The organism is Streptomyces sp. S6 (assembly GCF_054880855.1).
Window position 1 is genome coordinate 1 of sequence record NZ_JBTYMC010000021.1, and the last position, 42,850, is coordinate 42,850.

Below are 42,850 nucleotides of genomic sequence, written 5' to 3' on the forward strand. Positions count from 1 at the left end.
GGCGCTCGGCCCGGCTCCGGCGTCGACCGCACCCGCCGTGACGGACGGGGGAGCGCGGCGGAAGGGCGCCCTGCCGGCGTCGTCCGCGGACGGCTCCCGCGCGGACCTGCACAAGGAACTCAAGGACCTGGGCCTGCTGTAGCAACCGCTCTCAGTACTGGTCGCGGATGTCCCGCAGTATCGACTGGGTCCGCTGGGCCGACGCCGCGTGGGTCGTCATGTGGTCGAGGACTTCGAGGTGGGCCGAGACCTCCTTGCGGGAGTCCAGGTACAGGGCACCGGTCAGATACTCGGTGACGACCATGTCGGGGAGTTCGGGTTCGGCGAACCGGAACAGGGAGAACGGGGCGTACGTCCCCGGATGCGGGCCCGCCGCGAACTCGGCGACCTGGAGCGTGACCCGGTCGCGCTCACTGAACTCCAGCAGCCTGTCGAGCTGCCCGCGCATCACCGCGCCGTCGATGCTGACCGGGCGGCGCAGTACGGTCTCGTCCATCACACACCACAGGTGCGGCGGGTTCGCGCGGTCCAGGAGGGACTGGCGGGCGACGCGGAGCGTGACATGCCGCTCGATGGCCTCCGGCGTGGTCTGCCCGACCGTGCCCGCTTCGAGGACCGCGCGGGCGTAGTCCTCGGTCTGGAGGAGCCCCGGCACGAAGTGCGGCTCGTAGGAGCGGATCATCCGCGCCGCGCCCTCCAGGCTCACGTAGAGGCTGAACCACTCGGGCAGCACGTCGTGGAACCGCTGCCACCAGCCGGGCCGGTTGGCGTCCTCGGCGAGCATGACGAACGCCGCCGCCTCGTCGTTCGGGACGCCGTACGCCTCCAGCAGCACCTGGACGTAGGGGATCTTGAGGGCGACCTCGGCGGTCTCCATCCGGCGGACCGTGGCGGGCGCCACCCGCAGGGCCCGCGCCGCCTCCTCCCGGCCGAGGCCGGCCGTCTCGCGCAGCTCCTGGAGCCGTCTGCCGAGTACCACTTGTCCCACGGTGGGCGCGGGTCGCCGCTCACTCACGCCACGTCTCCCCTACGCGTCGAGAACTGTGTGCAGTGTGTCATGTTCCGGTGTGGGTCTCACGGGGGTGAAGAGAGAATCAGGGGATCAAGGGGTGAGACTGTGGCGCATGATAGGTGACATATCGTACGCCTGCCGTGCGGTACGTGACATATCACGTACCGGAATCCTGGAGGTACTTCACCGTCGCCGGGTCGGCCGGCAGGAACGTCTCCACGGCCAGTTCGGCGACCGTCACGTCCATCGGGGTGTTGAACGTGGAGATCGACGACACGAACGACAGGACCCGACCCTCGTGGGCGATCCGCATGGGCAGCGCGAAACTCGGCGTGGCCGGGCCGGGCTCCTCCTCCGGCATGTCCGCGTGCACCGGGTACGCGGCGACCTCGTCGTACAACTCCCGCAGCTTCGGCGAGCGTTGGAGAGCGAGCTGGCGCTCCATCTGGTGCAGGAGGTGGCCGCGCCACTCGCGGAGGTTCAGGATGCGCGGCGCGAGACCCTCGGGGTGCAGGGTCAGGCGCATCGCGTTGAGCGGGGGGACGAGCAGGGACTCGGGGACACCGTCCAGCAGCATCGCCATGCCACGGTTCGTCGCGACGACCGTGTACAGACCGTCCACCACCACCGCGGGGTACGGCTCGTACCCCTGGAGCAGCTGCTGAAGGCCCGCGCGCAGCCCGTCCAGCGCCGGGTCGTCGAGCGGGGTCTCCGGGAAACGCGGGGCGTAACCCGCCGCCAGCAGAAGGGCGTTGCGCTCCCGCACCGGCACGTCCAGATGCTCGGCGAGCCTCAGCACCATCTCCTCGCTCGGCCTGGAGCGCCCCGTCTCCACGAAGCTGATGTGCCGCGCCGAGGAGTCCGCCCGCAGCGCCAGCTCCAGTTGGCTCACCCGGCGCCGCTCCCGCCACGCCCGCAGCAGCGGCCCCACCCCTTGGACAGGGGCGGCGGAAGGGAGTCGGGTATCGCTCGCGACAATGGTCATGGGTACGACCGTAACCGACCGGTCGCACTCGGAAACCGGTTGCACGAAAGGGGCGTTGTGCCGATGGGGGAGCCGTGGAAGCCGCAGGACCTCGAAGCCGGGGCCGTGTACCGGGCCCGCGTGCGCGGCTGCCTGCTCGGCGGGGCCGTCGGCGACGCCCTCGGCTATCCGGTCGAGTTCCGCTCCCTGGACCGCATCCGCGCCGACCACGGCCCGCGAGGTGTCACACACTACGTACCGGACGGCCAGAACGTCACCGGCCGCATCAGCGACGACACCCAGATGACCCTCTTCACCGTCGAGGGCCTGTGCCAGATCAAGGAGAGCGAACGCCTCGGCCTGCGCACCGTCGACCGCACTCGCGTGATCCGCTGGGCCTACGACCGCTGGCTCCACACCCAGCAGGCCGTCCTCCCCGACGGCGGCCCCGCCTACGACGGCCCCCGCGGCGGACTCGTCGACGAACCCTGGCTGTACGCCCGCCGCGCCCCCGGCAACGCCTGCCTCTCCGGCCTCGGCATCCCCCACTCCGACACCGGCTGGTCCGAACTCGGCAGACCCGGCCGCGTCAACTCGGGCTCCAAAGGATGCGGCACCGTCATGCGCTCCGCCCCCTTCGGACTGACCGGCGCCGACCCGGGCACCGCCTTCGGGTTCGCCGCCCGCTGCGCCCAGATCACCCACGGCCACCCCACCGGGTACTACGCGGCCGGGGCCCTGGCCGCGATCGTCGCCCACCTCGTGCACGGCGAGTCCCTGGAGGCCGCCGTCCTGCGGACCCTGCGCCTGCTCGCCCCCTACCCCGGCCACGAGGAGACCACCACCGCACTCCAGCACGCCCTCGACCTCGCCTCCTACGACACCGCGCACGCCTCCAAGGTCGAGGAACTCGGCGCCGGGTGGGTCGCGGAGGAGGCCCTCGCCATCGCCGTGTACGCGGCCCTCGCCGAACCCGACGTGGAGAGCGCGCTGCTGCTGTCGGTCAACCACTCCGGCGACAGCGACTCCACGGGTGCGGTCTGCGGCAACCTCCTCGGCGCGCTGCACGGCGACCACGCCCTGCCGCACCGCTGGGTCCGGGAGGTCGAGGGACGCGCCCGGATCGCCGCCCTCGCCGACGACTTCGCCGCGGAGTGGGCGGGGGCGGCCGGGTGATGGCACGCTGAGACGGAAGAGCACGCCGCCTGCTGAAGGAGCCGCGCCATGTCCGCCGAACCGCTGTCCCAGAAGGAGATCGAGGAGCGGCTGGACGACCTGCCGGGCTGGTCCGTCGAGTCCGGCCGCCTCACCCGCACCTACCGGCTCCCCTCCCACGCGGACGCCGCCGCGTTCGTCGCCCGCATCGCCCGCGTCCAGGACGAGCTGAACCACCACTCCGAGCTGACACTCGGGTACGACACCGTGCGCCTGGAGGTCTCCACGCATGACGCCGGGGGCGCGTTGACCGGGAAGGACTTCGAGCTGGCGGGGAGGGTGGAGGGGGTGGCCGGAGGGCTTGGTGGTGTGTAGGGCCTCACGCATCACGCACCACGTATCTCGACCCCGTGATCGTCAGGGGAAGCCGGTGTCGAGGAGCGAATCGAACGGGCCGCGGGTCTCGGCAGCAGCTGTGTCAGCGGGAGCCGCTTCGGGTGCTCTCACTACGGGAACCGCGGCTCCTGGCACGCCCGTTCTCCATCTGCGTGAAATCCGGAGCAGAGCAGGTCGAACGCCTGGAGGGCCGCCGAGGCGACGGCGTCGCGGGCGGGCGCGGGCGGATTGCCGGACATGATGCGTCGTCGGAGCTCGCGCAGAGCGGCTCGGTGCGCTCCGGCGATGGCTCCCGCGACGAGCACGGGCAGCGCGTGGCCGGTGTCGCCGGGCGTGGCTGCGGTGTTCGGCGGATGTTCGGTCAGGGCGTTCGCCAGAGCGGCCTCGATGCGTTCGCCGATCTCGCGTTCGCGGGCGCGCAGGGCCGGGCTGTCCTCGACGACCTGCCAGAACGCGGGCGCTCCGGGCTGGAGTCCGAGCATGGGGTGGTCCTGCCGCAGGGCGGAGAGCAGGTCGTCGCGGACGGCCTCGATGGGGCAGGTTCCCGGGGCCCGACCGCGTACCAGGGCGGCGAGGTGGTTCTCGACCTCGGTCTGGCGGTCGAAGACCAGGTCTTCCTTGGCGGGGAAGTAGTTGAACACGGTGTTGGTGGACACACCCGCATGCCGGGCCACTTCGGCGACCGTGACCTGGTCGAAGCCGTGCTCCAGGAACAGCGGCAGGGCCGCGTCCGCAATCGCCGTGCGGGTCTGCTGCTTCTTGACTTCTCGAAGGCCCATGTCCCACATGGTAGTGTCACCACAAATTTGGTGTGGCACCAAGATTTTTTGGGGGAGCTCATGACCATGGCCTTCGGCATCTATCCCGGTGGCATCCTGGGCGACGACCAGGGCATCATCCATCCGGTCCGGCCGGACGAGCCGGACCGCATCAACGAGGCCCTCGACGAACTCCAAGGCGACGCGGACACGCTGGCGGTGCGCGCCTACCGCTCGTTCGCCGCCACCGTGACACCGCCGCCGCCGACGCCCGCCGATCCGCGGGCCTGCCTCCAGCGCGGGCGAACCCTGGACCTCGTACTGCAGTTCCGCGAGCCCTCCGGCGAGCTGAACGGCTGGCCGGAGTTCGTCCGCGAGGCCGTCCGGACCGGCGGCCCCGAGCTGGCGTCCGTCCAGATCTGCGAGGAGCCCAACCTCGACCTCCCCTCTGTCGACGGCAGCATCCCCAACGTTTTGAACGCGCTCGCCCAAGGTGTCATCGCCGCCAAGGAGGAGGCTCGCGCCCTCGACCGCCATGTCGCAGTCGGCTTCAACGCCGTACCGGCCTTCGACCCGCTCGACACCTTCTGGTCCGGCCTCGGCGCCCTGGCCGACACGCGCTTCCTGCAGGGCTTGGACTACATCGGCCTGGACTTCTTCCCCGACGTGTTCCGGCCCGTCGCCGCCGACCAGTTGGCAGGCGCGGTCACCGCGGTCCTCACAGCGTTCCGCCGCACCAGCCTGCCGTTGGCCGGCATCCCGGACACCATCCCGATCCGCGTGTGCGAGAACGGCTGGCCCACCGGCCCCGGCCGCACCGAGCAGCGACAGGCCGCCACTCTCGACACCGTCATTCGGACCGTCGTCGGCCTCGCCTCCGACCTGAACATCGACGGCTACTCGCTCTTCGCCCTGCGAGACGCCGACAGCAACGCCGAAGGGCTGTTCCACCACTTCGGCCTGCTGCGCGACGACTACACCCCCAAGCCGGCCTTCGCGACCTACCGGCAGCTGATCAAGGAACTGAGTGGCCCGCCGGCCGCCTCGGCTCGGCGCGCATAAGTGCCCAGACAGACCGGCGTACCGGCTCTTTGACCGGTAACTTCAAGTTGGCGGATGTTCTGTGTAGTGCATCACGCAGCACCCATCACACCCCGCAGGAGCTCAGAGGGGACCCCCACACCCATGCTCGACTACGACAAAGAAGCCGAACGCTACGACGCCCTCCGAGGCGGTGAGCCGCGGGCCGAAGCCGCTGCCGATGCGGTGCTCCGTCTGGTTCCCGACACCGCCCGCGCCCTTCTCGACCTCGGCTGTGGCACCGGGATCGTCACTCGCCGTCTCGCGGCGTCCCGCCCGGTGGTGAAGGTGACCGGCGTGGATCTCACGTACGGCATGGCGCGGCATGCGGCGGTGCGGCTCCCCGGTGCGGTCGCTCTTGCCGACGGCAGGCAACTCCCTTTCAGGGACGGCGCGTTCGACGCCGTCAGCAGTGTCTGGGTGTTGCATCTCCTGCCCGAACCGGAGGGCGTGCGCCGTACGGTCGCGGAGTGTGCGCGGGTGCTGCGGCCCGGCGGGGTGTATGTCACGACGGTCGACAAGGGGCCCTCCCACAACGTGGGCAGCGACATCGACGCCGTTCTCGCCGCCCGCCCCGCCTCCCCGGTCCCGGACGCGTCGGCGTCGGTGGAGGCGTACGCGGCGGAGGCGGGCCTGAGTCCGGTGGGGGAGGCCCGGTTCACCGGCAGGGGGCAGGGCCGCAGTCCGCGCCGCGCCATCACGGACCTCAGGCGCGGCTGGTTCATGACGCTGCCTCCGGGACACCCCCTCGCCCCCGCCTTCGAGGAACGCCTCGCCGCGCTGCCGGACCAGGAACGCCCCCGTCCTGACCCGGAGTTCAGGCTGAGGGCGTTCAGGAAGGTGCCGTAGGGAATCCCGCGTGACCCGGCAACTCCCGTACCACCGGCGGTGCCTGACGTGCCGGAACCTGTCCGTCTCCACGGGAGGTACCCCCGCATGCGGCACCCGCACCGCACCAGCGCACCCCCCTGCTCCCGACACCTCTTCCCCCTCCTGGCCGCAGCCGCCTGATCGCCACGGGACTTGTCACCCTCACCCCCCCAACCCGCGAACGCCGCCACCGCCCGTCAGGTCGAGGCCCTCGACCGAGGTGTGGTGAGCGTGCACACCGACGCCGACAACCTGGTGAGGTCGGTACGAGGGCCAACTCGACGCAGGCCAGCGGCTCGACGAACTACTTCCCTGATCATGCCGCGCGGCTACCTGCCGACAGCACCGAGGCCGCCGGTGTACACGCCATGACCGCTACCCCTCACCGCACCGACGGCGCCGGGACGACCTTGCCGTTCTCGTCCAGTGTCCGCGTCTGCCAGTACTCGTCCCACTTGTCCCCGACCTTCTGGGGAACCTTCCCCGCCGGGTAGCGCGACCAGCCCTTGTCCGGCTCCTGGCCGTTCGTGACGCAGGCGCTGCCCGCGTCGCCGACGGCCAGCACCGGGTACTCGCCGTCGGAGCAGATCGACTCCTCGATGGAGCAGCCGGTCAGCAGGGTGCCGGCCAGCCCGGCGAGGGCGAGCAGCGGCAGAAGGCGGTGGCGTGACATGACAGGCTCCCTGGTCGGTGGATACGACCAGCCTGCGGCACCCGCCACCGCCTCCTCATGAGTAGCCGTACTCATTCCTGATGGGTGATCAGGCCGTCGTGCAGCTCTGATCCCCCATCTTGAACGCCGTCGGCTTCCCGTTCACCCCCGACCAACTCCCCTGGAACCCGAAACTCACAGCGGCCCCGGCCGCGACACCCCCGTTCCAGCCGACGTTCTTCGCGGTGACGGCAGCCCCCGACTGTGTGTACCCGGCGTTCCAAATGGCCGACACCGCCTGCCCGTTGGGGAAAGTCCACCCCAACGCCCACGAACTCCACCCGCTCGTCCCGGTGTTGGTGAGCTTCACGTCCGCCTGGAACCCCCCGGACCACTGACCGGTGATCGTGTAGGAGACCGAACAGGCCCCGGTGGGTGTCGGATCGCCCCCGCCGCCCCCGCTGGTGTCCCCGTAGATCACACCCCGCCCATTGGTCGACACGTACACCCGCCCGTACACCCGCGGATCACCGGTGATCGCCGCCCCCGTCCAACCCCACTGGTGCGCATCGTCGTTGACCCGCACCCATGTCGCCCCCTTGTCGACGGACCGGAAGATCCCCCGCACCCCGCCGATCTTCGCGCTGCTGTAGAGCGTCTGGTACGACGCCCCGGCCGCCGCCTTGCCGAACCCGACCGTGTCGGCCTCCTCGACGTTCGACAGCTTCGTGAAGGTGGCCCCGGAGTCGGTGGAGTGCCACAGCCCGTACGCGGATCCGGCCGCACCGCCCGCCAGCCAGATGTCTCCCTTCACCCCGGGCAGCGCCTTGAAGCGGACGCTGTCACCGCTGGGCAGCCCGCTCGCGGCGGACGCGGTGAAGGTCGCGCCACCGTCCGAACTGACGTAGAACCTGCCGGACTTGAACCCGTAGAAGGTCCTGGCGTCGACCCGGTCCGACTCCACGGCCGCGTCCGCCGGAATCCCGCTCGACGCCTGCCAGGACGTGCCGAACCCGGTCGTGTACTGCACGCCGGTGCCGGTCGGCGCCCACACGAACCGGCTCCCGTCGGCGCTCGCCGCGACCGTACCGCCGCCGCTCACCCCTGAAGGGTCGCTCCCCGCGAACCAGTTGGCACCGTTGTCGGTCGAAAAGGCCACGTGCGGACCGGAGTCGAGGTTCCCGACGCGCACGACCGTGTTCGGGTTCGTCTCCGCGAAGTCGAGGCTCGTGGTCGTCGTGAAGTTCGGCTGCGTGAACATCATCGGCGGCACGGCCGTCAGGCTCGTGTGCCGGAAGCCGCCCACGTCACCGAGCGCGCTGAGCAGCGGGGCGCCGGACGGCGGTGAGGCGAGGTCGTTGACGGCCGTCTCCTCCAGGCCCTGCACCATCGGCTTGATCGTGATCTTGCCGCCGCTGTCCCAGTTCCCCAGGTTCTCCGTGCCGTAGAGCGTCGCGCCCGTCCCGTACATCATGCGGGAGGAGTTGAACGGGTCGATCTCCAACGCCTCGGTCATCCAGCCGAGTTTGGGCGTCTGCTCGGGCGGTGTCGGATTCCCGCCCCAGGTCAGCCAGGGCGAGGAGGAGACGTCCATGGTGAAGCGGTTCGCGCGGTCCGGGTACGACGTGTAGTCCCACGCCTTCGTCCAGGTCGCCCCGCTGTCCGTCGAGCGGAAGAACTGCGTGTCCGGCCACCAGGAGCTGTACGCGGTCGCCATGAGGGTGCCCGGCTTCTGCCGGTCGACGGTCAGACCGCTGAAGCCGTAGGTGGTGTCCGCCTCGGCGACGGGGCTGATGTCCGTCCAGGTGCCGGAGGCGGTCGCGTACCGGTAGAGCCGGCCCTTGCCGCCGTCGTACGGACCGCCCTTGTCGCTGTAGGCGAGATAGAGGCTGCCGTTCGCCAACACCCCTTTGTGGGGCAGGTATCCGGTCGGCTGCCCGGCGAGCCGGGACCATGTGACGCCCGCGTCCGTCGAGCGGTACACGGCGTTGTCCTTGTCGGCGACGCCCACGTAGATCGTGCGGGTCGCGGTGCCCGCGCCGCCGGTGGACTCGTCGAAGGTGACCCAGACGACGCCCTGGTTGTCGCTGGCGTACCCGCTCGTGTCCGTCGGATCCTGCACGTAGTCACCGGAGTTGGGGAACGCCGTCACCTGACTCCACGTCACCCCGGAGTCCGTGGACCGCCACAACCCCTTGCCGCTCGGCGCCGCCAGGTACAGCACGCTGTTCCTGTTCGGGTCGACGGCGAGCCGCTCACCCATGCCCCGGCCCGGCATGTTGCCGCCCAGCTTGAACGGCAGGTCCGCCTTCTGCCAGGTCGCGCCCTTGTCACCGGAGCGCAGGATCGCTCCGTCGCCGGGGTCCCAGCTGTTGGTGTACGTGCCGACGGCGGCGTACACCTTGTTCGCGTCGACCGGGTCCGCCGCGACGCTCGCGACGCCGGTGTGGCCGAAGTCCGTCCAGCCCACCGAGTCCAGCAGCGGCGTCCACGTCTTCGTCGACTCCTGCCAGCGGTACGTCCCACCGATGTCGGTGCGCGCGTAGGCGAGGTTCTTCTCCTTGCGGCTGAACACGATCCCGGGGACGAAACCACCCCCGTCGATCCGGGCGTTCTTCCAGGTGTAGGACTCCGGCGCGGCCTTCGCACCGGCCTCGGCGGACGGCACGCCCGCGAGCAGGCCGGCGGCCAGCGCCAGCGCGGACGTCAGAATGCGGGTTCTTCGCACGGTGGGGGTTCCTTCCTCGTGCGGCCATGTGTGAACCGGACGAAACGGGGACTGCCGGGTGGCCCCGTGTGCGGGAAGGGGCCACCCGGCGTTGATACGCGAAGCCGCGGGTCCTGTCGCCGGGCTGGCGCCTGCCGGGCGACGCCTGGCACGCACGCTCGCTGCGTTGCCGAACCGCCCACGTGGCTCCGCCACGAGGACGCTCCGGCGCCTTGCGATCGCACGCACCAGACGCCGCCCGGCCCGCCCTCCGGGCGGACGACGCCAGCCCGGCGACAGGACCCCAGCGGGGACTTATTCGAGCAGCTCCGCGTACGCACCCAGGGCCAGTGCGATGTCCGACTGGGCCCAGAACCGGTGGTAGGTGAACGAGGGTGCGGCGCCGCCGGCCAAGTACGCCTCGATCTTCGACCAGTTGGGGTCGTTCTTGTAGAAGGACCGCAGCGAGATGAACGTCGACGAGGAGTTGATCGTGTCGCCGTTCGGCATCTTCCCGGTCCAGTTGTTCGGGATGTACACGGGGTCGCCGAAGCGCTTGTAGTCGGTCCGTGTCTCCGGCGTCGCGATGCCCAGGCTGTCCTGGTAGTGCGACCACATGCCGTCGAGCAGTGCCTTGGCGACCGTCTTGGCCTGTGCGTCACCGGACTTGGCGGCGTAGTACGTCAACGTCCTCGCGTACGCGCCCGCCACGCCGACGTCGTTGGTGTAGTCGGCGACGGTGACGTGAAGTCCCGTGTTGGCTCCGGGACTCGACGCGTTCCAGGTGTCGGGCTGACCGGACCAGGAGAGCGTCGAGGGGAACCGGTAGGTGCCGTCGGGGTTGACCGTGGTCTGCGACAGCGCCCAGGAGACCCACTTGTCGAGGACGGCCTTGGCCTGCGCGTTGCCGGTCTGCTGGTAGTACTCGGCGACCCGCTCCATGGACCACGCCTGGAACCCGAACCACTGGTTGGACGGCGGGTCGTGGTAGACGGGAGCCTCGTCGTAGTACATGCCGTAGAAGGTCGACTTGCCGGCCGGGGGAGTGGCGTACCGCCCCGCCCAACTGTTCGTCGCGCCGCCCGCGATGGCGCCCTCGTTCGACTGGAGCCAGCGGTAGAACTCCAGTTGGCGGGTGAGCGAGGTCGCCCAGTCCGCCGGACCCGTCGCCGACTTGGGCTTCAGCGGCGCGTACGAGCTGAGCGCGTACGCCGCCAGGGGGTTCTGGTAGCCGCTGTGGTTGTGGCTGGAGCCGATCCGCCAGGCCCAGCCCGCGGAGGTGTCGGTCGCGCCACCCCAGGCGTAGTACCAGGACAGCAGATAGGCCGAGGAGTTCTTGCCGGACCCGGCCGGGCACGTGGAGGGGCCGACGCAGTTGCCGTTCTTCTTGAAGTACTTGTCGTACATCGCGTACCGCAGATAGTCGCCCATCTTCGCGGCCTTGCCGACGGTCGCGGAGACGTCCGATCCTTTGCCCTGCTGCTTCGCCCAGACGTCCGCCCAGTACGCGGCCTGCACGGCACGCGCGTCGGCGTCCGGCGCGTTGGTGAACTTCCACTGCTTCGAGTAGGAGTTGTCACCGGTGAACAGGTCCAGGTAGCCGTTCGTGCCGCCGTACTTGAACTGGTCGCAGGTCGGCTGCGGCACCGTCTCCCACACCGATTCCTGCGCGCCGCGCTGGAAGGTGTTGATGTACGACGGACCGGTGGACGTCGGACCCGCCTCGCACTTGCCGGGCCCGTTGCCGTACCCGTAGACGTTGTCCACGTCCTGGAGCCAGTGCATGCCGTAGATGTCGTCCGTGCCGTACGCGGACTTCAGCTCGCCCGCGATCGGGTCCTGGCCCACCGGCACCGAGGTGTCGAGCCGCGCCGGGTACTCGTTCGGGGTGTCCAGCTCGGGCGCGTAGGTGGCCGGCTTGGACGCGTTGTAGAAGGAATTCGTCGGCTGGTCGGCGTGGGTGGGGATCATGTACTTCTCCATGAGACCCCACGCGCTGTTGAACTTCGACCAGTCACCGGTGACCCTGCCGTACGTCGCCTGGAGCCACAGCAGATAGCTGTACGCCTCGGACGTCGTCTCGTGCCCCTGGTCCGGTGCCTCGACGATCAGCGTCTCCACCGAGTGGTACGGGACGCCCTCCGGCGAGAAGTAGCCGTTCGCCGGGTTGGTGATCTTCCCGTACAGGTCCAGGAACCGGGCGTCGTACGTCTTCTGCCCGGCGATCTGGGTGGCCGTGACCGTCGCCTTCGCGAGGCCGGTCGCCGTCGAGTCGAAGGCCGCGGCTCCGGTGCCGGTCGCGTCACCGGTGATCGTCACCGTCTGCGGGGTGCTCCAGTTCGACGCCGTGAAGGTGAGCGAGGCGCCGCCGGTCACCGTCAGGCCGGTGTTGCCGGAGACCCGCGCGGTCGTCACCGTCGTGCTCGACGACGGCTGCGTCGACAGGCGCAGCGTGTACGTGCCCGTCTTGCCCTGCTGGACGGCGAGTTGGGTCACCGACGCGACGACCGCGGGGCCCGAGGCCACGGTGATGCCGACCGGCGTCGAGGTGCCCGTCGCGCCCAGGCTGTCGTACGCCTTCGCGACCAGGGAGTGCGCGCCGACGGCGAGGCCGGTCGCCGAGAACGTGTACGGCGCCGTGGTGTCCGTGCCGAGGAGGGTCGTGTCGTCGTAGAACTCGACCTTCGAGATCGTCGCGTTGTCCGCGGCGGCGGCCGTCGCGGCGAGCGGGACGGCGGTGCCCTGCGTGTAGGTCGCGCCCGCGGTGGGGCTGGTCAGCACGGTGATCGGCGGCTGGTGGGCGCCGACGCAGGAGGTGCCGTTGACCGTGAAGTTCGTCGGCGCCGCGTTGGTGCCGCTGTAGCTGAACTGGGCGCCCGTGGTCACCGCCGCGCCCGCGGCGATGTTCGCGTTGTGCGGGGCGTTGCGCACGGAGACCGCGGTGCCGGACTGCGACCATGTGCCGTTCCAGCCGTTGGAGAGCCTCTGGTTGCCGGAGTAGGAGTAGCCGAGCGTCCATCCGCTGATGGCGTCGGTGCCCCGGTTGGTGATCGTCAGGTCGGCGGTGAAACCGCTTCCCCAGTCATTGGTCTTGTAGTCGACACTGCACTGAAGTGCCGCCGCCTGGGCGGTACTTGAGAGCGTGGACAGGGTGGCCAGCGGGAGCGCGAGGGCCGCCAGTGCGGCGGTCCACAGGCGCCGCGTCCTACGGCGTCTGCGTCGGGGATCCATGTGCTGGTTCCTCCTTGCGGCTCGGGGAGTGCTCGGGGGCGTGGGGGCGGAGCAACAAGCCTTGAACCAGTGGGAGCGCTCCCATAGTGGGGATGGGGGTGTCGGAGGTCAAGGCGCTTGAAGAGTCGAAAAGATTCGACGCGCGTTGATTGGGGGAAAGTCAGCGAAAGTCGGTGACTCCCCTGTTCTTTACCGGGGCTTGCCGCTAGCTTCGTTGACACCAGTGGGAGCGGTTCCATCAGTCGGCGCGTCAGGTCATGACGCCCTGAGCTGCAAGGAGTCGCTCATGCGACACCCTCCGCGTTCAGTACTTTGAGCCGCCGCCGGCCTCGGCGCACGGCAGGACGCCCGTGCGCGTACCGCCCTGGACCTTCGCGACCGCCCCGAGCCACGCGGTCCTCCGCGCTGTGAACGGCCGCTGTGAACGGCGCTCTCCCCCCGAGGAAACGAGAAGCACCCGCACCCCCGAAGAGAAGGAAACCCGCACTCATGAGCCGTAGCAGAACAGCGATGCTCGCCGCCTTGGCGCTCGTCGCCGGCGCCTCCGGGACCGCGCTGGCGATGGTCCCGAACGCCGGGTCGCTCGCCGCGATCCCCTGCACCGTCGACTACAAGGTGCAGAACGAGTGGAGCACCGGCTTCACCGCCAACGTCACCGTCACCAACAACTCGGCCGCCAAGTCGAGTTGGGCCGTGAAGTGGTCCTACGGCGGCAACCAGCAGGTCACCAGCGGCTGGAACGCGAAGGTCACCCAGTCCGGGACGGCCGTCACCGCGGCCAACGAGTCGTACAACGGCTCGCTGCCGACCGGCGGTTCGGTCAGCTTCGGGCTCCAGGCGTCCTACAGCGGCGGCAACGCGCTGCCCGCGACGTTCACGCTCGACGGCGTCACCTGCAACGTCGACGGCGGACCCACCGGCCCGACCGGACCCACCGACCCCGGCACCCCCGGCGGCGGCAACCGCGTCGACAACCCGTACGCCGGCGCCAAGGTGTACGTCAACCCGGACTGGGCGGCCAACGCGGCGGCCGAGCCCGGCGGTTCGCGGATCGCCAACCAGCCGACCGGCGTCTGGCTCGACCGGATCGCCGCGATCACCGGCACGAGCACCGGCCGCGGCCTGCGCGCCCACCTCGACGCGGCGCTCGCCCAGAAGGGCAGCGGCGAGATGGTCGTCCAGCTCGTCGTCTACGACCTGCCCGGCCGGGACTGCTCCGCGCTCGCCTCCAACGGGGAACTCGGCCCGACGGAGATCGACAAGTACAAGACGCAGTTCATCGACCCGATCGCCGCGATCCTCGCCGACCCCAAGTACGCCTCGCTGCGGATCGTCAACGCGATCGAGATCGACTCGCTGCCCAACCTGATCACCAACACGGGCAGCCGGCCCACCGCCGTCCCCGCCTGTGACGTGATGAAGGCGAACGGCAACTACGTCAAGGGCGTCGGGTACGCGCTGAACAAGCTCGGCGCGATCCCCAACGTCTACAACTACATCGACGCAGGGCACCACGGCTGGCTCGGCTGGGACGACAACTTCGCGCCCACCGCCCAGATCCTGCACACGGCCGCCACCTCCGAGGGCGCGACCGTCGACGACGTCCACGGCTTCATCACCAACACGGCCAACTACAGCGCCCTGAAGGAGACCAACTTCTCCATCGGCGACACCGTGGCCGGGAAGTCGGTGCGCGAGTCGAAGTGGGTCGACTGGAACCGCTACACGGACGAGCAGTCGTACGCGCAGGCCCTGCGCACCCAGCTGGTCACCGCCGGGTTCCGGTCGAACATCGGCATGCTGATCGACACCTCCCGCAACGGCTGGGGCGGCAGCGCGCGGCCCGCCGGACCCGGCCCGAAGACCACCGTGGACACGTACGTCGAGGGCGGGCGCATCGACCGCCGCATCCACGTCGGGAACTGGTGCAACCAGGCCGGCGCCGGGCTCGGCGAACGCCCGAAGGCCGCTCCCGCCGCCGGGATCGACGCGTATGTGTGGATGAAGCCGCCGGGCGAGTCCGACGGTGCCTCCCAGGCGGTGCCGAACGACGAGGGCAAGGGCTTCGACCGTATGTGCGACCCGACGTACACCGGCAACCCGCGCAACAACAACAACCTGTCCGGGGCGCTGCCCAACTCGCCGCTGGCCGGGCACTGGTTCTCCGCCCAGTTCCAGCAGCTGATGCAGAACGCCTACCCGCCGCTCAGCTGACTTCCCCGTCCCGGGTCCGGCGGGTGGTGTCGGTGGTACCTCACACATCACACCCGACACCTCATACCCCGGCGGACCCGGGAACCAGATGAGCCGGTTTTGCCGGGACGGCAATTTTTTGCCGTCCCGGCAAGAGAGCTGGCCCCTTCCCGGTGCGGCGGCGCACGCTGGCGCCCTCACCGAAGAGAGGCTGACCGGCATGGCACACCAGCACCACCACGGCACCCACCAGCACAGCACCCACCACCACGGCACCGACCACGAGGGCGACACCGGCATCGACTGGGCCGAGATGGCCCAGCACCTCGAATCCCAGGCCGAGTTGTACGCGCCCTGGTACGAGCGGGCGTTCACCTGGCTCGGCAAGGAGATCACCGAACCCGGCCTGATCGTGGACGTCGGCAGCGGACCCGGCGTCGTCACCGGACTGCTCGCCGAGGCGTTCCCCGGCGCCCGGGTGATCGCCGCCGACGGCTCGCAGCCGCTCCTCGACCGCGCCCGCGAACGCGCCGAACGCCTCGGGCACGCGGACCGCTTCGGCACGCTCGCCGGTGAACTCCCCGGCAGCCTGGCCGAGTTGGACTACCCCGCCGACCTCCTGTGGGCCGGCCGCAGCCTGCACCACCTCGGCGACCAGCGCGCCGCGCTCACCGCCTGCGCGAACCGCCTCGCCCCCGGCGGCACACTCGCGCTGATGGAGGGCGGCCTGCCCACCCGCTTCCTTCCCCGCGACCTCGGCTTCGGCCGCCCCGCCCTGGAGACCCGCCTCGACGCGGTCTCCGCGGACTGGTTCGCCCGGATGCGCGCCGAACTCCCCGGCTCCGTCGCCGAGACGGAGGACTGGGCCGCCCTCCTCACCTCGGCCGGCCTGAAGCACGCCCGCACCCGCACCTTCCTCCTCGACCTCCCCGCCCCCGCCTCCGACCGGGCCCGCGCCTACGCCGCCGAGATGTTCACCCGCATGCGGGACGGCATCGGCGAGCACCTCGACGCCGACGACCGCACCACCCTCGACCGGCTCCTCGACCCCACCGACCCGGCGAGCGTCCACCGCCGCCCCGACCTGTACGTCCTCGCGGCCCACACGGTCCACACGGCGGTCAAGCCCGCCTGAACTCCGGGGCCTTGACATCGAGAGCGCTCCAAGTGATGAACTCCCTGCCGAACCAAGGGGGTCCACCATGAACGACACTCGCGTCGCTCTCATCACCGGCGGCGGCAGCGGCATCGGCGCCGCCGTCGCCCGCCAGTTGCTCGCCAAGGGCTGGAAAGTCGCCGTCACCGGCCGGGGCGAGGAACGCCTCAGCTCCTTCGCGAAGGAACTCGGCGAGCCCGAGGGTCTGTTGACCTTCCCCGGTCACGCGGCCGAGTACGCCGACGTCCGGCACGCGGTCACCAAGACCCTTGAGACGTACGGCCGTCTGGACGCCGTCGTCGCCAACGCCGGTACGGCCACGCACGATTCGGTCGCCGAGGGGGACCCGGCGGGCTGGCCGGAGATGATCCTCACCAACGTGCTGGGCCCGGCGCTGCTGATCCGCGCCTCGATCGACGCGCTGAAGGAGACGAAGGGCCGGATCGTGCTGGTCGGCAGCGTCGCCGGGTTCGTGCACGGCCCCGGCAACCTGTACGGGGCGACGAAGTGGGCCGTCACCGGGCTCGCCGAGAACACCCGCCGCCAGGTCACCGAGTGGGGCGTCGGCGTCACCCTGATCGCGCCGGGGCGCACCGAGACGCCGTTCTGGGACAGCTACGGAAGCCTGCCGCCCGGCCACCTCCTGACGGCGGATCAGATCGCCGACTCGGTGGTGTGGTCGATGGACCAGCCCGAGGGCGTGGACGTCAACACCGTCGTCGTCCGCCCGATCGGGCAGCCCGTGTAGCGCGGAGGGGGTGGGGGTTCACATGCGAACCCCCACCCCCTCGACTCGCCACGCGTCAGGCGACGTTGAACTCCGCCGGGTCCGGGCCGATCCGTCGGTCCTCGTTCAGGGCGCTGATCGCCGCCAGGTCCTCGTCGTCCAGGGAGAAGTCGAAGACCTCGATGTTCTCCTTGATCCGGGACGGGGTCACCGACTTCGGGATCACGACGTTGCCGAGCTGGAGGTGCCAGCGCAGGACGACCTGGGCCGGGGTGCGGCCGTGCTTCTGGGCGATGGCGATGATCGCCGGGACCTCCAGGAGGCCCTTGCCCTGGCCGAGCGGCGACCACGCCTCGGTGGCGATGCCCTGCTCGGCGTGCACCTCGCGCAGCACGCGCTGCTGGAGGTGGGGGTGGAGCTCGATCTGGTTGACCGCCGGGATCACGGACGTCTCCGCGACGAGGCGCTCCAGGTGCTCCGGGTGGAAGTTGGACACGCCGATGGCCTTGATCCGGCCGTCCGCGTACAGCTTCTCGAACGCGCGGTACGTGTCGACGTAGAGGTCACGGGCCGGGGTCGGCCAGTGGATCAGGTACAGGTCGACGTAGTCGAGGCCCAGCTTGCCGAGGGACTCGTCGAACGCGCGCAGCGTCGAGTCGTAGCCCTGCTCGGAGTTCCACAGCTTGGTGGTGACGAAGAGGTCCTCGCGGGCCACACCGGCGGAGGCGAGCGCCTTGCCGGTGCCCTCCTCGTTGCCGTAGATCGCGGCCGTGTCGATGCTGCGGTACCCGGCCTCCAGGGCCGTCGCGACCGCGCGCTCCGCCTCGTCGTCCGGCACCTGCCACACGCCGAAGCCCAGCTGGGGCATCTCGACGCCGTTGTTCAGGATGGTCGGGGGGACCTTGCTGCTCACGCGCTCTCGATCCTTAGGTTGTCCGTCAAGGGTGCTTCCATGGTCAACGATCACGGTACGCGGCGCATTCCACCTGCGGAAAGCAGTGGCCCGGCTCACTTCCGGTACAGCGCCTCGACCTCTTTCGCGTAAGCGTTCTCGATCGCCTTGCGCTTCAGCTTCAGCGACGGCGTCAGCAGGCCGTGCTCCTCGGTGAACGGCTGGGCCAGGATCCGGAACGTCCGGATCTGCTCGGCCTGCGAGACCAGCGTGTTCGCGGCGACGACGGCCCGGCGCACCTCGGCCTCCAGCTCGCCGTCGTGCACGAGTTCGGCGGGGGACAGGGCGCCGGGCTTGCCCCGCATCCGCAGCCAGTGCTCGACGCCCTCCGGGTCGAGGGTGATCAGGGCGGCGACGAAGGGGCGGTCGTTGCCGATCAGGACGCACTGGCCGACCAGCGGATGGTCGCGCACCCGCTCCTCCAGCGGGCCCGGCGAGACGCTCTTGCCGCCGGACGTGACGATGATCTCCTTCTTGCGGCCGGTGATCGTCAGATAGCCGTCCCCGTCCAGAGAGCCCAGGTCACCGGTGGCGAGCCAGCCGTCGTGCAGCGCCTGGTCGGTCGCCTTCGGGTTGTTCAGATAGGCGGGGAAGACGTTCTCGCCGCGCAGCCACACCTCCCCGTCGTCCGCGATGTGCACGGTCATGCCCGGGATCGGCTGCCCGACGGTGCCGTAACGGGTGCGGCCCGGCGGGTTCGCGGTCGCCGCCGCCGTCGTCTCCGTCAGGCCGTACCCCTCGTAGACCTGCACGCCCGCGCCCGCGAAGAACAGCCCGAGGCGGCGGTCCATGGCCGAGCCGCCGGAGACGGCCTGGCGGACCTTGCCGCCCATCGCGGCCCGCACCTTCGCGTAGACCAGCTTGTCGAACACCTGGTGCTGCATGCGCAGCCCGGCCGACGGCCCGGGGCCCGTCCCCCACGCCTTCGCCTCCACGGCCTCCGCGTACGCGACGGCGATGTCGACGGCCTTCTCGAACGCCCCCGACCGTCCCTCGCGCTCGGCCTTGCGGCGGGCGGCGGAGAACACCTTCTCGAAGATGTACGGCACGGCCAGGAAGAACGTCGGCCGGAAGGCGGCCAGGTCCGGCAGCAGCACCGACGCCTGCATCTGCGGCTGGTGCCCGAACCGCACCTTGGCCCGCAGCGCCGCGACCTGCACCATCCGCCCGAAGACGTGCGCCAGCGGCAGGAACAGCAGCGTCGCCGGCTCGTCGCCGCGCCGGGAGCGGAAGATCGGCTCCCAGTACCGGATCACGGTGTCGGCCTCGAACATCAGGTTCCCGTGCGTGATCACGCACCCCTTGGGCCGCCCCGTGGTCCCCGAGGTGTAGATCACGCTGGCCACCGATTCCGGCGTGACGGCCTCCCGGTGCCGGTGCACCACCTCGTCGTCCAGATGCGCGCCGCCGTCGTACAGCTCCCGCACGACACCCGTGTCGAGCTGCCACAGCTCGCGCAGGGAAGGGAGGCGGTCGATGACGGTGGCGAGCGTCATCGCGTGGTCCTCGTGCTCGACGACGGCGGCCACGCAGTCGCTGTCGTACAGCATCCACAGGCATTGCTCGGCGGACGACGTCGGATACACCGGCACCACGTGCGCGCCGATCGTCCACAGCGCGTAGTCGAAGAGCGTCCACTCGTAGCGGGTGCGGGACATGATCGCGACGCGGTCGCCGAACCGGATGCCCCGCGAGAGCAGGCCCTTGGCCAGTGCCAGGACCTCGTCACGGAACTCGGCGGCGGTGACGTCACGCCACGCGCCGTCCTCCCCCCGGCGGCCCAGCGCGAGGTACCGGGGGTCGTCCTCGGCGTACCGGAACACGGAGTCGGCGAGGCCGCCGACAGGGGGTACCGACGCCAACGCAGGGTTGGTGAACTCGCGCAACCTCGCACCCCGCTTCTTCCCGGCCGTTTTGCGCGGTGAAAGCTACCCCAAGGGGGCGAACGGCGGGAGGGGGCCGAAAACGGAGTGATGCTCTCGTACGGGCCGCTCCGGGCGGGAGATTCCGTGCACGGGGGAAGAGAACGGACAGAAAACTGACGGTTCGGTAAGTGTCGAGGCGCCGATCTCCACGGAATCCACCCGCACGGGGGTCAGGGCCGGTGCAGGCGGACGCCTCCGGCGAGGATCGCGGCGGCGAGCGCGTCGGCCGCACCTGCCGCTTCCGTCCTCGTGGGGCCGTAGCCGTGCATGAGGACGAAGTCCACCGCCCCCAGCTCCGGCAGCCCGAACCGGTCCGGCACCCGCACCAGCCCCGGCGGGACCACCGTCCGCGAGTGCGCCATCACCCCGAGGCCCGCCCGCGCCGCCGCGATCAGCCCGTTCAGGCTGCCGCTCGTGCACACGATCCGCCACGCCCGGCCCTGCCGCTCCAACGCCTCCAGCGCGAGCGCCCGGGTGATGCCGGGCGGCGGGTAGACGATGAGGGGGACGGGGCGCCGCGGATCGAGCCGCAGCCGTTCGGCGCCGATCCACACCAGCTCGTCGTGCCACACCAGCTCGCCCCGGGGGTCCTCCGGACGCCGCTTGGCGAGGACGAGGTCCAGTTTCCCGGCGGCGAGCTGCTCGTGCAGCGTGCCGGACAGCTCGACGGTCAACTCCAGGTCGACCTCGGGGTGTTCGTACCGGAACCCCTCCAGGATCTCCGGCAGCCGGGTCAGCACGAAGTCCTCCGACGCCCCGAACCGCAGCCGCCCCCGCAGCCGGGTCCCCGTGAAGAACGCGGCGGCCTGCTCGTGCACGGCCAGGATCCGCCGCGCGAACCCGAGCATCGCCTCGCCGTCCTCCGTCAGCTCGACGGAGTGCGTGTCCCGGGTGAACAGGGTGCGGCCGGCCGCGTCCTCCAGACGGCGGACGTGCTGGCTCACCGTCGACTGGCGCAGCCCGAGGCGGCGGGCCGCCTGCGTGAAGCTGAGGGTTTGCGCGACGGTGAGGAAGGTACGCAGGTGGGACGGGTCGTACATGGGGACAGGGTAGGCGGTCATCGCGATCGGCGATAACAGTCAGAGCGGTATGACGGATTCCCGATCACGGAAAGGCGGAGGACCATGGAGAGGGGCGCACCGCCCTTGATCCCCTTTTCGAGCACCTCTTCGACGAACGCGCACGTGGAGCACAGTTGAAACGCCTGCGACGGCCCCTGCGGATGCCGATCGACCCCTACATCCTCCTGCTGCTGGGGACGGTGGGCCTCGCGGCTCTCCTCCCCGCCCGCGGCCAGGCCGCCGACACGGTCTCCGGGGTCTCCACCGGCGCCATCGCCTTCCTCTTCTTCCTCTACGGCGCCCGCCTGTCGACCCGCGAGGCGATGGACGGCCTGCGCCACTGGCGCCTCCACATCACCGTCCTGGCCTGCACGTTCGTCATCTTCCCCCTCCTCGGCCTGGCCACCGCGGCCCTGGCCCCCACCATCCTCACCACCCCCCTCCAGCAGGGCGTCCTCTTCCTCACCCTCGTCCCCTCCACCGTCCAGTCCTCCATCGCGTTCACCTCGATGGCCCGGGGCAACGTCCCCGCCGCGATCTGCGCGGGCTCCTTCTCCTCGATCATCGGCATCGTCGTCACCCCCCTCCTCGCGGCGGCCCTGCTGGGCGGCACGGGCGGCTTCTCGGCGGACTCGTTCCTCGACATCGTCCTCCAGCTCCTGGTGCCGTTCCTCGCCGGCCAGCTGACCCGCCGCTGGACCAGCGGCTTCCTCACCCGCCACAAGAAGGTCCTCGGCCTCGTCGACCGCGCCTCGATCCTCCTGGTCGTCTACTCCGCCTTCAGCGAGGGCATGGTCCGCGGCATCTGGCACCAGGTCAGCCCGGCCCGCCTCGGCGCGCTCCTCGTCGTCGAGGCCGTGATCCTCGCGGTGATGCTGGCCCTCACCTGGTACGGCACCAAGGCCCTCGGCTTCTCCCGCGAGGACCGCATCACCATCCAGTTCGCCGGCTCCAAGAAATCCCTGGCCTCCGGCCTGCCGATGGCGAGCGTGCTGTTCGGGGCACAGGCGTCGCTGGCGGTGCTGCCGCTGATGCTGTTCCACCAGATGCAGCTCATGGTGTGCGCGGTGATCGCGAAGAGAAGGGCAAGGGACGTCACGGAGACACAGGCTGGAGCGATCCCGCGAGAACCGGTGAGGACAGGCAAGTAAAGAAAAACAGCCGGCAAGTGCCCACCAAGTCCCGCACCCGCACCGGCCACCGGCCGCGAAGGAGCCGAAGGGGCGCGTCGGTGTCGAGGACACGATCGCGCGCAGGCCCGAAGGGCTGAGCACGTTCGTGTCCTCGACACCGACTGAGGCGCCCCGCAGGCGAGAGAGCCAATGTCACGCGCGCGCCAACCTTCCAGCCACCGCCCACTCAGCCAGGCCCACCCCTCAAGAAACCCCCACCCCAGAGACAACCCGTTCCGCCCCGGCGTAGACATTCATGGAGGCCCCCCGCAAGAACCCCACCAGCGTCAACCCCGCCTCCTCCGCCAGATCCACCGCCAGCGACGACGGCGCCGACACCGCCGCCAGCACCGGAATGCCGGCCATCACGGCCTTCTGCGCCAACTCGAACGAGGCCCGCCCGGAAACCAGCAGCACACACCGGGACAGCGGCAACTCCCCGCTCTGCAAGGCCCGTCCGACCAGTTTGTCGACGGCGTTGTGCCGCCCCACGTCCTCCTTCACGTCGAGGAGTTCGCCGTCCTCGCTGAACAGCGCGGCGGCGTGCAGCCCGCCCGTGCGGTCGAACACCCGCTGCGCCGCCCGGAGCCGGTCGGGCAGTTCGGCCAACAGGCCGGCGCCGACGCGGAGTCGAGGGTCGTCCGCGATGGTCCAGCGGGCGGTCGTCCGGACGGCGTCGAGGCTCGCCTTCCCGCACAGCCCGCAGGACGACGTCGTATAGACGTTCCGCTCCAGCGTGATGTCCGGCAGGACGACGCCGGGGGAGGTGCGGACGTCGACGACGTTGTAGGTGTTGCCGCCGTCGGAGGTGGCGCCCGCGCAGTAGACGATGTTCTGGAGGTCGGCGGCGTCCGCGAGGACCCCCTCACTGACCAGGAACCCCGCCGCCAGCGCGAAATCGTCCCCCGGCGTCCGCATCGTGATGGCGATGGGTCTGCCGTTGAGGCGGATCTCCATCGGCTCCTCGGCCACGAGCGTGTCGGCCCGCGCCGACACGGCACCGTCGCGGATCCGGACCACTCTGCGGCGTTCGGTGACTCGTCCCATGCCGTTCATTGTCCCGCAGGCCGGCGGCCGGGCGGAAACGCGTGGCGACTCACGGAAACTCGCGGAAACTCGCGGAAACGATCACCCCGACCGTTCGGCGCTCGCCGCATACCGTTCACCGCATACCGTCCACAACGGGCTTCTCAACGCCGGGGAAGATTTCTATCGTTCCGGATTCATGAGTCCCCCCATCGCACCGCCGGGCTGGAGCCGCTGGCTCGTTCCCCCCGCCGCGCTCTCCGTCCACCTCTCGATCGGCCAGGCGTACGCCTGGAGCGTGTTCAAGCCGCCGCTGGAGTCCGCCCTCGACCTCAGCGGCACGCAGAGCGCGCTGCCGTTCCAGCTCGCCATCGTCATGCTGGGGCTGTCCGCCGCGTTCGGCGGCACCCTCGTGGAGCGCAACGGCCCGCGCTGGGCGATGACGGTCGCCCTCGTCTGCTTCTCCACCGGGTTCCTGGTCTCCGCGCTGGGCGCCGCGACCGAGCAGTACTGGCTGATCGTCCTCGGCTACGGGTTCATCGGCGGAATCGGCCTCGGCATCGGCTACATCTCCCCGGTGTCGACGCTGATCAAGTGGTTCCCGGACCGGCCCGGCATGGCCACCGGCATCGCCATCATGGGCTTCGGCGGGGGCGCGCTGATCGCCTCGCCGTGGTCCGCGCAGATGCTGGAGTCGTTCGGCTCGGACAGCGACGGGATCGCGCTGGCGTTTCTCGTGCACGGGCTGACGTACGCCGTGTTCATGACGCTCGGGGTGCTGCTGGTGCGGGTGCCTCGTGTGGCCGAGGCGAAGGACGCGGCCTCCGCCGAGGCACCGGCCGTCGTCGGCGGCCCCCAGGTCTCCGCGAACAGCGCCGTGCGCACCCCGCAGTTCTGGTGCCTGTGGATCGTCCTGTGCATGAACGTGACCGCCGGGATCGGCATCCTGGAGAAGGCCGCGCCGATGATCAAGGACTTCTTCGCGGACACCTCGCAGACGGTGTCGGTGACGGCCGCCGCCGGGTTCGTCGCGCTGCTGTCCGCCGCGAACATGGCGGGCCGCATCGGCTGGTCGTCGGCGTCCGACCTGATCGGCCGCAAGAACGTCTACCGCGTCTACCTGGGCGTCGGCGCGCTGATGTACGGGCTGATCGCGAGCTTCGGGGACTCCTCGAAGCCGCTGTTCGTGGTCTGCGCGCTGGTGATCCTCTCCTTCTACGGCGGCGGCTTCGCCACGATCCCCGCCTATCTGAAGGACCTGTTCGGCACCCACCAGGTCGGTGCGATCCACGGCCGTCTCCTCACCGCCTGGTCCACGGCCGGCGTGCTCGGCCCGCTGATCGTCAACTGGATCGCCGACCGCCAGGAGGAGGCCGGCAAGAGCGGCGCCTCCCTCTACACGCTCTCCCTGTTCATCATGATCGGCCTGCTCGCCGTCGGCTTCGTCGCCAACGAACTCGTCCGTCCGGTCCACCCTCGCCACCACGTCACCACCACCCCGAAGGAGGCCGACGATGCCGTCGACGCCGGAGCCCGACAGCAGCCCGAGTCCGCCTGACCGGCGTCCGCTGATCGTCTTCGCCTGGCTGTGGGTGGGGGCGCCGCTGGTCTACGGTCTGTACGAACTCGTACAGAAGGCCACGAAGTTGTTTACCGGCTAGTACTCACCGTTACGGCTTCGAGGCGCCCTCCGTTGTGAGGGAAGCTGACAACAGGGGCGCCGGAATCCTGTCGCATCACCTGTCCGCGTACCCGTGAGTCACTGACCAAACTGGGGAATCCCGCTACCCAAGGCCACGAGGGGACCCCCAGATGAACGGCTCTCGCATCGCCGCCGTCGGCCACTACCAGCCCGCCAGGCTGCTCACGAACGCGGAGCTGGCGGGCATGGTGGACACCAGCGACGAGTGGATCACCTCCCGGGTGGGCATCCGCACCCGCCACATCGCCGGCCCCGACGAACCCGTCGACGAGCTCGCCGCGCACGCCGCCGCCAAGGCCCTCGCCGCCGCCGGTCTCGGCCCGGACGACATCGACCTCGTCCTCGTCGCGACGTCCACGGCCGTCGACCGCTCGCCCAACATGGCCGCCCGGGTCGCGGCCCGCCTCGGCATCCCCGGGCCCGCCGCGCTGGACCTCAACGTCGTGTGCGCCGGGTTCACGCACACGCTCGCCACCGCCGACCACACCGTCCGCGCGGGCGGGGCGAAGCGGGCGCTGGTCATCGGCGCCGACAAGATGTCCGAGGTCGTCGACTGGAGCGACCGCACGACCTGCGTCCTCGTCGGGGACGGGGCGGGCGCGGTCGTCGTCGAGGCGTCCGAGGAGCCGGGGATCTCGCCCGTGCTGTGGGGGTCGGTGCCGGAGATGGGGCACGCCGTGCGGATCGAGGGGCAGCCCGCGCGGTTCGCACAGGAGGGGCAGAGCGTGTACCGCTGGGCGACGACCCAGCTGCCGCCGCTCGCCCGGCAGGCCTGCGAGCGGGCCGGTCTCGTGCCGGCCGACCTCAAGGCGGTCGTCCTGCACCAGGCCAACCTGCGCATCATCGAGCCCCTCGCGGAGAAGATCGGGGCGGTGAACGCGGTGGTGGCACGGGATGTCGTGGAGTCCGGGAACACGTCGGCGGCGAGCATTCCGCTGGCGTTCTCGAAGCTGGTGGAGCGGGGGGAGATCTCCAAGGGGGATCCGGTGCTGTTGTTCGGGTTCGGGGGGAATCTGTCGTACGCGGGGCAGGTGGTGCGGTGCCCGTGAGGGGGGGCGGGCGGGGTGTGACGTGTGATGTGTGGCGCGTGAGGTGTCACGCATGACGCGTGAGGTGGTCCTGCGTGGTGCGTGATGTGTGCTGTACCACCGCCCCGGTCCGGCTCTCGTGCGCCGTAGACTGTAGACGAAAGACAATCGATACTGGCCTTCCGGTGGCGCCTGGTGTGCCGCCCAAGAGGAGACCGCGATGCTGTCGTCTGGACTGCCGCACGGTTCGGTGCCCCGGCTGGAGCGGCCCGGCCCGCTGCGGGACCGTGTCTACGAGGCGCTCCTCGAACTGATCATCACGCGTGCGCTCGGACCCGGTCAGCATCTCGTGGAGAGCGAGCTCGCCGGGCACCTCGGGGTGTCACGGCAGCCGGTGCGGGAGGCGTTGCAGCGGCTCAGCACCGAGGGATGGGTGGATCTGCGGCCCGCGCAGGGGGCGTTCGTGCACGAGCCCACGGAGCAGGAGGCGGACCAACTCCTCACGGTGCGGACCCTGTTGGAGGCCGAGGCGGCCGGTCTCGCCGCCGCCGACCCCACCGAGGCGGGGCTCGCGGAGCTGCGGGAGATCCAGCGGCTCGGCCTCGACGCGGTCGCCCGCGACGACGTCGACGCGGCCGTCGCCCTCAACGCCCGCTTCCACACGACCGTCATGGAGATGTCCGGCAACACCGTCCTCGCGGGGCTCGCCGCGCAGGTCGACCGGCGGGTGCGGTGGTACTACACGCCGATCGCCCGGCAGCGGGGGCGCAAGTCCTGGGACGAACACCGGGAGTTGATCGCCGCGATCGAGGGGCGGGACGGGGAACTGGCCGCGCGGTTGATGCGGGAGCACACGGAGCATACGCGGCGGTCGTATCACGCGCGGGAGAAGTAGGAGCGGGGGACGGGTTCTCGGGCCGACGCGGGGTGCTTCCCGCGTGATTCGGCCGGTTTCGGCGGACGTTCTCACCCTGATCTTTGTCCTGTGAGTGGAGAAAGTCCGCGGTAATCCGTGCACAACTTCTTCCCACCTCCGGCGCCCGCTGCTACGTTCCCTTCGAAAGCCCGGAGCCGACGGCGAGCAGAGGCGGGGAGGGACACGTGAGACGGATGACGGCACGGCCCGCGAACGCCCATCAGGCCCGGCTGCTGCACCTCTTGAGGGACGGCGGCCAGAGCTCCCGGGCCCAGCTCGGTGACCAGGTCGACCTCTCGCGGTCCAAACTGGCCGTGGAAGTGGACCGGTTGCTGGAGACGGGACTGGTCGTGGCCGACGGCCTCGCCGCCTCCCGGGGCGGCCGGCGCTCGCACAACGTGCGCCTCAACCCCGAACTCCGTTTCCTGGGCGTCGACATCGGCGCGACCTCGGTCGACGTCGCCGTCACCAACGCCGAGCTGGAGATCCTCGGCCACCTCAACCAGCCCCTCGACGTCCGCGAGGGCCCGGTCGCCGTCTTCGAGCAAGTCCTCGCCATGACAGCCAAGTTGCGGGCCACCGGTCTCGCGGAGGGCATCGACGGCGCGGGCATCGGAGTCCCGGGGCCGGTCCGCTTCCCCGAGGGCGTGCCCGTCGCCCCGCCGATCATGCCGGGCTGGGACGGCTTCCCCGTACGGGAGGCGCTCAGCCAGGAACTCGGCTGCCCGGTGATGGTCGACAACGACGTGAACCTGATGGCGATGGGGGAGCAGCATGCCGGCGTCGCCCGGTCCGTCGTCGACTTCCTCTGCGTCAAGATCGGCACCGGTATCGGCTGCGGCATCGTCGTCGGCGGGCAGGTCTACCGCGGTACGACGGGCAGCGCGGGCGACATCGGACACATCCGGGCGGTTCCCGACGGGCGTCCGTGCGCCTGCGGCAACCGGGGCTGTCTGGAAGCCCACTTCAGCGGCGCGGCGCTGGCCAGGGACGCGATGGAGGCGGCCCGCCAGGGGCTGTCCGCCGAACTCGCCGAACGGCTCGCCGCGCACGGCACGTTGACCGGTGCGGACGTCGCCGCGGCGGCCGTCGCCGGTGACACCACCGCCCTCGACCTGATCCGTGAGGGGGGCGGTCAGGTCGGCCAGGTCATCGCCGGTCTCGTCTCCTTCTTCAACCCCGGCCTGGTGGTGATCGGCGGCGGGGTGACCGGCCTCGGCCACACCCTGCTCGCCGCGATCCGCACCCAGGTCTACCGCCAGTCGCTGCCCCTGGCGACCGGCAACCTGCCCATCGTCCTGGGGGAGTTGGGCCCCACCGCCGGAGTCATCGGCGCGGCCCGGCTGATCAGCGACCACCTCTTCTCACCCGCGTGAGCCACTCGCGTAAGCCACTCGCTCAAGCACAGCGCCGCCCTCTCCACCCCGCTCGCTCCACCATGCCTGCCCGGCACCGGAGTTCACCCGCCCGGCAGGCCGGCACGCCCTGACACAGGCCCGCACTGCCCGCCGAGGGGAACCACATGGCATCACAGCCACCGCTGCTCAGCATGTCCGGTATCACCAAGTCGTTCCCCGGCGTCCGGGCCCTGGACGGCGTCGACCTCGACGTCCAGGCCGGTGAAGTGCACTGCCTGCTCGGCCAGAACGGCGCGGGAAAGTCCACGCTCATCAAGGTCCTGGCCGGCGCCCACCAGCCCGACGACGGCACGATCCGCTGGCTCGGCGAGGAGGTCGTGCTGCGCTCGCCGATCGCCGCGATGCGCCTCGGCATCGCGACCATCTACCAGGAACTCGACCTCGTCGAGCACCTGTCGGTCGCCGAGAACGTCCACCTGGGCCACGAACCCACGGCCGCCGGGTTCGTCGTCCGAAGGGGCACGGCGAAAGCGTCGACAGCGGCCCTGCTCAAGCGACTCGGCCACCCCGAGGTCGATCCGGGCACGCTGGTCGGCGAGTTGTCGGCGGCGCAGCGGCAGATCGTGTCGATGGCGCGGGCCCTCTCGCACGACGTGCGGCTGATCGTGATGGACGAGCCGTCGGCCGCGCTCGACCCCGACGAGGTCGACAACCTGTTCCGGATCGTCGCCGGCCTCACCGCCGACGGCGTCGCCGTCGTCTACATCTCGCACCGGCTGGAGGAGATCCGCCGGATCGGTGACCGGGTGACCGTCCTCAAGGACGGCCGGGCGGTCGCGGGCGGGCTGCCCGCCGAGTCGACGCCGACGCGGGAAGTGGTCGCGCTGATGACCGGCCGCAATGTCGAGTACGTGTTTCCGGAGCGGCCGGCCGAGGAGGCGAGCGGGACTCCGGTGCTCCAGGTCCAAGGACTGGCTCGGGACGGGGAGTTCGCGCCCGTCGACTTCGAGGTGCGGGCCGGGGAGATCGTCGGACTCGCGGGACTGGTCGGCTCGGGGCGCTCCGAGATCCTCGAAACCGTGTACGGCGCCCGGAAACCGACGGCCGGTCAGGTCCTCGTCGAGGGGCGGAAGTTGAGGCCGGGCAGCGTGCCCGCCGCCGTCCGCGCCGGGCTCGGGCTGGCCCCCGAGGAGCGCAAGGCGCAGGCCCTGCTGATGCTGGAGTCCGTCACCCGCAACGTCTCCGTGTCCACGCTCTCCCGCTTCGCGCGCGCCGGCTGGATCGACCGCACCTCGGAGCAGGGGGCCGCTCGGGCGGCGACCCGTGAACTCTCCCTGCGTCCTGACAATCCGTCAGCCGCCGTCCGTACCCTCTCCGGCGGCAACCAGCAGAAAGCGGTCCTCGCCCGCTGGCTGCTGCGCGGCTGCAAGGTGCTCCTCCTCGACGAGCCGACCCGTGGCGTCGACGTCGGAGCGCGCGCCGAACTCTACGCAGTCGTACGCCGGTTGGCCGACGAAGGGCTCGCCGTGCTGCTCGTCTCCAGCGAGGTGCCCGAAGTCCTCGGCCTCGCCGACCGCGTCCTGGTCCTGCGCGAGGGCCGTGTCGTCCACACGGCACCCGCCCGCGAACTCGACGAACACCGTGTCCTCGACCTCGTCATGGAAGGGAGCCCCGCGTCATGACGCAGCCCGTCTCACCGCCGCGGGACAGCGCCGACAAGATGCCGGAAGCGGCTCAAGTCCCGGTCTGGCGCGGCCTGCTGGCCCGTGCGGACCTCCGTATCGTCTCCCTGGTCGGCGTCCTCGCCGTGCTGGTCGTCATCGGCGGGATCACCAAGCCCGACGAGTTCCTCGACACCCGCAACCTCCAACTCGTCCTGACCCAGGCTTCGGTGATCGGCGTCGTCACCGTCGGGATGACCTTCGTCATCATGTCCGGCGGCATCGACCTCTCCGTCGGCGCGATCGTCGCCCTCGCCTCCGTGTGGGCGACCACCGTCGCCACCCAGGAGTACGGGTTCGCCGGGATCCTCTTCACCGCCGTCCTCGTCGGCCTCGGCTGCGGCCTGGTCAACGGGGTGCTCATCGCCTACGGCGGGATGGTGCCGTTCATCGCGACGCTCGCCATGCTCGCCTCGGCGCGCGGACTCGCCCTCCAGATCACCGACGGCCGGACCCAGATCGTCACGATCGACGGCGTCCTGAAACTCGGCGAACGCGACGCGTACGTCCTCGGGGTCCCGCCGCTCGTCCTGGTGTTCGCACTCGTGACGATCGTCGGATGGCTGCTGCTGAACCGGACCACGTTCGGGCGCCGGGCCGTCGCGGTCGGCGGGAACCCGGAGGCCGCGCGGCTCGCCGGCATCGACGTCCGCCGCCAGCGGCTCTACCTCTACCTGCTGTCCGGGCTGTGCTGCGGGATCGCCGCGTTCCTGCTGATCATCCTGTCCGGCTCCGGCCAGAACACCAACGGCAACCTGTACGAACTCGACGCGATCGCCGCCGCCATCATCGGAGGAACCCTGCTCAGCGGGGGTCGCGGCACCATCGTCGGCTCCGTCCTCGGGGTGCTGATCTTCACCACCATCACCAACATCTTCGCCCTGAACAACCTCCAGACCGACGTCCAGCAGATCGCCAAGGGCGCGATCATCGTCGCCGCCGTGCTGGTCCAGCGCCGTACCGCGAGCACCACCTGAGGAAAGGGTCCAGTCCTATGTCACACCTTCCCAGCCGCAGAGGGCTGCTCTTCGGGACGGCCGCCGTCTCGGCCACCGCCGTCCTCGCCGGTTGCACCAGCAACGAGACCAGTGACGACAAGCAGGAGACCGGGAGCAGCGGGCAGCCCGTCGCCGACGACCAGCCCGGAAAGAAGGTCACCGTCGGGTTCGCCGGACCCCAGGCCGACCACGGCTGGCTCAACGCCATCAACGACCAGGCCAAGAAGCGCGCCCAGAAGTATTCCGACGTGCACCTGGAGATCACCGAGGGCTCCAACGACACCGCCCAGCAGATCGGGCAGATCGAGACCCTCATCAACAAGAAGGTCGACGTCCTCGTCATCCTGCCCGCCGACGGCAAGGCCCTCACCCAGGTCGGCCTCAAGGCGATGCGGGCCGGCATCCCCGTCGTCAACCTCGACCGGATCTTCAACACCCCGCAGGCCTACCGGTGCTGGATCGGCGGCGACAACTACGGCATGGGCTTCAACGCCGGGCGGTACATCGGCGAGAAACTCAAGGGCAAGGCGAACGCGAAGGTCGTCGAACTCGCCGGCATCGACAACCTGGAGCTGACCCGGCAGCGCACACAAGGCTTCGACGACGCGCTGAAGAACTACCCGAACCTCAAGAAGGTCGCCCGCCAGGCCGCCGAGTTCACCGTCGAGACGGGCCAGGCCAAGATGGCCCAACTCCTCCAGGCCCAGCCCCAGTTCGACGCCCTGTGGAACCACGACGACGACCAGGGCGTGGGCGCGCTGCGCGCCGTCGAGCAGGCCGGGCGCGACGACTTCCTGATGGTCGGCGGCGCGGGCGCGCTCTCCGCGATGCAGGCCATCAAGCAGGACAAGGGCGTCCTCAAGGCGACCGTCCTGTACCCGCCGACGATGGCCGCCTCCGCGATCGACCTCGCCCGCGCCCTCGGCCAGGGCAAGGGCGTCGGCGGGCTCGCCGAGTTCGAGATCCCCGCCTCGATCACCCTGTACTCGGCCGTCGTCGACAAGACCAACGTCGACCAGTACATGCCCACCGGTTTCAGGTGACAGAACCGGCCGACGGCGGATGACGGCCGCAGGTCAGCACCCCCACCGCGCGCACCACGAAGCGCACCACGAACGAGGAGGACCACCGCATGGAACAGCCGCAGGAGCCGACGGGACCGGCCGGGGCACAGGGGAAGCCGCCGCTTCGCGTCGGCATGGTCGGCTACGCCTTCATGGGCGCCGCCCACTCCCAGGGCTGGCGCACCGCCGGCCGGGTCTTCGACCTTCCCCTCAGCCCGGTTCTCGCCGCGATCTGCGGACGCGACCCGGACGCGGTCCGCGCGGCGGCGGACCAGCACGGCTGGCAGTCCACCGAGACCGACTGGCGGGCGCTGATCGCACGCGACGACATCGACCTCGTCGACATCTGCACCCCCGGCGACAGCCACGCCGAGATCGCGCTCGCCGCCCTCGCGGCCGGCAAGCACGTGCTGTGCGAGAAGCCCCTCGCCAACACCGTCGAGGAGGCCCGGGAGATGACCCGCGCCGCCGAACAGGCCTACGAGCGCGGCCGGTTGGCGATGGTCGGGTTCAACTACCGCCGGGTGCCCGCCACCGCGTTCGCCCGGCAACTGGTGGCGGACGGACGGCTCGGCAGGCTCCGGCACCTGCGGGTGACGTACCTTCAGGACTGGCTCGTGGACCCGCAATTCCCGCTCACCTGGCGGCTGCGCAAGGAACTCGCCGGCTCCGGATCCCTCGGGGACCTCGGCGCGCACATCGTCGACCTCGCGCAGTACCTGGCGGGGGAGCGGCTCGCGGGGGTGTCGGCGATGACCGAGACGTTCGTCCGGGAACGCCCGCTGCCGGGCGCCGGAACCAGCGGGCTCAGCGCGGGCACGGCCACCGGGGGAGCCCGCGAGACCGGCGCCGTCACCGTCGACGACGCCGCCCTGTTCAACGCCCGGTTCGCCTCCGGCGCCCTCGCCTCCTTCGAGGCGACCCGCTTCGCCACCGGCCGCAAGAACGCCCTGCGCATCGAACTCAACGGCGAGAAGGGCTCGCTCTGGTTCGACCTGGAGCGCCTCAACGAACTCTGGTTCCACGACGGGACGCTCCCCGCCACCGAGGCGGGGTTCCGCCGCATCCTCGTCACCGAACCCGAACACCCCTACCTCGGCGCCTGGTGGCCCCCGGGCCACGGCCTCGGCTACGAGCACACCTTCGTCCACCAGGCCCGCGACCTCGTCCACGCGATCGCCGAACTCCGCGCCCCGCAGCCGTCGTTCGCCGACGGACTCCAGGTGCAGCGGGTGCTCGCCGCCGTCGAGGAGAGCGCCGAGAAGAACTCCGTCTACACCCCCGTCACGGACTGAGGAGCCCGGACATGCCGCGCCCGTTCACCCTGTTCACCGGCCAGTGGGCCGACCTGCCGCTCGAAGAGGTCTGCCGCCACGCCCGCGACTTCGGCTACGACGGACTCGAACTCGCCTGCTGGGGCGACCACTTCGAGGTCGACAAAGCCCTCGCCGACCCGGCGTACATCGACTCCCGCCACCAACTCCTCGACAAATACGGCCTGAAGTGCTGGGCGATCTCCAACCACCTGGTGGGCCAGGCCGTCTGCGACGCCATCATCGACGAACGCCACCAGGCGATCCTGCCCGCCGACGTGTGGGGCGACGGCGACCCCGAAGGCGTCCGGCGCCGCGCCGCGAGCCGGATGCGCGACACCGCCCGCGCCGCGTCCGCGTTCGGCGTCGACACCGTCATCGGCTTCACCGGCTCCGCGATCTGGCACCTCGTCGCGATGTTCCCGCCCGCCCCCGAGGCGATGATCGAGCGCGGGTACGACGACTTCGCGGAGCGCTGGAACCCGATCCTGGACGTCTTCGACGCCGAGGGCGTGCGGTTCGCGCACGAGGTGCACCCCAGCGAGATCGCCTACGACTACTGGACGACCCACCGCGCCCTGGAGGCCGTCGGCCACCGGCCCGCGTTCGGGCTGAACTTCGACCCCTCGCATTTCGTGTGGCAGGACCTCGACCCGGTCGGGTTCCTCTGGGACTTCCGGGACCGGATCTACCACGTCGACTGCAAGGAGGCCCGCAAACGCCTCGACGGACGCAACGGGCGGCTCGGCTCCCACCTGCCGTGGGGCGACCCCCGGCGCGGCTGGGACTTCGTGTCGGCCGGGCACGGGGACGTCCCCTGGGAGGACGTGTTCCGGATGCTGCGGTCCATCGACTACCAGGGCCCCGTCTCCGTCGAGTGGGAGGACGCCGGCATGGACCGGCTCCAGGGAGCGCCCGAGGCGCTCGCCAGCCTCAAGAAGTTCGACTTCGAGCCGCCGTCGACCTCGTTCGACGCGGCGTTCTCCAACTGACCGGCGGACCAGGCCGGTTCGACAGGGCTGAGAGGTCCGTCCACTGTGACGGACCGTCAGTTCCCTTCCCGCGTCCCGGGATGACGGCGCATCCCGGTGACCGTACGCACCCGAAGGCACCACCCTGGAGGCACCCGTGCACGGGAACGACCGCACCACCCCCGCACCCCGCTCCCCGAGACGACGCCCACCCCTGCGCCGAGCCGTGGCGCTGCTGTCCGGCGCCCTGCTCGCCGGGGCATCCCTCACCCTCGCCACACCCCCCGCCGGCGCAGCCGTCGCCGACGACGCGAGAACCACCGCCGCCGAGGACTTCCAGCAGGTCACCCTGGCCAAGGGCGAGGCGGAGGTCGGCGAACCCATGTCGCTCGCCGTCCTCCCCGACCGCTCCGTCCTGCACACCTCCCGCGACGGCGAACTCCGCCGCACCGACGCGGCCGGCAACACCCGGCTCATCGGCAAGCTCGACGTCTACAACCACGACGAAGAGGGCCTCCAAGGCATCGGCGTCGACCCGCAGTTCAGTAGCAACCGCTTCATCTACCTCTACTACGCACCCAAGTTGAACACCCCGGCCGGCGACGCCCCCGAGAACGGCACCCCCGCCGACTTCGCGCCCTTCGACGGCGTCAACCGCCTCTCCCGCTTCACGCTCAACGCGGACAACACCCTGAACGCGGCCAGCGAGAAGCAGATCCTCGACGTCGCCACCACCCGCGGCCTGTGCTGCCACGTCGGCGGCGACATCGACTTCGACGCGGCCGGCAACCTGTACCTGTCGACCGGCGACGACACCAACCCCTTCCAGTCCGACGGGTTCACCCCCATCGACCAGCGCGACGGCCGCAACCCCGGCTTCGACGCCCGCCGTTCGGCCGGCAACACCAACGACCTGCGCGGCAAGATCCTGCGCATCAAGGTGAACGCCGACGGCACGTACACGGTCCCAGACGGCAACCTCTTCGCGCCCGGCACCGCCAAAACGCGGCCCGAGATCTACGCGATGGGCTTCCGCAACCCGTTCCGCTTCAGCGTCGACAAGGCCACCGGCTACCTCTACATCGGCGACTACGGCCCCGACGCGGGCGCCGCCGACCCGAAGCGGGGACCCGGCGGGCAGGTCGAGTTCGACCGCGTCACCGGCCCCGGCAACTTCGGCTGGCCCTTCTGCACCGGCGCCAACGACCCTTACGTGGACTATGACTTCGCCACCAAGACCTCCGGCGCCGCCTTCGACTGCGACGCGCCGAAGAACACCTCCCCGCACAACACCGGCCTCGTCGACCTGCCCCCGGCCCAGCCCGCCTGGATCCCCTACGACGGCGCCTCCGTACCGGAGTTCGGCGACGGCTCCGAGTCCCCCATGGGCGGCCCGGTCTACCGCTACGACCCGAACCTCGACTCGCCCGTCAAGTTCCCCGCCGCGTACGACGGCGACTTCTTCGCCGGCGAGTTCGGCCGCCGCTGGATCAAACGCATCACCAGCGACGCGAACGGCACCGTCAAGTCCATCAACAACATCCCCTGGACCGGCACCCAGGTGATGGACATGGCCTTCGGCCCCGACGGCGCGCTCTACGTCCTCGACTACGGCACCGCCTGGTTCGGCGGCGACGAGCACTCCGCGCTCTACCGCATCGAGAACGCCACCGACGGCCACTCGCCCGTCGCCCAAGCGGCTGCCAACAGGACGTCCGGACAAGCCCCGTTGAGGGTGACGTTCTCCTCCGCCGGAACCACCGACCAGGACGGCGACGCCCTCACCCACCGCTGGGACTTCGGCGACGGCGCCACGTCGACGGCCGCGAACCCCACGCACACCTACCGCAAGAACGGCACCTACACCGCCACGCTGACCGCCAAGGACCCGGGCGGACGGACCGGCAGCGCGAGCGTCCAGGTCGTCGTCGGCAACACCGCCCCCACCGTCGTCCTCCAAGTCCCCCAGAACGGGCACCTGTTCAGCTTCGGTGACGCGATCCCCTTCAAGGTGAAGGTGACCGACCCCGAAGACGGCAAGGCCATCGACTGCGCCAAGGTCACCGTCCGCTTCATCCTCGGCCACGACAGCCACGGCCACCCGATCACCTCCGCGACCGGCTGCTCCGGCACCCTCCAGACCAGCGCCGACGGCGGCCACGACCCCAACGCCAACATCTTCGGCGTGCTCGACGCCGAGTACACCGACAACGGGGGCGGCGGACAGGCCGCGCTCACCTCGCACGACCAGAGCGTCCTCCAGCCCCGCCACCGCCAGGCCGAGCACTACACCAACTCCAGCGGCGTGACCGTGAGTTCACGGGCCACCGCGAACGGCGCGAAGGCCGTCGGGTCCATCGAGAACGGCGACTGGATCTCGTTCACGCCGTACGCGCTGCGGAACGCCACCTCGGTGACGGCGCGCGTCGCCTCCGCCGGAGCCGGCGGCACCCTGGAGATCCGTGCCGGATCCGCCAAGGGCACCCTCCTCGGCAAGGCCACGGTGCCGGTGACCGGCGGCTGGGAGACCTACCAGGACGTCACCGCGAAGCTGTCCCGCACGCCTCGCGGGACCACCGACCTCTACCTCGTCTTCAAGGGCCGCAGCGGTCAACCCCTGTACGAGATCGACGACTTCACCTTCACCACCGGCTGAGAGGAAAGCCCCATGATGCGCGCACTCGGCGCGGTCGCGGGCGCCACCCTGCTCCTCGGCGCGCTCGCCGAACCATCCGCCCTGGCCCAGCCGGACCGCGGCACCCCACGGGTCCTCGTCTTCTCCAAGACCGCCGGCTTCCGGCACGACTCCATCCCCGACGGCATCAACACGATCCGCGAACTCGGCGCCTCCAGCGGCGAGTTCAGAGTCGACGCGACCGAGGACGCCACCGCGTTCACGAAGGCCAACCTCCGCCGCTACGCCGCCGTCGTCTTCCTCTCCACCACCGGGAACGTCCTCGACGACACCCAACAGGCCGCGTTCGAGAGCTACATCCGCAAGGGCGGCGCCTACGTCGGCATCCACTCCGCCGCCGACACCGAGTACGACTGGGCGTTCTACGGCGGCCTCGTCGGCGCGTACTTCCGCAGCCACCCGGCGATCCAGCAGGCCGACACCGTCGTCGAGGACCGCGCCCACCCGGCGACCTCGGCCCTCCCGCCGACCTGGCACCGCACCGACGAATGGTACGACTACCGCGCCAACCCCCGTGCCTCCGTACGGGTGTTGGCCTCCCTGGACGAGTCGTCCTACACCGGTGGCAGCATGAACGGCGACCATCCGATCGCCTGGTGCCAGACCTATCAGGGAGGCCGCGCCTTCTACACCGGCGCGGGACACACCAAGGAGTCCTACGCCGACCCGGCCTACCGAGGGCATCTGCTCGGCGGCATCCGGTACGCCATCGGCGCGGCGCAGGCCGACTGTCGGCCGGAGAGCGGGTACACGAAGCTCACCGACGGCGACTGGCGGCAGGCCGGCCCCGGCTCCTTCACCCGCTCGGCCGACGGGACGTGGACGTCGTCCGGCGGGATGGGGCTCCTCTGGTACGCCGGACGCGCCTTCACGTCGTACTCGCTGAAGGCCGACTGGAAGGTCACCGGGGACTCCAACTCCGGTGTGTTCGTGGGCTTCCCGCCCTCCGACGACCCCTGGTCCGCCGTCGACAACGGGTACGAGGTGCAGATCGACGCCACCGACGTGCCCTGGCGCACCACCGGCTCGGTCTACGGATTCAAGTCCGCCGACCTGATCAAGCGCGACCGGGCGCTGAACCCGCCGGGGGAGTGGAACACGTACGAGATCCGCGTGGAAGGTGAACGGCTGCGCGTCTGGCTCAACGGCGTGCAGATCAACGACTTCACCAACCGGGACCCGGCGCGCAGCCTGCGCGACGGACACATCGGGCTCCAGAACCACGGGCCCGGCGACGAGGTGTCGTTCCGCGACATCCGCGTCAAAGAACTGCCCGTCACGGGCCGTTGAACGGCGGCGGGCGGGAGACGCCGGACTCCCGCCCGCCGTCCACTCCCCGACTCACGTGTGTTGCAAGGAGATTGCCATGCCCAAGGTAGGTGTCTGGCTGATCGGCGCACGCGGTTCCGTCGCCACCACCGCCGTCGCGGGCTGCGCCGCCGTCACCGCGGGGCTGCGCCCGCCGACCGGACTCGTCACGGAGAAACCGGAGTTCGCCCACGCCGGGCTGCCGCCCCTCACGTCCCTCGTCTTCGGCGGCCACGACGTCACGGACACGCCGCTGCCGAAGCGGGCGGAGGAGTTGGCGGCGGAGGGGGTGCTGCCGGTGGGGCTTCCCGCTGCGGTGGAGGCGGAACTGGTGGCTGCCGAGCGGGAGATCAGGGCGGGTGCGGGAGGGACCGGCTTCGGCACTGGGGAGGGGACGGGCGGGGCGGATGCCGGGGGTGGCAGCGATGAGGCGGGTGGGGAAGGGGTGGGGTGCGTGCATGGACCGGACGGGGTGGAGCGTGGGCCGGGGGAGGAGGGTGCGGGACAGGCGGGGCTCGTCGGCGCCGCTTCCGGAGGCGGTGATCCGTCCGGCGCGCTCGACAGCGACGAACAGCTGATCGCCGCCCTCGCCGCCGACATCCAGGACTTCGTACGACGCCGGGGGCTCGACCGGGCCGTCGTCGTGAACGTCGCCTCCACCGAGGCGGCGCCCGACGGCCCCGCCCTGCCGCCGAGTTCGCTGTACGCGGCGGCAGCGCTGCGGGCCGGCTGCGCCTACGTGAACTTCACGCCCTCCACGGGGCTGCACCACCCCGCCCTCGCGGAGCTCGCCGCGTCGTGCGGGCTGCCGTACGCCGGGCGGGACGGGAAGACGGGGCAGACGCTCCTGCGGTCCGTGCTGGGGCCGATGTTCAGCCGCCGTGCGCTGGACGTGCGCGCCTGGTCCGGCGTCAACCTCCTCGGCGGTGGGGACGGCGCCGCCCTGGCCGACCCGGGGGCCGCCGCCGCGAAGAACGCCGGCAAGGGGCGGGTCCTCGCCGACACCCTCGGTGCCGTCCCCGAGGGGCGCGTCCACATCGACGACGTCCCCGCCCTCGGTGACTGGAAGACCGCCTGGGACCACATCGCCTTCGACGGGTTCCTCGGAACGCGGATGACTCTCCAGACGACCTGGCAGGGCTGTGACTCGGCACTGGCCGCGCCGCTGGTCCTCGACCTGGCCCGGCTGGCGCTGCGCGCGCACGAGCGGGGGGTGGTGGGGCCGTTGTCCGCGTTGGGGTTCTTCTTCAAGGACCCGGTGGGGGAGAGTGCCGCGGGGCTGGAGGAGCAGTGGGGGGAACTTGTCGAGTTCGGGCGGGAGTTGGGGGTGGTGGCCGAGGAGGCGGGGGAGCTACCGGGGTTGCCGACGTTGTCGGGCTCGGCGGATCCGGCGGGGCCGGCGTCCTCGACTGTTTCGGCGCCCTCATCGGGTCCGTCAGGACCTGTTTCCCCCGGTGCTCCCGTCAGGTCAGAAGGCGTGGCCCCGGTCGGCCCTGGCGTCCCGGCAACCCAGGCGGGCCCGTCGGGTTCGGTGGATTCGGAGGCCCCGGTGGGTGGGGAGAGCGGTGAGGGTGGGGCCGGGAGCGGTTCCGAGGCCGGAGGTGAGGGGGTGTGAGCCGGGCCGACGGACGGGCGAGTGGTGTGCGTGCGGGCTCGGGCGCCGACGGAGTCCCCCTGCCACGGACCTCCGCGCGGAGCGACGTACCCGCCCCGGCACCAGGGCCGGCCCCTCGTCCCGGTGGGCATGTCGAGCGTGCGGCCTCTCAGCCGTCCACCTTCCCCGGCACCCCTCCTCTCCGTTTCGGCTACGGCACCAACGGCCTCACCGACCTGCGTCTCGACGACGCCCTCACCCTCCTCGCCGATCTCGGCTACGACGGCGTCGGCCTGACCCTCGACCACATGCACCTGGACCCGCTGGCCCCGGACCTCCCCGCCCGCACCCGCCGTCTGGCCCGCCGCCTCGACGCCCTCGGCCTGAGCGTGACCGTCGAGACGGGCGCCCGCTACATCCTGGACCCCCGCCGCAAACACGGCCCCTCCCTCATCGACCCCGCCCCTCAGGACCGCGCCCGCAGAACCGCCCTGCTGATCTGCGCGGTGGAGATCGCCGAGGAACTGGGCGCCGAGGCCGTCCACTGCTTCAGCGGCGTCCTCCCGGAGACGGAGACGGAACCCGAGTCGGAACGGAACCCGGACCACGGGCCGGGACAGAGCCGGGGGCCGGTGCGGAGAGGGAGGCCGCGACAGGGACAGGGGCCGGGACCGGAGCCTCGACCCGCGCCATGGAGTGAGCCGCAGCCGTGGCGGGAGCCGGACACAGAGCGCGAACAGCACCCGGCAACGGTGGCGGGCCCGGCACCGGCCGGATACGCGGAACCCGCCCGCCCACCGGCAGAGCAGTCGGCGCCGAAGCCGCCGCATCCTTCGACGCCCGCCCGCCCCTCGAACAAGCCCCACTCCTCCACGCCGGAGCCGCTCAGCTCCCTGGACCCACCCCACCCCCCGACACCAGCCCCGGCGCACCCCCACCCGACCGCCTGGACCCGCCTCACCGACAGCCTCACCCCCGTCCTGGCGAGAGCCGCCACCGCCGGCATCCCCCTCGCGATCGAACCCGAACCCGGCCACCTCCTCGCCACCCTCGCCGACTTCCACCACCTCCGCACCCTCCTGGACGACCCCGCGTACCTGGGCCTCACCCTCGACATCGGCCACTGCCAGTGCCTGGAGCCCCTCTCGCCCGCCGACTGCGTCCGCGCGGCCGCCCCCTGGCTGCGGCACGTCCAGATCGAGGACATGCGGCGCGGAGTCCACGAGCACCTCCCCTTCGGCGACGGCGAGATCGACTTCCCGCCCGTCCTCGCGGCCCTCGCCGCCACCGGCTACCGGGGTCTGACGGTCGTGGAACTCCCCCGCCACTCCCACGCGGGCCCCCACCAGGCGGCCCGCTCCCTCCCTTTCCTCACCGCTGCGGCCACCCCCTGAAGGAGGCCCTCCGATGCCCCACCCGGACCGGGCCCCCCTTGGGACGCGGCCCACCGACACCGCTGCGGACACCCACCCGGCGGACGACCTCCGCCGGACCCCGACCCCGGCCGAACCCCCACGACGGACGGAACCGTGATGCCCCTCTCCGACCCCCACCCCCACCTGACGTCCCGCACGACCGACGGCAACGACGCGGCACCCGCCGCCCACCAGGGCGCTCGCCTGCCGCGCGGCGAGGAGTGAGCGATGCGCTTCCGCCACCCCGACGGCTCGACCGTCCACCTCGCCTACTGCACCAACGTCCACCCCGCCGAAACCCTCGACGGCGTCCTCGCCCAGCTCCGCGACCACTGCGAGCCCGTACGCCGCCGGCTCGGCCGCGACCGCCTCGGCATCGGCCTGTGGCTGGCCCGGGACGCCGCGCACGCCCTGGACTCCGACCCGGCCGCCCTGCGCGCCCTGCGGACCACCCTGGACCGGCGCGGCCTGGAGGTCGTCACCCTCAACGGCTTCCCGTACGACGGGTTCGGCACCGGGGAGGTCAAGTACCGCGTGTACAAGCCGGACTGGGCCGACCCGGAACGCCTGGACCACACCACCGCACTCGCGCGGGTCCTCACCGGGCTGCTGCCGGACGACGTCACCGAGGGCAGCGTCTCCACCCTGCCGCTCGCCTGGCGCACCGTCCTCGACGGGGAGCGCGCGGACACGGCCCGCACCGCCCTGCGCACGCTCGCCGAACGCCTCGACGCGCTCCAGGAGCTGACCGGCCGGTCCGTGCGGGTCGGCCTCGAACCCGAGCCGGGCTGCGTCGTCGAGACCACCGCCGACGCCCTCGCCCCGCTCGCGGCGATCGCGCACCCCCGGATCGGGATCTGTGTCGACACCTGCCATCTCGCCACCTCCTTCGAAGACCCGCACACCGCCCTGGACGCCCTCGCCGCGGCCGGCGTCCCCGTCGTCAAGTCCCAGCTCTCCGCCGCTCTCCACGCCGAGCGGCCCGATCTCCCCGCCGTCCGCGAGGCGCTCGCCGCCTTCGCCGAGCCCCGCTACCTGCATCAGACCCGCGCGCTCACCGCCACCGGCCTCACCGGCGCCGACGACCTGCCCGAGGCCCTCACCGCGGACGCCCTGCCCACCGGAGTCCCGTGGCGTGCCCACTTCCACGTCCCGCTGCACGCGACGCCCGCCGCGCCCCTCACCTCCACGCTCCCTGTCCTGCATGCCGCGCTCTCCCGTCTCGTCGGCGGCCCGCACCCGCTCACCCGGCATCTCGAAGTCGAGACCTACACCTGGCAGACCCTCCCTCCCGCGCTCCGGCCCCGCACCCGCGCCCAGCTCGCCGACGGCATCGCCGCCGAACTGGCCCTGGCCCGCGACCTCCTGACCGACCTGGGCCTCAAGGAACTCCCCTGAGCCCCGCCCCGATCCCGGCCGCCGACCCGTCCGACAGTCCGTCCGCCGGTCGTGACTCAACGTAACCACACGCCACTGACAACGGACCCCGAAGCCCTCCGAACCCCTTCCGAGAGGCCCCCGAACCCCGGCCGGAACCCCCAGGTCACCGCCCGGAGAACCGATCCGTCACCCCCCGTCACCACCGACCCGAAAGCGAGACACCGTGACCGCGTTCAACGACGAATCCGGCACCGGCGAGGCCCTGCGCCGCACCCTCGGCATCGGCCGCCGCCGCTTCCTCACCACCTGCACCGCCGTCGCGGGCGCCGCGATCGCCGCCCCCGTCCTCG

The 42,850-nt window shown here is 71.0% G+C and carries 33 protein-coding genes and 2 pseudogenes; 25 read left to right on the top strand and 10 right to left on the bottom strand.

Features of this window, described 5'->3' with window-relative positions:
* Positions 1–151 precede the first annotated feature (151 nt).
* Positions 152–1,015, bottom strand: coding sequence for a helix-turn-helix domain-containing protein (locus ACVNF4_RS05070; RefSeq protein WP_461801434.1), 864 nt, complete (start codon positions 1,013–1,015; stop codon positions 152–154).
* Positions 1,016–1,169: 154 nt separating this feature from the next.
* Positions 1,170–1,997, bottom strand: coding sequence for a helix-turn-helix domain-containing protein (locus tag ACVNF4_RS05075; RefSeq protein ID WP_461801435.1), 828 nt, complete (start codon positions 1,995–1,997; stop codon positions 1,170–1,172).
* Between the two features lie 63 nt (positions 1,998–2,060).
* Between ACVNF4_RS05075 and ACVNF4_RS05080 the strand changes: the two genes are divergently transcribed.
* Together ACVNF4_RS05080 and ACVNF4_RS05085 are read left to right on the top strand one after the other, a co-directional pair.
* Positions 2,061–3,152 (top strand): ADP-ribosylglycohydrolase family protein, encoded by a 1,092-nt coding sequence (locus ACVNF4_RS05080; protein WP_461801436.1) that lies wholly within the window; start codon positions 2,061–2,063, stop codon positions 3,150–3,152.
* A 48-nt stretch (positions 3,153–3,200) separates the two neighbouring features.
* Positions 3,201–3,506, top strand: coding sequence for a 4a-hydroxytetrahydrobiopterin dehydratase (locus ACVNF4_RS05085; RefSeq protein WP_461801437.1), 306 nt, complete (start codon positions 3,201–3,203; stop codon positions 3,504–3,506).
* Positions 3,507–3,637: 131 nt separating this feature from the next.
* Here the strand turns inward: ACVNF4_RS05085 and ACVNF4_RS05090 are convergent, their stop codons facing one another.
* On the bottom strand, positions 3,638–4,306 hold the full coding sequence (locus ACVNF4_RS05090) for a TetR/AcrR family transcriptional regulator (RefSeq protein WP_461801438.1): 669 nt from the start codon (positions 4,304–4,306) through the stop codon (positions 3,638–3,640).
* A 60-nt stretch (positions 4,307–4,366) separates the two neighbouring features.
* Here ACVNF4_RS05090 and ACVNF4_RS05095 point away from each other — a divergent pair, with 60 nt between their 5' ends.
* Both ACVNF4_RS05095 and ACVNF4_RS05100 read left to right on the top strand, forming a co-directional pair.
* Positions 4,367–5,347: a hypothetical protein gene (locus ACVNF4_RS05095; protein WP_461801439.1), complete on the top strand. Its 981-nt coding sequence runs from the start codon at positions 4,367–4,369 to the stop codon at positions 5,345–5,347.
* Between the two features lie 123 nt (positions 5,348–5,470).
* Positions 5,471–6,214: a class I SAM-dependent methyltransferase gene (locus tag ACVNF4_RS05100; RefSeq protein ID WP_461801440.1), complete on the top strand. Its 744-nt coding sequence runs from the start codon at positions 5,471–5,473 to the stop codon at positions 6,212–6,214.
* 403 nt (positions 6,215–6,617) lie between these two features.
* On the opposite strand, the gene ACVNF4_RS05105 is transcribed toward ACVNF4_RS05100, so the two are convergent.
* The 3 genes from ACVNF4_RS05105 to ACVNF4_RS05115 all read right to left on the bottom strand — a co-directional run bounded on the left by ACVNF4_RS05105 (position 6,618) and on the right by ACVNF4_RS05115 (position 12,825).
* On the bottom strand, positions 6,618–6,908 hold the full coding sequence (locus ACVNF4_RS05105; protein WP_461801441.1) for an SCO0607 family lipoprotein: 291 nt from the start codon (positions 6,906–6,908) through the stop codon (positions 6,618–6,620).
* 88 nt (positions 6,909–6,996) lie between these two features.
* Positions 6,997–9,615, bottom strand: a complete 2,619-nt coding sequence (locus ACVNF4_RS05110) for a cellulose binding domain-containing protein (protein ID WP_461801442.1) — start codon at positions 9,613–9,615, stop codon at positions 6,997–6,999.
* A gap of 294 nt (positions 9,616–9,909) precedes the next feature.
* The gene (locus ACVNF4_RS05115) at positions 9,910–12,825 is read right to left on the bottom strand and encodes a glycoside hydrolase family 48 protein (RefSeq protein WP_461801443.1); all 2,916 of its coding nucleotides are present in this window, start codon (positions 12,823–12,825) and stop codon (positions 9,910–9,912) included.
* Between the two features lie 489 nt (positions 12,826–13,314).
* On the opposite strand from ACVNF4_RS05115, the gene ACVNF4_RS05120 reads away from it, so the two are divergent.
* The 3 genes from ACVNF4_RS05120 to ACVNF4_RS05130 all read left to right on the top strand — a co-directional run bounded on the left by ACVNF4_RS05120 (position 13,315) and on the right by ACVNF4_RS05130 (position 16,922).
* The gene (locus ACVNF4_RS05120) at positions 13,315–15,039 is read left to right on the top strand and encodes a glycoside hydrolase family 6 protein (RefSeq protein ID WP_461801444.1); all 1,725 of its coding nucleotides are present in this window, start codon (positions 13,315–13,317) and stop codon (positions 15,037–15,039) included.
* Between the two features lie 199 nt (positions 15,040–15,238).
* Entirely contained in the window at positions 15,239–16,153 is a 915-nt protein-coding gene (locus ACVNF4_RS05125; protein WP_461801445.1) for a class I SAM-dependent methyltransferase, read from the top strand.
* Between the two features lie 67 nt (positions 16,154–16,220).
* Positions 16,221–16,922, top strand: coding sequence for an SDR family oxidoreductase (locus ACVNF4_RS05130; protein ID WP_461801446.1), 702 nt, complete (start codon positions 16,221–16,223; stop codon positions 16,920–16,922).
* Between the two features lie 55 nt (positions 16,923–16,977).
* Here the strand turns inward: ACVNF4_RS05130 and ACVNF4_RS05135 are convergent, their stop codons facing one another.
* From ACVNF4_RS05135 to ACVNF4_RS05145, 3 genes are all read right to left on the bottom strand, one after another.
* Positions 16,978–17,814, bottom strand: a complete 837-nt coding sequence (locus ACVNF4_RS05135) for an aldo/keto reductase (RefSeq protein WP_461801447.1) — start codon at positions 17,812–17,814, stop codon at positions 16,978–16,980.
* A gap of 95 nt (positions 17,815–17,909) precedes the next feature.
* Entirely contained in the window at positions 17,910–19,739 is a 1,830-nt protein-coding gene (locus ACVNF4_RS05140; protein ID WP_461801448.1) for an AMP-dependent synthetase/ligase, read from the bottom strand.
* Between the two features lie 209 nt (positions 19,740–19,948).
* Positions 19,949–20,818: a LysR substrate-binding domain-containing protein gene (locus ACVNF4_RS05145; protein ID WP_461801449.1), complete on the bottom strand. Its 870-nt coding sequence runs from the start codon at positions 20,816–20,818 to the stop codon at positions 19,949–19,951.
* Between the two features lie 182 nt (positions 20,819–21,000).
* On the opposite strand from ACVNF4_RS05145, the gene ACVNF4_RS05150 reads away from it, so the two are divergent.
* Positions 21,001–21,990, top strand: a complete 990-nt coding sequence (locus tag ACVNF4_RS05150) for a bile acid:sodium symporter family protein (protein WP_461801464.1) — start codon at positions 21,001–21,003, stop codon at positions 21,988–21,990.
* 225 nt (positions 21,991–22,215) lie between these two features.
* On the opposite strand, the gene fdhD is transcribed toward ACVNF4_RS05150, so the two are convergent.
* Positions 22,216–23,058: a formate dehydrogenase accessory sulfurtransferase FdhD gene (fdhD, locus tag ACVNF4_RS05155; RefSeq protein ID WP_461801450.1), complete on the bottom strand. Its 843-nt coding sequence runs from the start codon at positions 23,056–23,058 to the stop codon at positions 22,216–22,218.
* A gap of 178 nt (positions 23,059–23,236) precedes the next feature.
* On the opposite strand from fdhD, the gene ACVNF4_RS05160 reads away from it, so the two are divergent.
* From ACVNF4_RS05160 to ACVNF4_RS05240, 17 genes and pseudogenes are all read left to right on the top strand, one after another.
* Complete coding sequence (locus ACVNF4_RS05160; RefSeq protein WP_461801451.1) at positions 23,237–24,595, top strand: OFA family MFS transporter; 1,359 nt, start codon at positions 23,237–23,239, stop codon at positions 24,593–24,595.
* On the top strand, positions 24,552–24,698 hold the full coding sequence (locus ACVNF4_RS05165) for an MFS transporter small subunit (protein ID WP_461801452.1): 147 nt from the start codon (positions 24,552–24,554) through the stop codon (positions 24,696–24,698). The genes ACVNF4_RS05160 and ACVNF4_RS05165 overlap by 44 nt, the downstream gene beginning before the upstream one ends.
* Positions 24,699–24,849: 151 nt before the next feature.
* The gene (locus tag ACVNF4_RS05170) at positions 24,850–25,788 is read left to right on the top strand and encodes a beta-ketoacyl-ACP synthase III (protein ID WP_461801453.1); all 939 of its coding nucleotides are present in this window, start codon (positions 24,850–24,852) and stop codon (positions 25,786–25,788) included.
* Positions 25,789–25,987: 199 nt separating this feature from the next.
* Positions 25,988–26,662, top strand: coding sequence for a GntR family transcriptional regulator (locus ACVNF4_RS05175; protein WP_461801454.1), 675 nt, complete (start codon positions 25,988–25,990; stop codon positions 26,660–26,662).
* A gap of 215 nt (positions 26,663–26,877) precedes the next feature.
* A complete protein-coding gene (locus ACVNF4_RS05180) occupies positions 26,878–28,059 on the top strand; it encodes an ROK family transcriptional regulator (protein ID WP_461801455.1) in 1,182 nt (393 codons plus the stop codon).
* A 146-nt stretch (positions 28,060–28,205) separates the two neighbouring features.
* Complete coding sequence (locus ACVNF4_RS05185) at positions 28,206–29,723, top strand: sugar ABC transporter ATP-binding protein (RefSeq protein WP_461801456.1); 1,518 nt, start codon at positions 28,206–28,208, stop codon at positions 29,721–29,723.
* A complete protein-coding gene (locus tag ACVNF4_RS05190) occupies positions 29,720–30,739 on the top strand; it encodes an ABC transporter permease (RefSeq protein WP_461801457.1) in 1,020 nt (339 codons plus the stop codon). Before ACVNF4_RS05185 ends, ACVNF4_RS05190 begins: the two co-directional genes overlap by 4 nt.
* Before the next feature lie 17 nt (positions 30,740–30,756).
* Complete coding sequence (locus tag ACVNF4_RS05195) at positions 30,757–31,803, top strand: substrate-binding domain-containing protein (RefSeq protein ID WP_461801458.1); 1,047 nt, start codon at positions 30,757–30,759, stop codon at positions 31,801–31,803.
* A gap of 89 nt (positions 31,804–31,892) precedes the next feature.
* Positions 31,893–33,119 (top strand): Gfo/Idh/MocA family protein, encoded by a 1,227-nt coding sequence (locus tag ACVNF4_RS05200; protein WP_461801459.1) that lies wholly within the window; start codon positions 31,893–31,895, stop codon positions 33,117–33,119.
* A gap of 11 nt (positions 33,120–33,130) precedes the next feature.
* Positions 33,131–34,129, top strand: a complete 999-nt coding sequence (locus tag ACVNF4_RS05205; protein WP_461801460.1) for a sugar phosphate isomerase/epimerase family protein — start codon at positions 33,131–33,133, stop codon at positions 34,127–34,129.
* A 136-nt stretch (positions 34,130–34,265) separates the two neighbouring features.
* Positions 34,266–36,764 carry a PQQ-dependent sugar dehydrogenase gene (locus ACVNF4_RS05210; RefSeq protein ID WP_461801461.1) on the top strand — a complete coding sequence of 833 codons (2,499 nt, stop codon included), beginning with the start codon at positions 34,266–34,268 and terminating at the stop codon, positions 36,762–36,764.
* A 15-nt stretch (positions 36,765–36,779) separates the two neighbouring features.
* Positions 36,780–38,093, top strand: coding sequence for a ThuA domain-containing protein (locus ACVNF4_RS05215; RefSeq protein ID WP_461801465.1), 1,314 nt, complete (start codon positions 36,780–36,782; stop codon positions 38,091–38,093).
* 76 nt (positions 38,094–38,169) lie between these two features.
* Entirely contained in the window at positions 38,170–39,726 is a 1,557-nt protein-coding gene (locus tag ACVNF4_RS05220) for an inositol-3-phosphate synthase (RefSeq protein WP_461801462.1), read from the top strand.
* Between the two features lie 215 nt (positions 39,727–39,941).
* A pseudogene (locus tag ACVNF4_RS05225) lies at positions 39,942–40,286 on the top strand (TIM barrel protein); the annotation flags it as partial.
* Between the two features lie 357 nt (positions 40,287–40,643).
* Positions 40,644–41,099, top strand: a pseudogene (locus tag ACVNF4_RS05230) (sugar phosphate isomerase/epimerase family protein); the annotation flags it as partial.
* Between the two features lie 249 nt (positions 41,100–41,348).
* Positions 41,349–42,518, top strand: coding sequence for a metabolite traffic protein EboE (eboE, locus tag ACVNF4_RS05235; RefSeq protein ID WP_461801463.1), 1,170 nt, complete (start codon positions 41,349–41,351; stop codon positions 42,516–42,518).
* A 205-nt stretch (positions 42,519–42,723) separates the two neighbouring features.
* Positions 42,724–42,850, top strand: a 127-nt coding sequence (locus ACVNF4_RS05240; RefSeq protein ID WP_461801466.1) for a twin-arginine translocation signal domain-containing protein, incomplete at its 3' end; no start/stop codon positions are given.

Coding starts and splice junctions, on each gene's coding strand:
- ACVNF4_RS05075 (WP_461801435.1), bottom strand. CDS start 1,997: ATGACCATTGTCGCGAGCGATACCCGACTCCCTTCCGCCGCCCCTGTC.
- ACVNF4_RS05080 (WP_461801436.1), top strand. CDS start 2,061: ATGGGGGAGCCGTGGAAGCCGCAGGACCTCGAAGCCGGGGCCGTGTAC.
- ACVNF4_RS05085 (WP_461801437.1), top strand. CDS start 3,201: ATGTCCGCCGAACCGCTGTCCCAGAAGGAGATCGAGGAGCGGCTGGAC.
- ACVNF4_RS05090 (WP_461801438.1), bottom strand. CDS start 4,306: ATGGGCCTTCGAGAAGTCAAGAAGCAGCAGACCCGCACGGCGATTGCG.
- ACVNF4_RS05095 (WP_461801439.1), top strand. CDS start 4,367: ATGACCATGGCCTTCGGCATCTATCCCGGTGGCATCCTGGGCGACGAC.
- ACVNF4_RS05100 (WP_461801440.1), top strand. CDS start 5,471: ATGCTCGACTACGACAAAGAAGCCGAACGCTACGACGCCCTCCGAGGC.
- ACVNF4_RS05105 (WP_461801441.1), bottom strand. CDS start 6,908: ATGTCACGCCACCGCCTTCTGCCGCTGCTCGCCCTCGCCGGGCTGGCC.
- ACVNF4_RS05115 (WP_461801443.1), bottom strand. CDS start 12,825: ATGGATCCCCGACGCAGACGCCGTAGGACGCGGCGCCTGTGGACCGCC.
- ACVNF4_RS05120 (WP_461801444.1), top strand. CDS start 13,315: ATGAGCCGTAGCAGAACAGCGATGCTCGCCGCCTTGGCGCTCGTCGCC.
- ACVNF4_RS05125 (WP_461801445.1), top strand. CDS start 15,239: ATGGCACACCAGCACCACCACGGCACCCACCAGCACAGCACCCACCAC.
- ACVNF4_RS05130 (WP_461801446.1), top strand. CDS start 16,221: ATGAACGACACTCGCGTCGCTCTCATCACCGGCGGCGGCAGCGGCATC.
- ACVNF4_RS05145 (WP_461801449.1), bottom strand. CDS start 20,818: ATGTACGACCCGTCCCACCTGCGTACCTTCCTCACCGTCGCGCAAACC.
- ACVNF4_RS05150 (WP_461801464.1), top strand. CDS start 21,001: ATGCCGATCGACCCCTACATCCTCCTGCTGCTGGGGACGGTGGGCCTC.
- fdhD (WP_461801450.1), bottom strand. CDS start 23,058: ATGGGACGAGTCACCGAACGCCGCAGAGTGGTCCGGATCCGCGACGGT.
- ACVNF4_RS05160 (WP_461801451.1), top strand. CDS start 23,237: ATGAGTCCCCCCATCGCACCGCCGGGCTGGAGCCGCTGGCTCGTTCCC.
- ACVNF4_RS05165 (WP_461801452.1), top strand. CDS start 24,552: ATGCCGTCGACGCCGGAGCCCGACAGCAGCCCGAGTCCGCCTGACCGG.
- ACVNF4_RS05170 (WP_461801453.1), top strand. CDS start 24,850: ATGAACGGCTCTCGCATCGCCGCCGTCGGCCACTACCAGCCCGCCAGG.
- ACVNF4_RS05175 (WP_461801454.1), top strand. CDS start 25,988: ATGCTGTCGTCTGGACTGCCGCACGGTTCGGTGCCCCGGCTGGAGCGG.
- ACVNF4_RS05180 (WP_461801455.1), top strand. CDS start 26,878: ATGACGGCACGGCCCGCGAACGCCCATCAGGCCCGGCTGCTGCACCTC.
- ACVNF4_RS05185 (WP_461801456.1), top strand. CDS start 28,206: ATGGCATCACAGCCACCGCTGCTCAGCATGTCCGGTATCACCAAGTCG.
- ACVNF4_RS05190 (WP_461801457.1), top strand. CDS start 29,720: ATGACGCAGCCCGTCTCACCGCCGCGGGACAGCGCCGACAAGATGCCG.
- ACVNF4_RS05195 (WP_461801458.1), top strand. CDS start 30,757: ATGTCACACCTTCCCAGCCGCAGAGGGCTGCTCTTCGGGACGGCCGCC.
- ACVNF4_RS05200 (WP_461801459.1), top strand. CDS start 31,893: ATGGAACAGCCGCAGGAGCCGACGGGACCGGCCGGGGCACAGGGGAAG.
- ACVNF4_RS05205 (WP_461801460.1), top strand. CDS start 33,131: ATGCCGCGCCCGTTCACCCTGTTCACCGGCCAGTGGGCCGACCTGCCG.
- ACVNF4_RS05215 (WP_461801465.1), top strand. CDS start 36,780: ATGCGCGCACTCGGCGCGGTCGCGGGCGCCACCCTGCTCCTCGGCGCG.
- ACVNF4_RS05220 (WP_461801462.1), top strand. CDS start 38,170: ATGCCCAAGGTAGGTGTCTGGCTGATCGGCGCACGCGGTTCCGTCGCC.
- eboE (WP_461801463.1), top strand. CDS start 41,349: ATGCGCTTCCGCCACCCCGACGGCTCGACCGTCCACCTCGCCTACTGC.